At 56.8% G+C, this 55,976-nt stretch carries 57 protein-coding genes and 1 pseudogene (2 of these 58 cut by a window edge); 35 read left to right on the top strand and 23 right to left on the bottom strand.

Going from position 1 to position 55,976, the window contains the following annotated elements:
• The 9 genes from BLV67_RS05830 to BLV67_RS05790 form a co-directional block, all read left to right on the top strand.
• On the top strand, positions 1 to 1,263 hold the 3' portion of the coding sequence (locus BLV67_RS05830) for a urocanate hydratase (protein ID WP_069787708.1). The gene continues 429 nt to the left of window position 1, outside the view; only the last 1,263 of its 1,692 coding nucleotides appear in the window; its start codon lies beyond the left edge, outside the window; its stop codon occupies positions 1,261 to 1,263.
• A gap of 11 nt (positions 1,264 to 1,274) precedes the next feature.
• A complete protein-coding gene (locus BLV67_RS05825; protein WP_069787707.1) occupies positions 1,275 to 2,789 on the top strand; it encodes an amidohydrolase family protein in 1,515 nt (504 codons plus the stop codon).
• Between the two features lie 45 nt (positions 2,790 to 2,834).
• Entirely contained in the window at positions 2,835 to 4,361 is a 1,527-nt protein-coding gene (hutH, locus tag BLV67_RS05820) for a histidine ammonia-lyase (protein ID WP_069787706.1), read from the top strand.
• Positions 4,362 to 4,460: 99 nt separating this feature from the next.
• The gene (locus tag BLV67_RS05815; RefSeq protein ID WP_069787705.1) at positions 4,461 to 5,234 is read left to right on the top strand and encodes an ABC transporter substrate-binding protein; all 774 of its coding nucleotides are present in this window, start codon (positions 4,461 to 4,463) and stop codon (positions 5,232 to 5,234) included.
• A gap of 91 nt (positions 5,235 to 5,325) precedes the next feature.
• Positions 5,326 to 6,015: an ABC transporter permease gene (locus BLV67_RS05810; RefSeq protein ID WP_069787704.1), complete on the top strand. Its 690-nt coding sequence runs from the start codon at positions 5,326 to 5,328 to the stop codon at positions 6,013 to 6,015.
• Positions 6,012 to 6,776 carry a histidine ABC transporter permease HisM gene (hisM, locus tag BLV67_RS05805; protein ID WP_069787703.1) on the top strand — a complete coding sequence of 255 codons (765 nt, stop codon included), beginning with the start codon at positions 6,012 to 6,014 and terminating at the stop codon, positions 6,774 to 6,776. Before BLV67_RS05810 ends, hisM begins: the two co-directional genes overlap by 4 nt.
• Positions 6,773 to 7,531, top strand: coding sequence for an ABC transporter ATP-binding protein (locus tag BLV67_RS05800; RefSeq protein WP_069787702.1), 759 nt, complete (start codon positions 6,773 to 6,775; stop codon positions 7,529 to 7,531). Before hisM ends, BLV67_RS05800 begins: the two co-directional genes overlap by 4 nt.
• A 28-nt stretch (positions 7,532 to 7,559) precedes the next feature.
• Positions 7,560 to 8,759, top strand: a complete 1,200-nt coding sequence (locus BLV67_RS05795) for a M20 aminoacylase family protein (RefSeq protein WP_069787701.1) — start codon at positions 7,560 to 7,562, stop codon at positions 8,757 to 8,759.
• A gap of 69 nt (positions 8,760 to 8,828) precedes the next feature.
• A complete protein-coding gene (locus BLV67_RS05790; protein ID WP_069787700.1) occupies positions 8,829 to 9,221 on the top strand; it encodes an ACT domain-containing protein in 393 nt (130 codons plus the stop codon).
• A 213-nt stretch (positions 9,222 to 9,434) separates the two neighbouring features.
• Here BLV67_RS05790 and BLV67_RS05785 read toward each other — a convergent pair whose 3' ends face one another.
• Together BLV67_RS05785 and BLV67_RS05780 are read right to left on the bottom strand one after the other, a co-directional pair.
• On the bottom strand, positions 9,435 to 10,208 hold the full coding sequence (locus tag BLV67_RS05785; RefSeq protein ID WP_069787699.1) for an SDR family oxidoreductase: 774 nt from the start codon (positions 10,206 to 10,208) through the stop codon (positions 9,435 to 9,437).
• Between the two features lie 60 nt (positions 10,209 to 10,268).
• Positions 10,269 to 11,150, bottom strand: a complete 882-nt coding sequence (locus BLV67_RS05780; RefSeq protein WP_069787698.1) for an alpha/beta hydrolase — start codon at positions 11,148 to 11,150, stop codon at positions 10,269 to 10,271.
• 82 nt (positions 11,151 to 11,232) lie between these two features.
• On the opposite strand from BLV67_RS05780, the gene BLV67_RS05775 reads away from it, so the two are divergent.
• Positions 11,233 to 11,886 (top strand): TetR/AcrR family transcriptional regulator, encoded by a 654-nt coding sequence (locus BLV67_RS05775; protein ID WP_069787697.1) that lies wholly within the window; start codon positions 11,233 to 11,235, stop codon positions 11,884 to 11,886.
• Here the strand turns inward: BLV67_RS05775 and BLV67_RS05770 are convergent.
• The 3 genes from BLV67_RS05770 to BLV67_RS05760 form a co-directional block, all read right to left on the bottom strand.
• The gene (locus BLV67_RS05770; RefSeq protein ID WP_069787696.1) at positions 11,883 to 12,704 is read right to left on the bottom strand and encodes a helix-turn-helix transcriptional regulator; all 822 of its coding nucleotides are present in this window, start codon (positions 12,702 to 12,704) and stop codon (positions 11,883 to 11,885) included. The two genes, BLV67_RS05775 and BLV67_RS05770, sit on opposite strands and share 4 nt — an antisense overlap.
• Positions 12,704 to 13,252 carry a YbhB/YbcL family Raf kinase inhibitor-like protein gene (locus BLV67_RS05765; RefSeq protein WP_069787695.1) on the bottom strand — a complete coding sequence of 183 codons (549 nt, stop codon included), beginning with the start codon at positions 13,250 to 13,252 and terminating at the stop codon, positions 12,704 to 12,706. Before BLV67_RS05765 ends, BLV67_RS05770 begins: the two co-directional genes overlap by 1 nt.
• An 89-nt stretch (positions 13,253 to 13,341) precedes the next feature.
• Entirely contained in the window at positions 13,342 to 14,043 is a 702-nt protein-coding gene (locus BLV67_RS05760) for an FCD domain-containing protein (RefSeq protein ID WP_069787694.1), read from the bottom strand.
• Between the two features lie 173 nt (positions 14,044 to 14,216).
• Here BLV67_RS05760 and BLV67_RS05755 point away from each other — a divergent pair, with 173 nt between their 5' ends.
• Entirely contained in the window at positions 14,217 to 15,062 is an 846-nt protein-coding gene (locus tag BLV67_RS05755; protein WP_069787693.1) for a fumarylacetoacetate hydrolase family protein, read from the top strand.
• A 53-nt stretch (positions 15,063 to 15,115) separates the two neighbouring features.
• Here the strand turns inward: BLV67_RS05755 and BLV67_RS05750 are convergent, their stop codons facing one another.
• The 4 genes from BLV67_RS05750 to BLV67_RS05735 form a co-directional block, all read right to left on the bottom strand.
• Positions 15,116 to 15,847: an SDR family NAD(P)-dependent oxidoreductase gene (locus BLV67_RS05750; protein WP_069787692.1), complete on the bottom strand. Its 732-nt coding sequence runs from the start codon at positions 15,845 to 15,847 to the stop codon at positions 15,116 to 15,118.
• A gap of 45 nt (positions 15,848 to 15,892) precedes the next feature.
• Positions 15,893 to 17,161: a carbohydrate porin gene (locus tag BLV67_RS05745; protein WP_069787691.1), complete on the bottom strand. Its 1,269-nt coding sequence runs from the start codon at positions 17,159 to 17,161 to the stop codon at positions 15,893 to 15,895.
• 105 nt (positions 17,162 to 17,266) lie between these two features.
• On the bottom strand, positions 17,267 to 18,517 hold the full coding sequence (locus tag BLV67_RS05740; RefSeq protein WP_069787690.1) for an MFS transporter: 1,251 nt from the start codon (positions 18,515 to 18,517) through the stop codon (positions 17,267 to 17,269).
• A gap of 23 nt (positions 18,518 to 18,540) precedes the next feature.
• Positions 18,541 to 19,074 (bottom strand): 2,4'-dihydroxyacetophenone dioxygenase family protein, encoded by a 534-nt coding sequence (locus BLV67_RS05735; protein ID WP_053121222.1) that lies wholly within the window; start codon positions 19,072 to 19,074, stop codon positions 18,541 to 18,543.
• A 240-nt stretch (positions 19,075 to 19,314) separates the two neighbouring features.
• Between BLV67_RS05735 and BLV67_RS05730 the strand changes: the two genes are divergently transcribed.
• On the top strand, positions 19,315 to 20,289 hold the full coding sequence (locus tag BLV67_RS05730) for a helix-turn-helix domain-containing protein (RefSeq protein WP_069787689.1): 975 nt from the start codon (positions 19,315 to 19,317) through the stop codon (positions 20,287 to 20,289).
• 16 nt (positions 20,290 to 20,305) lie between these two features.
• Here the strand turns inward: BLV67_RS05730 and BLV67_RS05725 are convergent, their stop codons facing one another.
• A complete protein-coding gene (locus BLV67_RS05725; RefSeq protein WP_069787688.1) occupies positions 20,306 to 20,947 on the bottom strand; it encodes a response regulator in 642 nt (213 codons plus the stop codon).
• Positions 20,948 to 20,976: 29 nt separating this feature from the next.
• Positions 20,977 to 22,344, bottom strand: coding sequence for a cache domain-containing protein (locus BLV67_RS05720; RefSeq protein ID WP_069787687.1), 1,368 nt, complete (start codon positions 22,342 to 22,344; stop codon positions 20,977 to 20,979).
• Positions 22,345 to 22,501: 157 nt separating this feature from the next.
• On the opposite strand from BLV67_RS05720, the gene BLV67_RS05715 reads away from it, so the two are divergent.
• The 8 genes from BLV67_RS05715 to BLV67_RS05680 all read left to right on the top strand — a co-directional run bounded on the left by BLV67_RS05715 (position 22,502) and on the right by BLV67_RS05680 (position 28,857).
• Positions 22,502 to 24,559: a carbon starvation CstA family protein gene (locus tag BLV67_RS05715; RefSeq protein ID WP_069787686.1), complete on the top strand. Its 2,058-nt coding sequence runs from the start codon at positions 22,502 to 22,504 to the stop codon at positions 24,557 to 24,559.
• Between the two features lie 12 nt (positions 24,560 to 24,571).
• Complete coding sequence (locus BLV67_RS05710) at positions 24,572 to 24,772, top strand: YbdD/YjiX family protein (RefSeq protein WP_069787685.1); 201 nt, start codon at positions 24,572 to 24,574, stop codon at positions 24,770 to 24,772.
• A gap of 120 nt (positions 24,773 to 24,892) precedes the next feature.
• Positions 24,893 to 25,468, top strand: a complete 576-nt coding sequence (locus BLV67_RS05705; protein ID WP_069787684.1) for a TetR/AcrR family transcriptional regulator — start codon at positions 24,893 to 24,895, stop codon at positions 25,466 to 25,468.
• Positions 25,469 to 25,648: 180 nt separating this feature from the next.
• A complete protein-coding gene (locus BLV67_RS05700; RefSeq protein ID WP_069787683.1) occupies positions 25,649 to 26,203 on the top strand; it encodes an OsmC family protein in 555 nt (184 codons plus the stop codon).
• A 94-nt stretch (positions 26,204 to 26,297) separates the two neighbouring features.
• Positions 26,298 to 27,071, top strand: coding sequence for an SDR family NAD(P)-dependent oxidoreductase (locus BLV67_RS05695; RefSeq protein WP_069787682.1), 774 nt, complete (start codon positions 26,298 to 26,300; stop codon positions 27,069 to 27,071).
• 101 nt (positions 27,072 to 27,172) lie between these two features.
• Entirely contained in the window at positions 27,173 to 27,751 is a 579-nt protein-coding gene (locus tag BLV67_RS05690) for a TetR/AcrR family transcriptional regulator (protein ID WP_069787681.1), read from the top strand.
• 14 nt (positions 27,752 to 27,765) lie between these two features.
• Complete coding sequence (locus BLV67_RS05685; RefSeq protein ID WP_069787680.1) at positions 27,766 to 28,464, top strand: DsbA family oxidoreductase; 699 nt, start codon at positions 27,766 to 27,768, stop codon at positions 28,462 to 28,464.
• A 63-nt stretch (positions 28,465 to 28,527) separates the two neighbouring features.
• Positions 28,528 to 28,857 (top strand): thioredoxin family protein, encoded by a 330-nt coding sequence (locus BLV67_RS05680; RefSeq protein WP_069787679.1) that lies wholly within the window; start codon positions 28,528 to 28,530, stop codon positions 28,855 to 28,857.
• A gap of 18 nt (positions 28,858 to 28,875) precedes the next feature.
• Here BLV67_RS05680 and kefC read toward each other — a convergent pair whose 3' ends face one another.
• The 5 genes from kefC to BLV67_RS05655 all read right to left on the bottom strand — a co-directional run bounded on the left by kefC (position 28,876) and on the right by BLV67_RS05655 (position 33,098).
• Positions 28,876 to 30,717 (bottom strand): glutathione-regulated potassium-efflux system protein KefC, encoded by a 1,842-nt coding sequence (gene kefC, locus BLV67_RS05675; RefSeq protein WP_069787678.1) that lies wholly within the window; start codon positions 30,715 to 30,717, stop codon positions 28,876 to 28,878.
• A 1-nt stretch (position 30,718) separates the two neighbouring features.
• Positions 30,719 to 31,240 (bottom strand): glutathione-regulated potassium-efflux system oxidoreductase KefF, encoded by a 522-nt coding sequence (gene kefF, locus BLV67_RS05670; RefSeq protein ID WP_069787677.1) that lies wholly within the window; start codon positions 31,238 to 31,240, stop codon positions 30,719 to 30,721.
• A gap of 109 nt (positions 31,241 to 31,349) precedes the next feature.
• A complete protein-coding gene (locus tag BLV67_RS05665; RefSeq protein ID WP_069787676.1) occupies positions 31,350 to 31,568 on the bottom strand; it encodes a tautomerase family protein in 219 nt (72 codons plus the stop codon).
• 48 nt (positions 31,569 to 31,616) lie between these two features.
• The gene (locus tag BLV67_RS05660) at positions 31,617 to 32,723 is read right to left on the bottom strand and encodes an alkene reductase (protein WP_069787675.1); all 1,107 of its coding nucleotides are present in this window, start codon (positions 32,721 to 32,723) and stop codon (positions 31,617 to 31,619) included.
• Between the two features lie 42 nt (positions 32,724 to 32,765).
• Positions 32,766 to 33,098: a carboxymuconolactone decarboxylase family protein gene (locus BLV67_RS05655; RefSeq protein WP_069787674.1), complete on the bottom strand. Its 333-nt coding sequence runs from the start codon at positions 33,096 to 33,098 to the stop codon at positions 32,766 to 32,768.
• Positions 33,099 to 33,874: 776 nt separating this feature from the next.
• On the opposite strand from BLV67_RS05655, the pseudogene BLV67_RS33605 reads away from it, so the two are divergent.
• Positions 33,875 to 34,090: pseudogene (locus BLV67_RS33605) on the top strand (hypothetical protein); the annotation flags it as partial.
• Between the two features lie 15 nt (positions 34,091 to 34,105).
• Here BLV67_RS33605 and metC read toward each other — a convergent pair.
• Entirely contained in the window at positions 34,106 to 35,275 is a 1,170-nt protein-coding gene (gene metC, locus BLV67_RS05650) for a cystathionine beta-lyase (protein ID WP_069787673.1), read from the bottom strand.
• 370 nt (positions 35,276 to 35,645) lie between these two features.
• Between metC and BLV67_RS05645 the strand changes: the two genes are divergently transcribed.
• From BLV67_RS05645 to BLV67_RS05630, 4 genes are all read left to right on the top strand, one after another.
• Complete coding sequence (locus tag BLV67_RS05645) at positions 35,646 to 37,127, top strand: amino acid permease (protein ID WP_069787672.1); 1,482 nt, start codon at positions 35,646 to 35,648, stop codon at positions 37,125 to 37,127.
• A gap of 108 nt (positions 37,128 to 37,235) precedes the next feature.
• The gene (locus BLV67_RS05640; protein ID WP_069787671.1) at positions 37,236 to 37,808 is read left to right on the top strand and encodes a TetR/AcrR family transcriptional regulator; all 573 of its coding nucleotides are present in this window, start codon (positions 37,236 to 37,238) and stop codon (positions 37,806 to 37,808) included.
• Positions 37,809 to 38,588: 780 nt separating this feature from the next.
• Complete coding sequence (locus BLV67_RS05635) at positions 38,589 to 39,218, top strand: c-type cytochrome (protein ID WP_373873644.1); 630 nt, start codon at positions 38,589 to 38,591, stop codon at positions 39,216 to 39,218.
• Positions 39,215 to 40,189 carry a c-type cytochrome gene (locus BLV67_RS05630; protein ID WP_069787670.1) on the top strand — a complete coding sequence of 325 codons (975 nt, stop codon included), beginning with the start codon at positions 39,215 to 39,217 and terminating at the stop codon, positions 40,187 to 40,189. Before BLV67_RS05635 ends, BLV67_RS05630 begins: the two co-directional genes overlap by 4 nt.
• A gap of 513 nt (positions 40,190 to 40,702) precedes the next feature.
• Here BLV67_RS05630 and BLV67_RS05625 read toward each other — a convergent pair.
• From BLV67_RS05625 to BLV67_RS05610, 4 genes are all read right to left on the bottom strand, one after another.
• A complete protein-coding gene (locus BLV67_RS05625) occupies positions 40,703 to 42,727 on the bottom strand; it encodes a c-type cytochrome (protein WP_069787669.1) in 2,025 nt (674 codons plus the stop codon).
• 352 nt (positions 42,728 to 43,079) lie between these two features.
• Positions 43,080 to 43,880, bottom strand: a complete 801-nt coding sequence (locus BLV67_RS05620; RefSeq protein WP_069787668.1) for a sulfite exporter TauE/SafE family protein — start codon at positions 43,878 to 43,880, stop codon at positions 43,080 to 43,082.
• A 28-nt stretch (positions 43,881 to 43,908) separates the two neighbouring features.
• Positions 43,909 to 45,579, bottom strand: coding sequence for a bifunctional protein tyrosine phosphatase family protein/NAD(P)/FAD-dependent oxidoreductase (locus tag BLV67_RS05615; protein ID WP_069787667.1), 1,671 nt, complete (start codon positions 45,577 to 45,579; stop codon positions 43,909 to 43,911).
• A gap of 55 nt (positions 45,580 to 45,634) precedes the next feature.
• Positions 45,635 to 46,513, bottom strand: coding sequence for an MBL fold metallo-hydrolase (locus tag BLV67_RS05610; protein WP_069787666.1), 879 nt, complete (start codon positions 46,511 to 46,513; stop codon positions 45,635 to 45,637).
• Positions 46,514 to 46,758: 245 nt separating this feature from the next.
• Between BLV67_RS05610 and BLV67_RS05605 the strand changes: the two genes are divergently transcribed.
• From BLV67_RS05605 to BLV67_RS33480, 6 genes are all read left to right on the top strand, one after another.
• Positions 46,759 to 48,084, top strand: coding sequence for a sigma-54 interaction domain-containing protein (locus tag BLV67_RS05605; RefSeq protein WP_141722743.1), 1,326 nt, complete (start codon positions 46,759 to 46,761; stop codon positions 48,082 to 48,084).
• A gap of 158 nt (positions 48,085 to 48,242) precedes the next feature.
• Complete coding sequence (cydP, locus tag BLV67_RS32905) at positions 48,243 to 48,419, top strand: cytochrome oxidase putative small subunit CydP (protein WP_024076427.1); 177 nt, start codon at positions 48,243 to 48,245, stop codon at positions 48,417 to 48,419.
• A complete protein-coding gene (locus BLV67_RS05600; RefSeq protein WP_069787664.1) occupies positions 48,416 to 49,987 on the top strand; it encodes a cytochrome ubiquinol oxidase subunit I in 1,572 nt (523 codons plus the stop codon). Before cydP ends, BLV67_RS05600 begins: the two co-directional genes overlap by 4 nt.
• Positions 49,980 to 51,116: a cytochrome d ubiquinol oxidase subunit II gene (gene cydB / locus BLV67_RS05595; RefSeq protein ID WP_069787663.1), complete on the top strand. Its 1,137-nt coding sequence runs from the start codon at positions 49,980 to 49,982 to the stop codon at positions 51,114 to 51,116. Before BLV67_RS05600 ends, cydB begins: the two co-directional genes overlap by 8 nt.
• 22 nt (positions 51,117 to 51,138) lie before the next feature.
• Positions 51,139 to 51,261 carry a cytochrome bd-I oxidase subunit CydX gene (gene cydX, locus BLV67_RS05590; RefSeq protein ID WP_017847575.1) on the top strand — a complete coding sequence of 41 codons (123 nt, stop codon included), beginning with the start codon at positions 51,139 to 51,141 and terminating at the stop codon, positions 51,259 to 51,261.
• A complete protein-coding gene (locus BLV67_RS33480; protein WP_069787662.1) occupies positions 51,258 to 51,545 on the top strand; it encodes a cyd operon YbgE family protein in 288 nt (95 codons plus the stop codon). The genes cydX and BLV67_RS33480 overlap by 4 nt, the downstream gene beginning before the upstream one ends.
• Positions 51,546 to 51,767: 222 nt before the next feature.
• Here the strand turns inward: BLV67_RS33480 and BLV67_RS33250 are convergent, their stop codons facing one another.
• Positions 51,768 to 51,971, bottom strand: a complete 204-nt coding sequence (locus BLV67_RS33250; protein WP_305143952.1) for an oxidoreductase — start codon at positions 51,969 to 51,971, stop codon at positions 51,768 to 51,770.
• A 583-nt stretch (positions 51,972 to 52,554) separates the two neighbouring features.
• Between BLV67_RS33250 and BLV67_RS05575 the strand changes: the two genes are divergently transcribed.
• Complete coding sequence (locus BLV67_RS05575; protein WP_069787661.1) at positions 52,555 to 53,166, top strand: acyl carrier protein phosphodiesterase; 612 nt, start codon at positions 52,555 to 52,557, stop codon at positions 53,164 to 53,166.
• Positions 53,167 to 53,211: 45 nt separating this feature from the next.
• On the opposite strand, the gene BLV67_RS05570 is transcribed toward BLV67_RS05575, so the two are convergent.
• Positions 53,212 to 53,715, bottom strand: a complete 504-nt coding sequence (locus BLV67_RS05570; protein ID WP_069787660.1) for an Lrp/AsnC family transcriptional regulator — start codon at positions 53,713 to 53,715, stop codon at positions 53,212 to 53,214.
• A 275-nt stretch (positions 53,716 to 53,990) separates the two neighbouring features.
• On the opposite strand from BLV67_RS05570, the gene BLV67_RS05565 reads away from it, so the two are divergent.
• The 3 genes in view from BLV67_RS05565 to BLV67_RS05555 are tightly spaced (at most 48 nt apart) and all read left to right on the top strand, a layout consistent with a single transcriptional unit that may run on beyond the window.
• Positions 53,991 to 54,812, top strand: coding sequence for a substrate-binding periplasmic protein (locus BLV67_RS05565; protein ID WP_069787659.1), 822 nt, complete (start codon positions 53,991 to 53,993; stop codon positions 54,810 to 54,812).
• A gap of 48 nt (positions 54,813 to 54,860) precedes the next feature.
• Entirely contained in the window at positions 54,861 to 55,664 is an 804-nt protein-coding gene (locus tag BLV67_RS05560) for an amino acid ABC transporter ATP-binding protein (RefSeq protein WP_069787658.1), read from the top strand.
• Positions 55,648 to 55,976, top strand: the start of a protein-coding gene (locus tag BLV67_RS05555) for an amino acid ABC transporter permease (protein ID WP_069787657.1). The gene runs 340 nt beyond the window's last position; 329 of the gene's 669 nt are visible here — the first part of the coding sequence; the start codon lies at positions 55,648 to 55,650; its stop codon lies off the right edge, out of view. The genes BLV67_RS05560 and BLV67_RS05555 overlap by 17 nt, the downstream gene beginning before the upstream one ends.

The following is a 55,976-nucleotide window of genomic DNA, read 5'->3' as shown; positions in this document are numbered from 1 at the left end:
GAAACACTGGCGCTGGTAGCCGATCGACATTTTGACGGGGCATTGAAGGGGCGTATTTTCTTCACCGCTGGGCTGGGTGGCATGGGGCGTTCGCAGCCCTTGGCCATGACCATGCACGGCGGCGTGAGTGTGACCGTGGAAGTCCGCCAGCAAAGCATTGTGGAGCGTCTGGCCAGCGGTTATGCCGACGTTCAGGCGGCGTCCTTGCAGGACGCCATCGACATGGCCGAGAGCGCCAAGCGGGAAGGGCGGGCACTCTCCATCGTGGTGCTGGGCAATATGGTCGACGCGCTGGAGCAGGCGCTCGACTGTGGCTGGAAGCCCGACATTGTCACCGAAATGTGCCCGTGCCATGACCCGTTCGCGCTGATTCCTTCCGGGCTAACGCTGGAGCAAGCCGCAGCATTGCTGGAGACCGACCGCGAGGCCTACATGGCGACGTCGCGCCAGTCGATGATCCGTATCGTGCGCGCGATGACACGCTTGCAAACAAACGGCTCGATCGTGTTCGAATACGGCACCTTCGTGCGCAAGGAGGCGGTGGATGCGGGGATGTCCAAGGAAGAAGCCTTCGCCTATCCAGGCTGTATCGCCGAGTACGTGCGGCCGCTGTTTTTCCTGGGGCGTGGGCCGTTCCGCTGGACCTGCGTGTCCGGCGAAATCGCCGACCAGCAGCGTCTGGATGACCTGGCCCTGGAGATGTTCAAGGATGACAGCCTGGTCACGCGCTGGATCAGCACCGCGCGGTATCGGTTGCCGATAGAGGGGTTGCCTGCGCGCATCTGTTTCCTCGGTTTTGGCCAGCGCCGCGCATTCGGCCTTGCGGTCAACGCATTGGTACGTTCGGGCGAGCTGGCAGGGCCGGTGGCTTTTTCCCGCGACAACCTGGATACCGGCTCAATCGCCAACCCAGCCTTTGAAACCGAAAACATGCTGGACGGCTCGGACGCGATTTCCGACTGGCCTTACCTGAATGCGCTGCTGAATGTGTCGGCGATGGCGGACCTGGTGGCGATTCAGTCCAACGGCACCATGGGCATCTCGGCGCACACCGGTGTCACGATGATCGCCGACGGTTCGGAGGAGGCCGATCTGCGCCTGGATGCCTGCCTGACCACTGACGCAGGGATTGGTGTGGTACGCCATGCGCAAGCCGGTTACCCCATGGCCAAGACCGTGTCCAGAGGCGAGGGTCCGTTGACCGACAACGCGATTCAAATACCGCTCTGGTGGTCCCCTCACGCCACTCAGCACCGCGCGTAAAGGACATCGTCATGGCCCTTCTTCATTTGATCGAGCAGGTTCGCGTAGTCGGCATGGGCGGTTCGACCGCCCAGGTGATGGATGTGTTGATCGACGGTGATCGCTTTGTCGGCCTGGCACCGCGAATCGATCTGTCGACGGTCAATCTCGAAGAGCGTACCGATGGTCGGGGCAAATTGCTGATACCAGGACTGATCAACGCTCACCATCATTCTCATGATCGTTTCGATAAAGGGCGTTTCTCCGGGATCCCCCTGGAGATCTGGATGGGCCTGTACAACCCACCTTCCTATCGACGTGGCTGGACAGCGCGCGAGGTGTACCTGCGCACCTTGCTCAACGGTATCGAGATGCTGCGCAATGGCATCACCACGGTGGTCGATGACATTCACTTCGGTGGCCTGCTGGAACCGGAAGTGGTGCATGCGGCATTTCAAGCCTATTCAGACCTCGGCATTCGCGCCGACGTCAGTGTGGCGTGGTCCGACAAACCATTTCAGGAGGGCATTCCCTACCTGGCCGAGCGGTTGCCCGACCCACTTAAAGGCAGTGTCTCGGCCCAGGCTGCGGATCGGATGCTGGAGCATTGGCAGGAACTGGCGCGCAGCTGGAGCGGCCGGGTGCGCTTTGTATTCTCACCGTCCGGCCCGCAACGCTGCAGTGCCGATTTTCTGCAGAAAACCTGGGCACTGGCCGAGCAATACGACCGCCCGGTGCTGATCCATCTCCTGGAAACCCGCATTCAGGCGCTCACGGCGGCGAAGTTCTATGGCAAGCCAATGACCGTGTACATGGACGACCTGGGGCTGTTGACACCTCGTAGCGTGCTCGCGCATGGCGTTTGGTTGTCAGCGGCTGAACTCGACCTGATCGCCGAGCGCGGCGCCAGCGTGGTGCACAATCCCGCCTGTAACCTGAAGTTGGGCAGCGGTGTGGCGCCGATCGCCGAAATGTTACGCCGTCAGGTGAATGTCGGTCTGGGCACCGACAACAATAACGGCAATGACCTGAACTCGATGTTTGACGCCATGCGCCTGGCAGCGCTTTCCAACGCACTGCTCGATCAGGACGCGGCCTGCCCGGTTGATGCACTGCAGGCGTTCAACATGGCCACGCTCGGTGGCGCCAACGCCATCGGGCGCGGTACGCAGACGGGGTCGATCGAGGTGGGTAAGCAAGCCGATTTCTGTTTGCTCGACCTCAAGACCAGCGCCTTTACGCCGCTCAATGATGCCTTGACGCAACTGGTCTTTTGCGAACAGGGCAACGCTGTGCGCGATGTGTACGTCGGCGGTCGCAAGCTGGTGGATCACGGCAGGATCACGCGTATCGATGAAGAGGCGTTAATGCTTGAGCTGATGGACTGCATGCCCACTTTGCAAGGGCGGATTCAGGGCGGCCAAAGCGCCAGCGAAACGCTGCGGCCGTATCTGGAGGGCGCCTATAACGATTGCCTGACCGATCCGCAAATGGCGGGTATGCGCCATTCGATCAACCAATTCGACCGATCCAGACGCGGCGCCTGACCCGTCTGGTCTGTTTCCACTCATTTACGAACAGCGAGAAAAACCATGAGCACAGTACAGAAAATTGTCCCAGGCGAAACCCGTATCGCCACCTGGCGTGCCATTTACAACGGTGCGCCGGCGCGGCTTTGTGACAGCGCCCGTGCCGGTATCGAGGCGGCGGCGAAGATGGTCGACACGTTGGTCGATAGCGGGCGCGCGGTGTATGGCCTGAACACTGGGTTCGGCAAACTGGCCAATGTGCGGATCAGCGATGCCGACCTTTGCCAGCTGCAAAAAAACCTGGTGATGTCGCATATGACGGGCTACGGCCCAGCGCTGGATGCCGATGTGGTACGTCTGGTCATGGCCTTGAAAGTTGCCAGCCTTGGACGAGGTGCCTCGGGGGCGCAATACGGCACCGTGGCACTGCTGGAAGAAATGCGCGAGCGCGGTGTCATCCCGTTTATCCCCGCCCAGGGTTCGGTGGGGGCCAGTGGCGATCTGGCGCCGTTGGCGCACATGACCGCCGTGATGATCGGCATGGGTCAGGCCTGGCACGAGGGCGAGTTGCTCGACGGTTCTGAAGCCCTGGCACGCGCTGGCCTCACGCCGATCGTGCTGGCCCCGAAGGAAGGCCTGGCCTTGATGAACGGCACTCAGGTATCGACGGCCCTCGCGCTGACCGGCCTGTTTGCCCTGGAAAACGCCTTCATGGCGGCCATTGCAATCGGTAGCATGACCACCGAGGCGCTGGCGGGTATTGCCAGTCCGTTCGACCCGCGTATCCAGGCACTGCGTGGTCATCCGGGCCAGATCGCCGTAGGCGCTGCGTTCAAGCGGCTGTTGGATGACAGCCCGATGCGTGCCATTTCCCAAGCGTCCGGCAAGGTTCAGGACCCCTACAGCATTCGCTGCCAACCCCAAGTGCTGGGGGCGTGCCTGGACCTGATTCGCAACGCCAGTGTCACGTTGGAGATCGAGAGCAACGCTGCCTCTGACAACCCGCTGATTTTCGTGGAAACCGGTGAAGTTATCTCCGGCGGTAATTTCCATGCTGAGCCGGTCGCCTTTGCGGCTGACATGTTGGCGATCGCTATTACCGAGATCGGCAACCTGTCCGAACGTCGTTGCAACCTGCTGCTGGACCCAGGCTTCTCCGGGCTGCCGCCAATGTTGACGGTCGATGCCGGCTTGCACTCGGGCTACATGACGGCGCACATCTCGGCCGCGGCCATGGCATCGGAAAACAAACAGCGCGCCACCCCGGCCTCCATCGACACCATCCCTACGGCGGGTAACCAGGAGGACCATGTCTCGATGGCCACCCATGGCGCGCGCCGTTTGCTGGAAATGACGTGCACGTTACGCGGGATTCTCTCTATCGAGGCGCTGTGTGCGGCCCAGGGTCTGGACCTGCGCGGCGGCAAGTTGTACAGCGCACGCCTGGCGCCAGCCGTCGAGTGCATTCGCGCCAGCGTGCCGGCGATGAATGTAGACCGACCGATCGCGCCGGACATGGCCAGCGTGGCCGAGTTGATCCGCAGTCGTGAGCTGGTCAACGCCTGCCCGGACCTGCTCAGCCTGTTCTAAGTGCTCCACCCAGCGCCGGCCTGTGCACCACCGGCGTTGGACAATAACAATGACATCGCTAATCCCTGAAATCTGCCAACTACCACATAGAGAATAATCATGAACAAGAATCTCGTTGTAGCTTGCGTAGTATTGCTTCTGAGTTCCACTTGGGCAAAGGCTGCGGATGTACTGCGCATGGGCGTCGACCCGACGTATCCACCACTGGAGTACCGCGACCCGCAGGGCAAAATGATCGGATTTGATATCGACCTGGGCGACGAAATCTGCAAGCGCATGGCGGTCAAGTGTGAGTATGTTCAAAGCAGCTTTGACGGACTGATCCCGGGCTTGCTCGCACGCAAGTTCGACGGGGTACTGTCGAGCTTGTCCATTACCGAGCAACGCCTGAAGCAGATCGACTTCAGCAGCAAACTCTCTAACCCGTCGACACGATTGGTGGCGCGCGATGGCTCTGGTATCACGCCGACAGCGGCGGGGCTCAAGGGCAAGACCGTGGGTTATCAGCAAGGCACCATTCAAGAGTCTTATGCCCGTACCTACTGGAAAGTGCCAGGCATCAAATTGCAGGCCTATGCGAGCCAGGACCAGGTGTACGCCGACCTGCTGAATGGGCGTATCGATGCCTCCTTGCAGGATGAAGTGCAGGCAACCTATGCCTTTTTGCGCACCGACCAGGGTAAAGGCTACGCGTTTGCCGGCCCGATCATTGTCGACGACAAAGTGTTGGGCAGCGGCACTGCGATAGGCGTTCGCAAAGAAGATCAGGCACTCAAGCAGCGCATCGACGATGCCATCGCCGCAATGCTGGCTGACGGCACGTATCAGAAGATCGCCGCCAAGTACTTCGACTTCGACATCTACGGCGGCTGACGGCGAGTTTTGTCCCGGTCATGACCGCGTGTCGCAGTCATGACCGGTACCGCGCGGCTTCTGTACGTCCACCTATTGCGAGTGATGCGCCATGCAATGGCTTGAATATTTACCCTTGATTGCCAAAGGTGCCTTGAGCACGGTCGAACTGGCGTTGGTGGCGCTGTTGCTGGCCTTGTTTCTGGGGCTGATCACCGCGTTGGCCAAGCTGTCGGGAACGCTCTGGCTGACGCTGCCTGCGCAGTGCTACACCACATTGATCCGAGGCATTCCGGACCTGGCATTGATGCTGCTGATCTTCTACACCATCCAGATCGGCGTGAATCAGCTCACCGATAAGCTCTCGCTTGGTCGATTTGAAATTGACCCCTTCGTGGCGGGCGTCATGACGTTGGGTTTTATCTACGGGGCCTACTTCGCCGAAACGTTTCGCGGCGCGTTTCTGGCTATCGATCCGGGGCAAGCGGAAGCCGCCAGAGCCTATGGTCTCTCAGCCCGCAAAACGTTCCAGAAGGTCGTGCTGCCGCAGTTGATCCGATTTGCCTTGCCTGGCATCAGTAACAACTGGCAGGTACTCGTCAAGGCCACTGCGCTGGTGTCGATCATCGGGCTCAGCGATCTGGTCATGGCGGCGCAGGAGGCCGGTCGCAGCACACACAACACCCTGATGTTCATGGTGCTGGCCGGCGCGGTTTATTTTTGTCTGTCGGGGTTTTCCAGCCTGCTGTTGTATTGGCTCAAGCACCGTTCGGCCGCCTGGGTACGCGAGGCAGAGCTATGATCGATCTCTTGCAGACCTATTGGCAGAGCTTTCTTTGGACCGATGGGCAGCAGTGGAGCGGGGTAGTCGTCACGCTGTTGCTGTTGATCGTCGCGACGCTGGGCGGCTTTGTGCTGTCGATTCCACTGGCACTGGGGCGCGTATCTTCTTCGCGCTCACTGAGCGCCGTAATCTGGCTGTACACCTACACCTTCCGCACGACGCCGCTCTACGTGCAGTTATTGATTATCTACAGCGGCTTGTACAGCCTCTCGTTCATCCAAAACACGGCGTTGCTCAATAGCTTTTTCCGCGATGCTTATTGCTGCACGCTGTTTGCTTTCGTACTCAACGAGTGCGCCTATATGACCGAGATCCTGGTCGGTTCGATTCGTGCCAGCAATCGCGGAGAAGTGGAGGCGGGCAGGGCGTTTGGCTTGAGTGCGACGGTACTCAATCTCAAGGTGATACTGCCCAGCGCACTGCGTCGAGCGCTGCCCGCCTACAGTAACGAAGTAATCTTCATGCTCCACGGCACCACGCTTGCGTTCACCGCCACCGTGCCGGACATCCTCAAAGTGGCTCGCGACGTCAACGCTGAAACCTATGCGACGTTCAGCACCTACGGTCTGGCGTCCTTGCTCTATCTGATGATTTCCTTCTGCATCATCGCCGGCTTCAATCGCGCCGAAAAACGTTGGCTAAGGCATCTGAAGCCTCGCGTGGCGAAAAACACCCCTGAGCACCCCGTCCCTACGATAAAAGAAGGCCGCCTGGTATGAATGCCCTCACCGTTGAAAACATCCACAAATCCTATGGCAATCATAAAGTCCTGCACGGGGTTTCCTTGAGCGCCAAGCGCGGCGAAGTGATCAGCATCATCGGCTCCAGCGGCTCGGGTAAAAGTACCTTTTTGCGCTGTATCAATTTTCTCGAACAGCCGGACTGCGGCCGTGTCAGCCTGGACAATCTGACGATCGACCTGGGTGCAGGCAAGCCCTTGCGCCCGGAGCGCCGTGCACTGCAGGCGCTGCGCACACGGCTGGCAATGGTGTTTCAACACTTTAACCTTTGGGCGCATATGACGGTGCTGGAAAACGTCAGCATGGCGCCCGTGCACGCACTCAACGTCAGCAAGGAAGAGGCACGAGCCCGCGCGATCGGGTATCTGGAGAAAGTCGGACTGGGTGCGCGTTTCCACGACAGTTACCCGGCCCATCTTTCCGGCGGACAACAGCAACGTGTTGCGATCGCGCGTGCCCTGGCCGTAGAGCCGGAGGTCATGTTGTTCGACGAGCCGACCTCTGCCCTCGACCCCGAACTGGTGGGCGAAGTGCTTAAAATCATGCAGGAGCTGGCGCAGGAGGGCCGCACGATGATTGTCGTCACCCACGAAATGGGCTTTGCCCGACACGCCTCCACCCAGGTGGTGTTTCTGCATGGCGGCAAGATTGAAGAACAGGGCAAGCCCGAGCAGGTGTTCGATAACCCGCAAAGCGACCGGCTGCGCCAGTTTCTGGCGTTGGACCTCAAGTGATCGCTGATCCAGCGACCGGAGTGGCGCCATGAGCAACACACACTGGATCAACGTACCTGAAGCGATTTACGCCCTGAGGCGTGATATTCATCGGCACCCGGAGTTGGCCTTCGAGGAGCACAGGACTGCCGACCTCATCGCCCGTGCGCTTGAGTCGTGGGGGCTGACTGTGCACCGCGGGCTTGCGGGTACGGGCGTGGTGGGTATTTTGCGCTGCGGCACGAGCCCCAAGACTATCGGTTTGCGCGCGGACATGGACGCGCTGCCGGTGCAGGAACTCAACCGATTCGAGCATGCTTCCGCCCACCCCGGAAAAATGCACGCCTGCGGCCATGATGGGCATTGCGCAATGTTGTTGGCGGCGGCATACGAACTTGCACGCACCCGCCAACTGGACGGCACGCTGTATTTCATTTTTCAGCCTGCCGAGGAAAGTGACGCCGGGGCCAGGCGCATGATCGAAGACGGCCTTTTCGAACGGTTCCCCATGCAGGCGGTATTCGGAATGCATAACTGGCCCGGGCTGGCGGCCGGACAGTTTGCGGTGCATGCGGGCGCGATGATGGCGTCTGACACTGAGTTTCGTATGAAGGTGATCGGCAAAGGCGGTCACGCTGCGTTGCCACATCAGTGCATTGACCCTCTGCAGCCGTTAATGCACATTGCGCAGGCTTTGCAGAGCATCATTACGCGCAATCTGGATACCCAGGATCCTGCGGTTATTTCAGTGACGCACTTGCAGGCGGGGAGCCAGGAAAGCCTCACCGTGGTTCCCGATGAAGCCTGGCTGGGCGGTACGTTCAGAGCTTTTTCCCGCGAGGCCATGCACTTGATCGAGAGGCGCATGCGGGAGATCGCCGACAGTGTCGGGCAGGCGTTCGGCTGCCGTGTGGAAAGCGTGTTGAAGTCGGATTACCCGCCACTGATCAATCACCCTGGTGAGACACAGGTGTGCATCGAGGTATTACGCAAACTGGTCGGTGAAGGGCATGTCATTACCGACGGCAAGCCGACGATGGCCGCCGAAGACTTCGCCCACATGCTCGAACATACGCCCGGTTGTTATGTGTTCATCGGCAACGGCGAGGGTACGCATTGCGGTATCGGCCACGGTCCGGGGCCGTGTGTTCTGCACAATGCGAGTTTTGATTTCAACGACACTATTTTACCGATTGGAGCGACGTATTGGGTTCGCCTGGCTGAAACCTGGTTGCCGGTGGGTCCCTGAAAACCTTGGCGGCGACCACGCTGCAGCGTCGCCCGAATCAGCACTAAACCTTATCTATCTGGAGATTTTATGAAACTGGTCAAAAGCATTCGTCTGAAAGTCCTGCCCGAGCTTTACTCGATTTCCCGGCTGGACAGCAAAGACCCGATCCCTGCCTGGGCCGACGGTGACGGGTTCGTCAACATCGCGCGCTCCGCCGATGAACTGTCCATCGTCTGCCATCAGAGCCGCGTGCCCGAGGGCGTCAAAATTGACCGCGACTGGAATTGCATGCAGTTTGTCGGCCCCTTCGCGTTTGATGAGACCGGTATTGTGCTGTCAGTCGTGCGTCCTCTCACCGAAGCCGGTTTCGGTGTATTTGTCGTGTCGACGTTTGATGGCGACTTCCTGCTGCTCAAAGCCGACCTATTCGCGCAGGGGCTTGCCGTGCTCAACGAGGCGGGTCATCAAATTCTGGACTAAATAGGCCGACCGGGCTGGCGAAAGGCTTGATAACGATACGGCCAATCAGCCGGCCGTCGCGCTCCAGTTATTGGAGCAGCATGAGCAGATGCTGGATCACCAATAACTCTGGATGTTAGTCGGCTTACAACCCAGTCTGAATATAGTTGATGCGCTGATCTTGCCCGCCGCTGAAAGAGCATTTTGTAGAGCGTGTGCACCAATCGGTCGGAATCAATAGCCGCTCAGGTGTTTCATTGCGGCCCGCCGCACGGTGGCAGGCAGCAGCTTATTCATCGCGCGCAGCAGGCGAGGGCGCCAGGTGTCGACTTCCCAATGCACACGTCGCCGGTTCTGCACCGCTCGCCATAGCGTCTGGCTGACATCCTCGGCGGTGAGCCGAATGCCAATCGAGTCGACGATTTTTCCATGGGCCTCTTGCATCATCGGGGTTGCGACGAAATTGGGCATGATGTCGCAGACATAAATGCCGTGCCGTTCCCATTCAATATTGAGCGCTTCGGTGAAACCTTTTACCCAAAACTTGCTCGCTGAATAGGAGGCTTCGCTGGGCACGCCGTATTCCGAGCTGAGCGAGCACATATTGATCAAGCAGGGACGCGAGCTTTTCTTCAGGTAGGGCAGCGCGTGATAGGCGCCTATTTGCACGCCTTTGACGTTGACTTCGGTGACGGCGAGGTGTTTTGCGAGTGGCACTTTTTCGAAATCATCTATAAAGGCGATCCCAGCGTTATTGACCAACACATCAATGACACCCTTATTTTCAGTCGCAAAATCGTGGAGTACGGCGGCAAAATCGTCGGCCTGAGTGACGTCCAGCCGGCGATAGAAATGCCCGGGGCCAAGTAGTGCCTTCAATGCTTGCAGGTCATGTTCATTGGCATCCGTCGCGCCTACTCGGTAGCCATGCTTGGCGAACATCAAAGCGGTTTGTGCGCCAATGCCCTTGGCGGCACCTGTCACGAATACGCTGGGTTTAGGGTTCATGGTCGTACCTTTCTTTGAATGCGGCGATGAAGGTTCAGGGGCAGGCGAGTGAAAGCGACGTCAGACGCGCCGCTTCAGAAATGAGATTTGCTGCTCAACCACTTGCTCGAAGGCGTCTCCCACATAAATGCCGAAATGCCCAGCTTGATATCGATGAATCTCGGCATCCCTGGCTTTTGTTGCATAACGGAGCGTCGGCGCGGCGGGTGCGACGCTGTCGGCATCGCACACGCAGAACAAGATGGGGCAGCGAAGGGTCGAGGCTTTCTTGCCCGGTCGGTAGAAACCAATCTTCAAGGCAAAGCGCGCGGACACGTAATTCTTGAAGGGGTAATCAGTTGGAACCAGTTTGAGGTATCCGGGCTCGGCATCGGGTGCCGTCATCAGTGCAGCGGAGCCCTTGGGGCCAGCAATTTTCACGCGCACCGGTGCCAGCCCAAAAGCCGCGCTTGCCATGTCCGCAATGCCTAAGGCGGTCAGTTTTAACGAGGTCAGGATGTCCACCTGCCTCAGCGAAGCAAGGCCGTCGGTGAACGGGCACTGCGCGATGACGGCTGCAATGGCGTTGTCAGCCGCTGCGGTATGCAATACATGCCCACCGCTGAAAGACGACCCCCACAGGATGACTTTTTGCGGATTCAACGCCGGGTGGCTACGGGCATAGGCGACCGCTGATCGCCAGTCCTGCTGCTGGCTCGGGATGTCGAGCAATTGCCGATGCTCGCCTTCGCTTGCGCCGAAGTTGCGGTAGTCGAAGACCAGGCAGGCATAGCCCGCTTCGCAGAATCGTTGCGCGAAGGCATCCAGGCGCATCTCCCGAACGCCGCCCAGGCCGTGCGCCATAACGATCACCGGCGGCGCCGACATGGCGTCGGGCAAATACAGCCACGCCGCGCAACACGCATTCGCGGACGCAAATGAAACATCCAGACGTTGAGACATGGCGGTATTCCTTGTTGTTTTTTTGATGCTATTACAATATTGGATGTGCTTACAATATTTATCCTTCATGTAGACTGTCACCATGACTAAAATCACATCCCCCACGCGTACCCAACGCAAGGCCCAGGCCACGCGGACGGCGATCATCGAGCATGCCGAAAGCTTGATTCTTGAGAGCGGCGCGACGGCGTTGACGCTTGAGATCGTCGCCGAACGCGCCGATGTTGCCGTCCAAACCATTTACAACCGAGTTGGCGGGCGTTCGGCGTTATTGATGGCTGTCGCAGAAAAAGCCTTTGAAGAAAACAGGGCGTACATGGACGCGGCCTATCGAACCCCAGGTACGCCTCTGGAGCGTCTGCAAGTCGCCGCCAACGGTTACTTCCGTTTCGCTATGGAGCGTCCGACGGCGTTTCGCTTGCTGGCGGATCCGCCGAATGATCCTGAAGCGCTCTTGCGGGTGAGCGAACTGGTCAGGCACCAGAACGGCAAAATGGAGGCAGCTATTACCGATGGTATTGCGGATGGTTCGATTGACCCAGGCGTGGACGCCCACCTTGCAACCACCTCGTTGTGGGCAGCGGCCAATGGCATCCTGAGCTTGGCGTGGCGCGCGGATTCAGCGCCGATCGAGGCGCAAATGATGGAACGTCTGTGGGCGCAGTGGATGGCCATTGTGATAAAGGGGCTGTACCCAAAAGTCGTAAGGGGCCGGAGTGTTTTTCTGCTTGATTAGCGCCGATGACCCCGAACCGGCGTGGGTGCAAACCCGAACCGGTCACGGAAGCGCACAGCAAATTGCGAGGGCGTCTGATAGCCCACGCACAGCGCTATTTGCATGACCGTCTGGGCGGAAGATTGCAGCAGCTGCAGGGCGAAGGTCATGCGTGCATCGATCAATAAGCTGCTGAAGGTGGTGCCTTCTTCCGCCAGTCTGCGCCGCAGCGTGGCCTCGCTGAGTGCAAACGCAGACGCAACGGCGTGAGCGCTCCAGTCGTTAGCCAGGTCGCTGGCGATGAGCCGCCTTACTTTAATCGCCATTGTCGGCAGCCGGGACTGTTCGAGTCGTCCGCCATTCACGCCAATCCACGCCAACAATTCTTGTAGTCGGTGCCGGGCGATCAGGCTTGGCAGTGTGCTGTCTTCTATTGCCTCAATCGCACGTTGAAACGCTGCGGCAAAATGCACCGTATCGCGGGTAATGGGCTGGGCGTATTGAATGACCGCCAAATGCGCATGTGCTTCGGCGGTGGCTTCGATCAACGTCTCGTCCCACACCAGCCAGTGGGCTCGGTAGCTGCCGTCCTGCGCCAACCTGTTGGTGATATCCAGGGATTGGCCACCCGCCACCGCAATCGCTTCGCCTGGCTGGATGACGTACTCGCCACCCGCCCACCGCACGCTTTTAGAACCCCGCTCCACGTAGATCAAGAGGGGGTTCTCAATATACAAACGCTTGAACTCCAGGTTTTCCTGCTGAAGTACGATGCCTGCCGTACCGACGCCAGGCCGATGAGTGATGCGCAGCGCATCGTAAGCGTTTGTCGGTGACATCAGCGGCCGCCTTGTGCCGTGAGCGTGGCTTTGCCAAGCGAACTGCCGGGCAGCATGAAACCCAGCATTGCGGGTGTGACGGTCGGCGGTAATGTCACCTTATCGACGTTCATAGCGTATACGGTGATCACGTAATTGTGCGTCTGCCCTGCTGGAGGGCAGGTGCCGAGATAGCCTGGCATACCACTGTCACCGCGAACCTGCAGCGTACCGTCGGGCAATTTTCCGCCTGCGCTACCCGCGCCTTCCTTCAATTCACTGACCGTTGCAGGTACGTTCGCCAACACCCAATGCCACCAGCCTGACCCGGTTGGCGCGTCGGGATCGTACATCGTCACGACAAAGCTTTTGGTGCCTTGCGGGGCACCGCTCCAGGACAATTGCGGGGAGAGATTCTTGCCGCTGCAGCCGAATACGTTGGCGAATTGGCGTTGTTGAAAATGCCCATCCAGGATGCTGGTGCTTTGTACTGCGAACGTTTGAGCGTGTGCGCCAGTTGCGATCAGCGACAGCGCTAGAACGCCTGCGGCTAACAATGATTTATGCATACCGATTTCCTCTTGGGTTGGAGAGGAGAGTGTGGGGCGCAAGCGGCACTAAGACTGTTTGCTATCGCTCGATTTTCATCGCCATCCAGTCAATTTGACTGAGTCGAACGCCCCGTCACTTCGGGAGTGACGCGCAGGCCTTCAATCAGTAGGGCAGAGGTGGTCTGGATGTGTTGCTTCAGCAGTTCGCTGGCCTTGGAGGCATCTTTGGCCAGAGCCGCCTCGAATAGCGCTTGGTGTTCATGACCGATATCCCTTTGTTCGGCAGCCATGGCGATTGACATTGCGCGGTAGCGCGCCGTCTGCTCGAACAACATCGAGCGAATTCGCAAGAGCCAGGTGTTCGGGCAAGCACCAACCAGGGCCTCATGAAACGCCGCATGCGCTGACGTCCAAGCATCAGCATCAGCGTGATCGCCATCGTGTGGCTCTTCAAGCCGTGAAAGGCGGTGATGGGCCGAGACCAATGTCGCCTCCCACGCAAGATTGCCGTGTTCCAGAGAATGGCGCAGGCAGCTCGTTTCTATCTCAATGCGGGCCGATGTGAGGTCATTCAGATCGGCCAGCGAAACGGCACAAACGCGAAAGCCTTTTTGTGGCTCTGCCAACACCAGGTCTTCGGCGACCAGCCGTGACAGGGCTTCCCTCACTGCTCCGGCACTAGCCTGGTAGCGCTCGGCCAAAGCCTTCAGGTTGACTCGGTCTCCGGGGCGCAAAACGCAGGACAGGACATCTTTGCGCAGACGCTCATAGGTGGCCTGGGTGAGGCTTTGAGCGGAGCGTTCAAGCATGGAAGAATTCCTTTAATAAAAATATATTATGTTGCGAAAAATATATTTTATGCCATAGAATGAATTTGTTCAAACGGGTCTGCCTGATCTCTTTCGCGCCGGCTTCCTGGGCCTGAATATCGCCCGCGATTTCGTGGCTTTACCTGAGTAAATAGACAACATTCGAGGTAGGTATGAAGCTGTGTCGTTTTGGGCCGCAGGGGCAGGAGCGCCCCGGTGTGATAGATGCTGCAGGTCGCGTGCGCGATCTCTCTGCACATGTCACCGACATCAATGCGACGGTGCTTGCGCCGTCGGCGCTGGCTGAATTGTCGAAGCTTGATGTCGCACAGTTACCGCTGGTCGAGGAGGGGGTTCGTTATGGCGTCCCCGTCGCCCAGGTGCGCAAATTCATCGCAATCGGCCTTAATTATCGCGACCATGCCGAAGAGGCCGGCATGTCGATTCCTGTCGAGCCCATCATCTTTCATAAGGCGATCAGTTGCCTGAACGGCCCTGATGATGACCTCCTGCAACCGCGCGACGCCTCGCGGATGGACTGGGAGCTGGAACTGGGCGTGGTGATCGGCAGTGAAGCCAAGTACGTGTCCGAAGCCGAGGCGCTGAACTACGTTGCGGGCTACTGCGTGGTCAACGATGTATCGGAGCGGGCATTTCAGATGCAAAGTTCGCAATGGGACAAGGGCAAGGGCTGTGACACGTTCGGCCCGATCGGGCCTTGGCTGGTGACCCGGGATGAGGTACCCGATCCGCAAAACCTGGACATGTGGCTGGAGGTCAATGGTGAGCGACGCCAGACTGGGAACTCGAAAACCATGATTTTTTCCGTTGCACAAATCGTGGCGTATTGCAGCCGCTACATGACATTGCAGCCGGGTGATGTGATCTGTACGGGTACGCCACCGGGTGTGGGAATGGGCATGAAGCCGCTGCCGCAATGGCTGTCACCGGGTGATGAAATCCACCTGTGGATTGACGGCCTCGGCGAACAACGGCAAAAGGTCGTGTCAGCCGTTTAGAACAGAGAGTAAAACGCGCCTGACAGCAGGCGCGTTTTGAGTGGCCGTTGATTTCAGATTGCTGTAGTGAGATACCCTCCATCAACTGGCAAAATCACACCGTTCACAAACGACGCCGCATCCGACGCCAAAAACGCTATGACTTTGGCGACCTCTTCAGCACTGCCAAATCGCTTCATAGGCGTGCGGGACAGCAACCGGTCGATTCTCGGCTGATCATCGATTTTTGCCAGTAATGGGGTGGTTATCCATCCCGGTGCGACGGCATTTACGCGGATTTTGTCAGGGGCGTAGGCCTCCGCCAGGGATTTCGTAATTTGTACGATCGCCCCCTTTGCCGCCGAGTACGCCACCAGTTTTCCACCGCCAAAGTAAGAAAACATCGACGCGATGTTAATGACCGACCCACCTTGCTTGGCGAGCAACGGATGCGCCAGGTTGATAAGACGGTAGACGGCGTTGAGCTGAACCGACAACACCTGGTTGAAGGCCTCCCACTCCATCTCCTTTTCCCCCAGGGTGCCACCCGCGGCGGGGACCAGAATATCGAGGCGATCAAGGCTTTGGATGACAGCTTTGAGCGCGTCATCATCGGTGACGTTAACCTCGCGAAGATCGAGCTCAACCCCGTCGGCGACGATTGTCGCGTTGGCGCCCAAGCCGATAGCCACCACCTTGGCGCCATGCCGGGCCAGATACTCGGCGGTCGCCTGGCCAATCCCGGAGGTCCCGCCGCTGACGAGCGCGACCTTACCTTCAAATAGCGTGCTGCTGAATACGGTCATTGTTACCTCATGGAGTCAGTTAAGCGTTTCATTCAAGGCATGGGCTTACAGGCCCAGTGCTGAACCCACATCCAGCGTCACTTGCAGACCCACCACAAACCCGTTGTTGCTCAATTGCGTTGCGCCCGGGTTGTAGAAATTGTCCGGGTTGATGATGTACTGGATGCTGGGTTCGATAGCCAGGTTGCGGGTCAAGGCAAAATGGCCGTTGGCTTCCACTGCGTACACATTGCGCTCGCCCAATTCAGGATCGCCATCGGCTGCCATGCGCATGCGTTGTTGGAATTGCAACTGGTGGGAGTTGACTTGCAAGTAGCTGGTTTTGAGATTGAGCTTGTCTTGCGCCCGGTCAAAGGGCGCAAGGTAGGTCAACCCCGCTTCGGCGAAGTGGCTGAAGGGTTGTTTGTTGTCGGCCGCTGCCGACAGCGAGCCGAACACCTGCAAGCCTTGCTGCCCGCCGCGCCATAGCGTCTGGCGGAACTTGAAAAAACCGCCGGCAGTGCCGTAGTCGCTGGCACCCGTCAACGGATCGACCTGTTTGGAGGAGTTGAAGTACGCGTTCAGTTCGTACTGGGTGGTGTCATTGCCAGGCTTGCTGCCAATGCCTACCAGAAAGCTGGTGCCACTCGCGTCGTCGGTGCTGAAGTCCAGGCCTTTGCGCTTTTTCAGGTAGTCCATCGGGTTCGATTCGAACGCCCCTGCGTGCACGTAAAGACTGGGGTTCACTTGATACTTCAGGTAGCCACCCCAGGCGCCGAAGGGCAGCGGCAACATGCCGCTTGAAGCGTCCAGGATCGGGTCGGTGCAGGTGACCCCCGTTTCGCAGTTATAGATGTAGAAGTACCGCCGGCCATTGGTCCGTCCGACGTGCAGGTCGAGCTGACCATCGAGCCATTTTTGCTCATAGGTCAACAGGCTCAACTGATTGCTGGTGATGTCATTGTGCAAAGGAGCACCGGCAAAATAGCTGCCGGCGGCTCCTTGCCATTTGCCAGCGGTCGGCTGCCCCGTGCCTTTATCGAGGATAAAGACGGTTTGTTCAAAATGCAGGGCTGCGCCATTCAGGCCATCGAACGTGGCAAGGTTTACGTCTGCACCGATGTACAGGTCACCGCTGTTGCCGAAGCTGTAGGGGCGTGGGCCGGTGTCGAGGTTTTTCATCGACAGGCTTGTGAATTGCACATGGGGCTGGATGCCGTAGTTGACCAGTTGCTCGCCCAGGCCGGCCAGTGGACCTTCGCGGTCCTGTGCCCAGGCTTGGGGATAGGTAAACGCCAGGAATAAAAACGCGCACAAACGGAGGGTAGGGTTCATGTCAGGGACTCATTGTTATTGTTATTGTTGTTGTGATGAGCAAGTGAAGCGGCGTGTTGATCTCTGATCACACACGCGCTATGCAGGGTGACGTCGACCGGTTGTTTACAGTGAATGCCCTTGGGCTACCGAGGGTGCACGCGATCTGCGTTGCAGCACGGAGGGCGCGGTTTCCTTGAGCAGCAGGGACAGTCCAGCTGCCAGCAAGGCGCCGCCGCAGGAAATCCACATCACAATCGACAGCCCGAATTGATCGGCGGCAAAGCCTGCGACGGTAGGCGCCACGAACCCTCCTACCAGTTCGCCAACGCCCATGATCATGCCTAGCGCCGTGGCCATGACTTCACGCGGGACGGTTTCAGCCGGAATGGTGGACATGAACAGCGTGAAGCAACCAAGCCCGGTGTAGGTGAGCACCATCAGCACCCCGAGCACCATCGGTGAGGGCGCGTATAGCAACGCTATCGGGCAGCAGGCGGCAATCAGCGAGAACAGCACCAGCGTCGGCCGGCGGCCGATGCGGTCGGAAATGCTGGGCACCACAAATCCCCATACGACCCAGGCCGCGCCCAGGCAACTCATGATCGCACCCATGCTTGGCGCGCTGTAGCCGCGCACACTGACCAGAAACGTTGGGGTAAAGGAGATCAGGATCACGAACCAGGTTAAAAACACACAACTGATCAAGGTGCACAGCACGATATTGCGGCTCTTGAGCAATTCCAGACGATTCGCCGAAGGCTTGGCATTACTCACTTGAGCCCGGCGGGGGGCATCCTGACGCACGTAACGCCAGATGAGCCATGCGATCAGGAGTCCGGGCAGCAGCGACACAATGAACGCATGCCGCCAGCCATAGGCCTCGGCCAGGGCAATCAACACCGGAGGGCCGATCACCGCGCCAAACAGACCCGCGGCCGAACCTTGCAGCAACCCCATGTTCAGGCCCCGCCGGTGCGGCGATGACGCCTCGACCATCATTGATTGGGACAACGGCAGGATGGGCCCCTCGGCCAACCCCATGAGGCCGCGGAACAGCAACAGGCTCAGGAATCCTGAGACCAGCCCCGAGAGGGCCGAGCACAGGGAGAACAGGATCACCGCCGCAATCAGCAGCGGTTTACGCACCCCTCGGCGATCTGACCACGCGCCGATCAGCGTGCCTGAAACCGCCCAGGCCAAGGCCAGCACTGAAGACAACATGCCGAGGTGGCTGTTGCTCAGTTGCAGGTCTTCAGCCATGAACGGAAACAGGAACGACAGCGCCAGACGGTCGAAAAACACCAAACCAAACGTCAGGAACAACACACAGAGCAGGGTATTTTCGTAGCTGGCTTTATTATTTTTGTGAGCCATGGTGGTACTCCGTAGTACGGGGTTTAACGGAACAGACGGTCCACTGCGTCAGCGCCCAGGCCGACCTTTTCGTAATGTTCACGGCACAGGGCAATGTAGGAGTGCACGTCGAAATAGCCGGTGGACTCGCCTTGATCGTCGAGCCAGATCAACGGCCCCTTGACGATGAAGAACACACGCATGGGTTCCTCGTGTTCATACGCTACGAGGGTGTGACCCTCGCCGGGCGTCTCATAGACGAAGTCGCCGGCTGTGGCGGTCCACTCATGTTCCAGGTAGCCCCACTTGCCCGAAAGCGTGTAGGCGAACACTTCGTGTGGGTGGTAATGGCGATTGACCAGGCCGGCACGGCTGGACATCAAGATGTCGCACCAGCGGTTTTCGCTGGGAGAGATCCATAAGGGGCGTGAAGAAACGGTTTCGGTAAAAGGCACGTAGAGCCGCAAATCATCACTGGCGGCATTCGGCAGGTAAACCTCAGGCTTGGCGTCGGGCTTGAAACAGTTGGCGATGGGCTGCAGGTCTTTCCAAAATTCGTTACGGGCTAATTCGGGCATGTTGGGCCTCTGATTGTTGGAATACAGGGGCCACTCTAGGGCGAAAAGGGCGCTTCGGTTTGATTGAAACTGACGTGATTGTTGTCCGTATCGGACAGGTTTTTCAGTTCGTCGGTCGTTGTGGTTTTGTATCGGCTATTGATTGACAGTGTGCTTCGGGCGGCGGTTAATGGGGCTCTGCAGGCCCCTTGATCCGCCTTGCGCGGGGCCCGGCAGTCAATAAAAACGAGAATAATAAAAATGACTCGATCCACCCCCTTGCTCGATACCCAGCGCGCCAGTACGGACGGCCTACCCCTGGATCAACGCGTGGCGTTCTGGGAGCAGTACAACGCGTCGACACTGGTCGGTCTGAAATGCTCTTCCTTCAGCGAAACCGGGTTCAGCGCGCGGGAGGACAACTTGAGCCTGGATCGTCTGCGGGTGGCCCATATTACCGGTAACCAACACGTCATTGAACGCGATGGTTCAATGATTCGCACGGTGCCCAAAGAGTCGGTGTTCGTATCGCTGGTCATGGGCAGTGCGTCGTTTTTCTTTCAGAACGGCAACTGTCACTTGCTGGAGCCGGGCGAGATGATGGTGTATCGCACCGACAAGCCCTATTTGTTCGGTTTCTCCGGCTCGATGCACAAATTCATCTTCGATGTCCCTCAGGACGTGTTTGCCTCCCGCTGTCTGCGCCGCTTTGACAATGCAGTCAAGATCAGCGCACACACCGGCACCCAACGGTTACTGCTGCGCACGTTGAGTGAACGCACCGGCGGCTTTTTCGAGCAGCCGCTCAGTCAGGGTGCAGACAGCTATCAAGACGACGCCCTTGAACTGTTGGGCACTATCATTGCGGGCCAGATGGGCAACCGACGCATCAACGCGCTCAGTGCGTCCTACTTGCTGGCCGCAAAACAATGCATCCTCGAGCAACTGGCCGACCCTGCATTGAGCTGTGAGCGGGTGGCGGCGCAAACCGGCGTTTCCACTCGGCACCTGACCCGGTTATTTGCCCTGGAAGACACACAACCCCAGCGTTTTATTCTGGAAAAGCGCTTGCAGGGGGCATTCCGGCTGCTGAGCGCAGCGCAGGGGCGGGGACTGGATATCGCCGAGGTTGCTTACCGTCATGGGTTCACCAGCCAGGCGCATTTCGCCAGGGCCTTCAAGGCGCGCTATGGGCGTACCCCCAGCGATGTGCGCGCATCGGTGCAGGGCCTGTAGCGCCACGCTGCGGCGTTCATTCTCGACTGCGCGAAACGAGCCCGTGATCCAGCGCGTATTTCGCCAGGGCCGCTGGTTTGTCGATGTTGAGTTTGCGCCGAATACTGAGCCGATGGGTTTCAACGGTGCGCACGCTGATGTCCAGGTCGCGGGCCATCTCTTTGTTGTTCATGCCTTGGACCATCTTGTACAACACCTCGCTTTCGCGAGGGGTCAGTTCTTTGTCGGTGTCCTTGTCGGCGATGAGCTTTTGCGCGATGTCCGCACTGTAAAAGGTGCCGCCACTGGCGATGGCTTCAATGGCCGCGATGATTTCCCGCGAGGGAGAGTTTTTCAGCACGTAACCACTGGCGCCACAGCGGATGGATTCGCTCACGTACTCGAAATTGTCGTACATGCTGAGCATCAGAATCTTGGGTGCGGGCGAATGCTGTTTGAGCCGGCGGGTCAGTTCAAGGCCATTCATGTCCTTCAAACCAATGTCCACCAGCAACAGATCCGGCTGGCACTGTTCGACCAGGTTGAGCGCCTCGTGCCCGTTCTCGGCTTCGCCAATCACCTCGATGGTATCCACAAGGGCGAGCAATGCCTTAATGCCGTCGCGAACCAGCGAATGGTCGTCGACCAATCCAATACGTATGCGACCTGGCACTTTCATCGACGTGTTCTTCCTGTTGAGTGGCGTTATCAAACGGCATTTTTGCCAGTTTTTTTGATCGGTAACAGGACGTCCAACATGGTCCTGCCCGGTGTTGAAGTTAGCTGTAGCTGCCCCTCCAAATGCTCGACGCGCTCACGGATATTGCGCAGGCCAATGCCGTTGTGGCTGCGTAGCACCTGGAGAACGTTGAACCCGACACCGTCATCGACAATCGTCAACCTCAATCCCTGATCAGTCGCCAGCAGCGTGATCGAGACATGCGTGGCGCGTGCATGACGCTCAATATTCATCAAGGCCTCCTGAAGTATCCGAAACACTGAATCTGCCGCTCCTTCCGGCAATGGGTTATCGACACCCTCGCACTGACAGTTCACCTTCAGGCCGCTGCGTTGTTCAAACTCACTGGCGAGCTGACCGATGGCCGCCGGCAGGCCCAAGGTGTCCAGCAGTGACGAGCGAAGGTCATGGGAAATGTTGCGCACTTCACCAATGGCATTACCCAGTCGTTGCGTGGCTTTTTTGAGAATGACCAGGCCCTTGCTCTGCTCTGGTCCCTCAAACACGTGAGTGGCCAGTTCGAACTGGAATTTGATCGAGACCAGAAGCTGACTGATCCCATCGTGCAACTCGCGGGAAACGCGGGCACGCTCTTCTTCCTGCAGGCTGACGATACGCCTGTTCAGGCGTTGCAGCTTTTTGTCCGCCAGGCGGTGTTCACTGACGTTAAGCGTCATACCGCTGGCGAATACCAGCAGCACCGCCACCAACGCTACGGCGGCAATGGCCAGCATGGTTTTGCGGATGCCCTGGGCCACTTCATCGCGTGCCTGCTGAGTGGCGCGCTCGACGTCCTCCAGATAGATACCGGTGCCGAGCATCCAGCCCCAGCGGTCGAGCATGACCACATAAGCGAGCTTATCGGTTACCTGGCCGGAGGAGGGCTTGTTCCAGGCGTAACGCTGAAAACCTTCGCCGGATCGGGCGCTTTTGAACAGAGCCTGGATGACGGGCAACCCGTGCGGATCTTTCATCTCCCACAGGTACTGCCCCACCAACTCCGACTGACGCGCATGCATCAGGCTGCGGCCCTCGCGGTCGTAAACGAAGAAGTAGCCGTTGATGCCAAAGCTCAGCTTGCGCAGCTCTTCGAGTACTTGGCGCTGCGCCTGCTCGTTGCCCGCGCCATCGTTATACAGCGGCGCGATCAGACTTTGCGCCATGGCGACGTAGTTTTTCAGTTCTGCGCGTTTGCTGGCCAGGATGCTGTCTTCAATCAGGCGCGCTTGTTGGTCACCTAACTGGTTATTCAAGGAAATAACCAGCGCGCATATAACCGCGATGGCCAACACTAACGGCAGTATCCCGAGTGCGACGATTTTATGTTTGAGTTGCATCGCGACTCCCGTGCGTCTCAGTAGAACTACGTAGACGCCTGCGTAGTAGTGCGGATGTATTTGTTATCGGTGTGCGCGGATATTAGCCAGCGCCGCGTAGCGGACACAATTATAAAAATTATCGTCGCAGCTCAATGGCTGTGACAGGAGACACGCAATGAACCGTCTGGCTAAACATCTCGCCTGGTTTGCCGTGGCTGTCCTGGGTGCGTTTGCGCTGAGTGTTGTGGCCTTGCGCCGCGGCGAAGCGATCAACGCACTGTGGATCGTCGTCGCGGCAGTCGCTATCTATCTGGTTGCCTACCGTTACTACAGCCTGTTTATCGCCAACAAGGTGATGCAGCTCGATCCCGGTCGCGCCACCCCTGCCGTGGTGAACAACGATGGCCTGGACTTCGTACCCACTAATAAACATGTGCTGTTCGGTCACCACTTCGCAGCGATTGCTGGCGCAGGCCCGTTGGTTGGTCCGGTGCTGGCGGCGCAGATGGGTTATCTGCCTGGCACGCTGTGGCTGATCGCCGGTGTGGTGCTGGCCGGTGCGGTGCAGGACTTTATGGTGCTGTTCATGTCGACACGGCGCAATGGCCGTTCGCTGGGCGACATGGTACGTGAAGAAATGGGCCGTATTCCTGGCACCATCGCCTTGTTCGGCTGTTTCCTGATCATGATCATCATCCTCGCGGTGCTGGCGCTGATCGTGGTCAAAGCCCTGGCCGAGAGCCCTTGGGGCATCTTCACGGTAATGGCGACCATCCCTATTGCGATGTTCATGGGCATCTACATGCGCTACATCCGCCCGGGTCGCATCGGTGAAATCTCTGTGATCGGCGTGGCGTTGCTGCTGGGTTCAATCTGGCTGGGCGGGCAGATTGCCGCTGATCCGGTCTGGGCCAAGGCCTTTACCTTCACCGGCATCCAAATTACCTGGATGCTGATAGGTTACGGCTTCGTCGCCGCAGTACTGCCGGTGTGGTTGATCCTGGCGCCGCGTGACTACCTGTCGACGTTCCTGAAGATCGGCACCATTGTGGCGTTGGCGATCGGCATCTTGGTCACAATGCCTGATTTGAAAATGCCGGCGTTGACGCAGTTTACCGACGGTACCGGCCCAGTGTGGAAGGGCGGCCTGTTCCCGTTCCTGTTTATCACTATCGCGTGTGGTGCGGTTTCCGGTTTTCATGCGCTGATTGCCTCGGGTACCACGCCCAAGTTGCTCGCCAGCGAAGGGCATTCCCGTTACATCGGCTACGGCGCCATGTTGATGGAGTCGTTCGTGGCGATCATGGCGATGGTTGCGGCATCGGTCATCGAGCCTGGCGTCTATTTCGCCATGAACAGTCCGGCCGCCGTGGTGGGTGCTGATGCGGTAACCGTCGCGCAAACGATCAGTAGCTGGGGCTTTGCGATCACGCCGGAAGCATTGCAGGCGGTCGCCCATGACATCGGTGAAACTACGATTCTGGCCAGAGCCGGCGGCGCGCCGACGTTGGCTGTCGGCATCGCGCAGATCCTGCACCAGCTGTTGCCGGGTGAAAATACCATGGCGTTCTGGTACCACTTTGCAATCCTTTTCGAAGCGCTGTTCATCCTGACGGCGGTCGACGCGGGCACCCGTGCCGGTCGCTTCATGCTGCAAGATCTGCTGGGTTCCTTCGTGCCGGCGCTCAAGCGTACCGAGTCCTGGACCGCTAACCTGATCGCGACTGCCGGTTGTGTGGCGATGTGGGGTTACCTGCTGTACCAAGGTGTGATCGACCCGCTGGGTGGCATCAACACCTTGTGGCCGCTGTTCGGTATCTCCAACCAAATGCTGGCGGGTATCGCGCTGATGCTGGCGACGGTGGTGCTGATCAAAATGAAGCGCCAACGCTATATCTGGGTGACCATGCTGCCAGCGGTGTGGCTGCTGATCTGCACAACTACGGCGGGCTTCATCAAGTTGTTCGACGCCAACCCCGCGATCGGCTTCCTGGCCCTGGCCAGAAAATACAGCGATGCGGTTGCCAATGGGCAGGTACTGGCACCGGCTAAAAGCCTGGATCAGATGCAGCACGTGATCTACAACGCTTATACCAACGCGACGTTGACCGCGCTGTTCCTGGCGGTGGTGTTCAGTATCCTGTTCTTTGCACTCAAGGTAGGTATTGCTGCATGGGGCACGAAGGAACGCACCGACAGGGAAGCTCCTTATCAGCCTGTGCCGGATGCATGACGGGAGCGCGCCATGTTCAATGACCTGAGTCGCCTGGGTAAATACCTGGGTCAGGCCGCACGACTGATGGTCGGCATGCCTGATTACGATACTTATGTGGAACACATGCAGACCAAACACCCGCACAAACCGCTGATGGATTACGAGACGTTCTTTCGGGAGCGCCAACAAGCCCGCTACGGCGGCGGTAACGGCCAGCCGCGCTGTTGCTGACAATAGGTAAACCCATAACGTCCGATGCTTGCATCGGGCGTTATGCATGAGGGCTGTGCACTGTCAACTCAGGGATGACTGATTTATGATGGCCGATTGATAAAATCTGGATGCTTCATCATGAGTACACGTTCCGATCTTCTGAGCAGCGCCGAAATCCTGTTGCGTACCAAGGGCTATGCAGCCTTCAGCTACGCCGACCTGGCTGAGGATATCGGCATTAAAAAGGCGAGTATCCATCACCATTTTCCCACCAAGGAAGGCCTTGCGATTGCCATCGTCGAGAGCTATCTGTTTCGCTTCAAAAAACAATTGGAGCAGGTAAATGACGAAAACACGGAAATTGTCGAGCGCTTGAACGCATTTGCCCAGATGTTCGCCCAGAGCAGTGAAAACGGATTGTTACCGTTGTGCGGCGCACTGGCTGCGGAGCTGTTGGCATTACCGGTCAGGCTCAAGGAAATGACCCGAGGCTTTTTCGAGATCCATCTTGAATGGCTTCAAGCCAATGTCGTGCTGGGCCAGGCGAGAGGGGAGATTAAGGCCGAGCTCAATGCAATGCACGTTGCTCGGCTCATCCTCAATACATTGGAAGGGGGCAGTTTTGTTTCTTGGGCAATGAGCGACGCTTATGAGCAGTCCACTGGGTTCGATTTGATTTTGAATGGGCTACGTGCAGACACCATGCGTCATTAAAAACTATTGCACTGCACGCCCGTCACCTCATAAACGCCTCGAATAATCGAGGCGTTTTTTTTGCATTTTTTGAGCGGTTTATGGGGTGTTTATAAAATAGCTTGATTAGCTACCTACTACTTGGTAGAGTTGCTTCTCTTTCGGGCCAAACGCCCGGTCCATCCAAAGAGGATTAAGCAGATGAGCAACAACCTGAACGGTATCGACGTCGCCGCACTCCAGCAGTTTGCACAAGGTGTAGCTGAGGATGCGACCAAGCGCCATGCAAGTTTCAACGTCAAGACTGAGTGGAAAGGCCAGACGCGTTCTGTCGCCAAAGTGAACCGCTACAGCCTGGCAGGTGAGACCCACTCGCGTAATTTTGAAATTGCCGCCGATGAGCCCAACGAATTGCTCGGCCAGAACTCTGCACCAAACCCGCAAGAACTGCTGATGGCTGCTCTCAACGCCTGCATGTCAGTCGGTTACGCCGCCAATGCCGCGATGATGGGCATCAAAATCCATAGCCTGGAAATCGAGACAGACGGCACCCTCGATCTGCGTGGCTTCCTGGGCATCGACGAGAGCGTCAACCCAGGCTACGACGAAGTGAGCGTGGTGGTGCGCCTGCACACCGACGCCTCCCGTGAGCGTGTTGAAGAGTTGCACAAAGTTGTGCTGAAAACCTCGGTCAACTACGCCAACTTCTCGCGAGCCATCCGTATGGTGCCTACTCTGGAAGTGCGTGAGGGCTGATTCGCCCACGGCAAATTGATTCAATCCTTGTGTGCACCAGCGGCCAACTGCCCTGGTGCCGACCCTAAATAGTTCTGGATAACCGGAGTCTGAAATGAACAACTTTTTTAAAGGCAAGAAGCTGTTGGTCGTTGGCGGCACCAGTGGCATGGGCTTGGAAACGGCCCGCATGGTGCTCAAGGCCGGCGGCAGCGTGGTACTCACCGGCAGCAAGCAAGACAAGGCCGATGCCGTGCGCAAAGAGCTGAGCCCGCTTGGCTCTGTGTCGGTGATCGTCGCTAACCTGATGACTGAAGCGGGCATGAACGCAGTTCGCTCGGAAATCAACGCCAACCACACCGATATCAGCCTGATGGTGAACTCAGCCGGGATCTTCATTCCTAAGGCTTTCACCGAGCACGATGAGGCTGAGTACGACATGTACCTGTCGATCAACCGTGCGACCTTTTTCATTACCCAGGCAGTGGTCAAGAACATGCTTGCGGCCAAGCACGAAGGTGCCATCGTCAACGTCGGCTCCATCGGCGCACAGGCTGCACTGGCAAGTTCGCCGGCTTCCGCTTACTCCATGGCCAAGGCGGGTCTGCATGCGATGACACGTAACCTGGCAATTGAATTGGCTCACTCGGGTATCCGCGTGAACGCCGTTTCGCCAGGCATCGTCCACACCTCGATCTACGAAGGGTTCATGGACAAGGACGCGATCCCGGAGGCGATGAAGTCGCTGAACGATTTCCACCCACTGGGCCGCGTCGGTGTTCCCGAAGATGTCGCTAATACGATCCTGTTCCTGCTCTCGGACAAAACGTCCTGGGTGACGGGTGCTATTTGGGACGTGGATGCCGGCATCATGGCCGTTCGTGCCTGACCATAGCGGCAAGCAAAGCGTGTGAAGCTCCCATTGCGGGAGTTTCACGCCTTTACCGATGAACGGTGAAGGCGGCTGAAGGCTGGCTACAGGAGTCTTAAATGTCCATCACGACCAAAGCTGCGCTACTCAATGCCGCAGAAACGCATATGCGTTCCAAAGGCTATTCAGCATTCAGCTACGCCGATCTTGCGATGCAAATTGGCATCAGAAAAGCCAGTATCCATCATCACTTCCCGACCAAGGAGTGCCTGGGCGCGGAGCTGATCAAGGATTATATCGCTCGCTTCAATGAGACTCTGGCATCAATCGAAGCCATGCATGCCGATCCACTGCAGCGCCTGCGTGCGTTCTCCCGGCTTTTCGTTATCAGCGCCAATGACGGGCTGTTGCCGCTATGTGGTGCGCTGGCGGCAGAAATGGCGGCGTTGCCATTGTCGCTGCAAGGGCTTACTCGGGATTTCTTTGAATCCCAGCTCGACTGGCTGCAAAGCACGCTCAATGACGCGGCTCGGCAGCACAGCTGGTCGTTGAACAAGCCTGTGCAAGTGTACGCCTTCATGTTGCTGAGCACGTTGGAAGGCGCAAGCCTTATCAACTGGACATTGGGCCGATCAGCCGATCCGTTGGCTGGCTTCAACCATTTGCTTGAGACGCTGGCCGGGTCTCAATTTCTTTGAATACAGGATAAATGATGCAAGCCCCTTCGAAAAAATATGTAGTCGATATCTGGTCTGATTATGTGTGCCCCTGGTGCTGGATTGCCAAGCGTCGATTCGAGAAAGCGCTTGATCAGTTTGCTGAGAAAGGCCAGGTACAGATCAACATCAGAGCGTATCGCCTGGCGGCAAACCACGCGCCAGAGCCGATGATTGCGGCACTTAAACGCAAGCTTGGTAGTTCCAGTTCGGCTGAGGCGATGATCAGCATGGTAAGTCAATATGGTCGGGCCGACGGCTTGGACTACCGCTTTGACACCATGCTGTTTGGTGATACCACACAGGCCCACGTACTGGTCAAGGCCGTCACAGACGCCGATGTGAAAAAACACCTGGTGGAAGCGCTGTACGAGCAAAGCACCACTCACGGGCAATCACTGTTTGATCAAGGCAGCCTGGAAGCCATTGCTCGGGCGGCCGGTGTATCGGATGAGTCGATCCGACTGGCGGAGTCATCCGTTGAGCTGCGTGTGGAGATGGAAGAGGACGAGCACATCGCCGCGCAACTGGGTTCCGGCGTTCCGCTGTTTGTCTTCAATAATGCGTTCTCGTTATCGGGCGCCCAGCCTGAGGCCGCGTTTCTTGAAGCGCTGAATAAAATGCAGACAAAGGCCAGAGTCAACGATGACGCGTTCATTGGCCAGGCCTGCGGGATCGATGGTTGCAAAATTTGATTGGCAATGGTCATGCGGCCCTTAAACCGGCCGCCTGCCCATCGCCTTAAACAGGAGGTCCAAATGAGCCGTATCGTTGAGTTGAATGCCCCACAATTCGCCCGCTTTGTGGCCAAAGGCAGTAGCGTCGTGCTGTTTTCGGCGTCTTGGTGCAAGCCTTGCCAAGAAATGAAACCGGTCTTCAATGCCTTGGAAGAAAAACTTCATGCGCTGGCTGCGTTTGGCAAGATCGATGTGGCGGTGTCTCCGACCATTGCGCAAATGTACGGCATCCGCGCGGTGCCATCCCTGGCGGTTTTCCATGAGGGCCGATTGTTGCGAGTCATGGCCGGATCCCGGTCGATCGGCGCCATGAAAAAAGCGATTCTCGCAGAGCTGGAAGAGGCGGCCTGACCCGGCTGTCCCTCAGGGCTATGGTTGATCTGCCTTGCGGTCCTGTTCATCGCTTGGGTGTGGATTGGCGCCGATCCAGTTAACGATGGGATGCGCGCGGTCTTCGTTGAAGATTTCCGTCAACAGTGCGTTGGCCCGTTTGTAGGCGTCGTACTTGTATTCGGTATCCTCCACCGGTTGTGCAGCCATTTCCTCAAGCATCTCAAGATTCAGCCGACGGAATCGATCCGCTCGCTCGCGGGCTTCGTATCGCCCAATGCCCAGGTACTCCAGCGCCCTGCGTCCCAAGGACAGCGCACTTTCGAAGGTTTCCCGCTCAACCGCCTCGATGCCCATCTGGCGCAAGGTAATGATGTGGCCCATTTCGCGCGCGCGCACCACCAACCTCAAGTCAGGGAAGTGCTCCTGGGCCAGTTGGGTCAGTCTCAAGTTGTCGGCCTGATCGTCGATGGCGTTGATCAGCACCACCGCCTGGTCAGCGCCGGCGGCATGTAATAAATCCAGACGAGTAGCATCCCCGTAAAACACCTTGACGCCGAATTTGCGCAGCGTCTCGATATGGTCGGGGTCGTGATCCAGCACCACTACCTCAAAGCCGCAAGACATCAGCAAGCGACCGGCGACCTGGCCGAATCGCCCGAAGCCGGCGATGATCACCCGCGGATTTTTCTGGTCGATCGTGTCGGCGTCCCCATCGGCCTGTTTGCCGGAGGATTCCTGGCGGTTAAGCAGCAGAATCAGCAACGGCGTGACACACATGGACAAGGCTACAGCTAGTGTCAGGCTTTTCCCCCACGGGTCGACCAGAATTCCCGCCACCGTTGCAGCGCCAAACACGACGAACGCAAATTCACTGCCCTGGCCGAGAAACACCGCCTGCCAGGAGCGCTGGTCAGCGGGAACATTCAGGAAGCGCCCGAGCAGTTTGATCACCAGCAGCTTGATCACTATAAAGCCCAGAGTCAGGGTCAAGACCATCAGCGGTGCATTGATCAGCGTGCCGAAGTCGATCGACATACCTACGCCGATAAAGAACAAGCCGAGCAGTAGTCCCTTGAACGGCTCGATGTCGCTTTCCAGGGCGTGCCGGTATTCGGAGCTGGCCAACAGCACGCCGGCAAGAAAGGCGCCCATGGCCATCGACAAACCGGCTTCTTCCAGCAGAAAGCCGAACCCGAACACCAGAAACAGCGCCACGGCGCTGAAGATTTCGCGCAATCCGGAGCGCGCCACGAAGCGCAACACCGGGCGGGAAACGTACTGGCCTAACACGACGACCGCGCCGATCGCCCCGACGATTTTGGCGACCGATATCGCCAGTTCTGCACCCGATGGCGTGCCACCATGTGCCGCCAGCAGTGGAATCATTGCCACCAGCGGAATGGCCGCGATGTCCTGGAACAGCAGCACGGCAAAACTGCTACGGCCCACGGCGGTCGAGGTCATGTTGCGTTCGTTCATGGCTTGCATGGCGATTGCGGTCGACGACAGGCTCAGCGTCAAGCCGACCAACAGCGCTGCCGTCCAGTTCAAGCCCAATGCGACGCAAAACACCGCAATCGCCGCGCCACAGACCAGCATTTGCAAGGCGCCGCCGCCGAATACCATTCGGCGCATAGCCCAGAGCCGTTTCGGATCAAGTTCCAGGCCGATGATGAAAAGCATCAGTACGACGCCGATTTCGGCAAACTCCAAAATGGACTTCACATCCGTTACCAGCTTCAGCCCCCATGGGCCGATCAGGCAGCCGGCAATCAGGTAGCCGAGCACAGGGCCCAGCCCCAGTCGCACGGCAATCGGTACTATCAATGCCGCCGCACCCAGGTAAATGAGCATTTCAATCAGGCTGTGAGTTTCCATATCAATCTTCCTTGCCAGCGGTCAGGCGTGCGCTGTAGTGCTCGAGGTGTGTGTGCAGGGCAGTTGGGTCCGCGGTATACGCACCATGGAAAACCACAGGCTCCAGCCAGCGCATATGGCAATAGATAGCCGTAGCTTGCAGTGGCTGAGCCAGTACAGAAAAACCGGGATGGGCACCGATGCCGAAGTGATCCTCGTCGCCGCCGGTCGTAACTGCCCACAACAGAGGTTTGTCTTTAAGCGCATGGGCGTGTTTGCCGTAGGCCCAGCCATGGGTGAATACATTATCGATCCACAATTTCATCAGGGGAGGGTAGCTGTACCAGTACATTGGATGTTGCAGCACTACCAGGTCAGCCTTTTCAACCGCCCGCTGTTCGGCCTCGACGTCGATGTTGAAGTCGGGATAAAGCGCGTAGAGGGAGCGGATGACGACATCAGGATGAGTGGCTGCCTGCTTGAGCATGGCCGCGTTTACCGTGGATTTGTCCGGGTACGGGTGAGCATAAATGATCAGAATCATTGAATATTCCACGATAAATCAGTGTTCATATAGAACGCAAAAACTCCCGGGTCGTTGGGCGTGATAACGCCCAACGACCCGGGAGTCGTTCATTAAGGGATGAGACCCCTTACTGGCCTTTTTGCAGTTTCAGTACTTCTTCAGCTGTAATGGGTTTGCCGCCAATGCCCCAATCGCCGCTCTTGACTTCCTCAAAGATGACCCAGGTGATGCCGCGCATGCTTTCACCTTCTACGGATACCATGGCGTCCGTCACTTTCTGAATGACTTCAGCTTTTTGCTGGTCGGTAAAAACGCCTTCAATACCTTTGATGGTAACGAGTGGCATGGTCTGCTCCTTAACGGTTGTGGTGAAAAAAAGTGATGCAATGAGCCATCAAGCGTTGGCTGCAGCATACTCAGGGTAGTCCGTGTAGCCTTTGGCTACTTGATCGCCGACAGCGTAGAACGTCGCGCGATCAGGTTCAGCCAATGGCCAGCCGTTTTGCATCCGCTCTACCAGATCCGGGTTAGCAATGTAGGCGGTGCCGAAGGCGATCAGGTCGAGCTCACCCTTGGCCAATTCAGACTCGGCGAGCGTTTGGGTAAAACCGCCGGCGGCCATTAAGGTACCTTTATACGCTTCACGGAATGCGGCACCGAAACCCGGTGGCGTTTGCGCGGCGACGATGGTCGGCTGGTAGTTCAGGTGAACGAACGCTAGTTCGCGTTCATTCAGCGCGGCCGCCATGCTCATCCAGGTTTCTTCTTCGCCTTCGTAGACGCCGAAGTCGTACAAGCGACCAAACGGGGAGAAACGTACGCCAATTTTCGAGCCGCCAATTTCGGCAGCGATCGCGTCAATGGTTTCCAACAGGAATCGCTGGCGATTGGCAATTGAACCGCCGTACTGGTCGGTACGGGTGTTCAAAGCGCTGCTGAGGAACTGATCGAACAGAAAGCCATTAGCTGCCATGATTTCGATCCCGTCGAAACCGGCATCCATCGCGATGCGTGCGGATTTCACAAAGTCAGCGATGACACGTTTCACTTCGTTGGTTTCCAACGCACGCGGCACGCTGGGTTGTACCGGGCCGGTTTGGTCCGGTGTGGACCAGGCGTACACGGTGGTATCGACCGCCGGCTGAGTACCCGAAGAAACCGGAACGATGCCATGTACCGAAATGTGCGACATGCGGCCAACGTGCCACAGTTGCGCGAAAATTTTCCCGCCCTTGGCATGCACTGCGTCAGTTACTGGGCGCCAGCCTGCCAGGTGTTCCTCGGTATAAATCCCGGGGGTGTACAGGTAGCCACGGGCCTCGTCGGAAATCGGCAGGCCTTCGGTGATGAGCAAGCCAGCGGACGCGCGTTGTGCGTAGTACTGCGCGGTGAACGCGTTCGCGATGTTGTTCAGGGTACGGGTACGGGTCATCGGCGCCATGACCACGCGGTTTTTCAGCGCGGTACCGGACAGATCGTAAGGGGTGAACAGCTTAGTCATGATTGATCTCGACAGTGTTAAAGGTTGAAAGTCAGCGTTTACTTACGACTTATCGAACGCGTCCAGCACGTGAGTGCTGTAGACGAGTGCGGCGCCGGCATTCATGTTGATTGCCACGCTCAAGGCTTCGGCCACTTCTTCACTGGTAACGCCAAGCTTCTTGGCTTCGGCAGCGTGAAAAGCGATACAACCGTCGCAACGAGTGGTCACGGCCACGGCCAGAGAGATCAGCTCGCGGGTCTTGGCGTCCAGGTGGTTGGTCTTGCCACCGGCGGCACCGAGTGCAGCCATGCCTTTCATGGTTTCTGGAGACAGAGCGTTGAGTTCTACCAGGCGAGCGTTGATGTCTTTGCGGGTTTGGGTCCAGTCTTTCATAGGATTCTCACAAAACAAGTAGGGTGGTGGATGGCGGGCTTCTTGGAATGTGGTAACAAGCTACCATCCAGTTGGTAGGCTTGCAACGTTTATTCTGAAGATATTTACTATCCGTATAATCGAAGGTGCTGAAAACGCGCTGAAAGACAGTGTAAGGCAGTGACATGACCGAAGCGTTAACCGTTTGCCCTGAGCCGTCGAGAGCGTTTTCGGCAGGTTATTGATTTGTTTTAACCCGCAGTTTTTTGAGCAGCCGCTGGTATCACTGCACGTTTAAACCTTGAAACCGCCTACCAGTTTGTTCACGTTTATCGCCAGGCTCGATAGCTCGCTGCAAGCGATGGCCGCCTGGCTGGCTCCCGCTGCACTTTGGGTCGAAAGCATCGGTGATGCTGACCCGATTGCGGTACACCTTTCTGGCAGGCCTGCACCACCGCAATCGAGTTTGTCGCCATGTCGGTACTCAGTTGCATCGCACTCACAGTGAGGATCGACTTGCTTTGGATCGCTTTGTCATCGCTGCGGTTTCTTCGGTCGAAAGTTGAGTGCTATGGGCAAGTGCCCTGACTTCAACGGCCGCGACTGCAAATTTGCCCATTGATCAGCCGCCGATCGCTTCTATGGTCGACTGTTTTGGTCGTGGATTTGTGGGGCCGCGCGAACTTGCCAGGCGCAGAGGGCCGGTGTTGATCCAGCCAGCCAGCCACTCCCCATCCATTTGGATTCGATCGCATGTTCAGCCTCGCGCAGTGCAGGTCTGGAGCCCAATGCTGAAGGCCGAAGTGATGAGGCTGCGGCCTATCGTCTTGGCCAAGTTTACCTGCATCATCGGCCTGTGCCGTTGATGCTGTTCGCGGGCAGGGATGGCGATCACCCTCATGGGCGGGCTTTCGTTGGGTCCACTGGTGATGTTCGGGCGGATTCCGGTGCCGTATGAAGTGCTGTTCGCAACCTTGCCTGCGCTGGTCAGGCGCAGCCAAAGAAGTGTATGAAAAACCAGCAGCCTGTCAGCTGTTTAACCTGTTGAAGCGCTCAAAGCCTTGTTCCAGGTCGGCGATAAGGTCTTCCGGGTCTTCCAGGCCAATGTGCAGTCGCACAAGATGGCCATCATGCTCCCAGGTTGTCGCGCTTCTGACTGCTTTAGGGTCTGTAAGCATCGCCAGGCTTTCATAGCCGCCCCACGAGTAACCGATTGAAAACAGCGACAAGTTGTCCAGCAGTGCATCGGCCGCTGCTTGGGTCGCGGGCTTGGTCAGAAAAGACAACAGTCCGGAGGCGCCCTTGAAATCTCTTTTCCATAGTTCATGCTGAGGGTGGGATTCGAGGGCCGGGTAGTAAACCGCCGTAACGTCGCCATGGCTTTCCAGCCAGCGGGCCACGATCATCGCGTTTTTGTAATGTCGTTCAAGTCTTACATCCAGGGTTCGCATGCCGCGAAGCGCCAGTGACACGTCGTCAGGGCTGACGAACAAGCCCATATTGAAGTGGTATTTTTTCAGGCGGTCCCAGGCTCTCTCTGAGGCCGAGACCGTTCCCAGCACCGCGTCAGAGTGGCCGACGATGTACTTTGTGGCGGCCATGATCGAAAGATCCACACCCAGTTCCAGCGCAGGATGGTAGAGCGGGGTACCCCAGGTGTTGTCTGCGATCACCAATACGTCATGTGCATGGGCGACCTTGGCGATGGCGGGGATGTCCTGTATTTCCAGGGTCAAGGACCCAGGCGACTCGAGGTAAATGGCCTTGGTGTTAGGTTTGATGAGCGCCGCGATCTCGGAGCCGATCGTCGGGTCGTAGAACGATACTTCGATGCCAAGGCGCCGCCCCACGTCATCGGCAAAAGCCCTTATCGGCGAATACACATTGTCGGCAACCAGCAGGTGATCCCCCGTACCGACCACAGACAATATGGCTGTCGTACATGCGTTGAGACCTGAAGGGCAAAGCACAGTGCCTTGCGCACCTTCAAGTTGGGTCAGGGCCTGGGTCAGCGCCTGCGTCGAGGGGTTGTTCCATCGGCCGTAGATATATTTCTGACGGCCTTCACGCATGTCCTCGCAGGTAGGAAATACGACGGTCGAACCTCGATAAACCGGCGTGTTCACGAAACCATGATGCTGGTCGGGCTCGATTGATGCGTGGGCGAGCAGCGTTTGTACGTTTTTATAAGGCTTCATACGACCGTCCAATGTTTGTCCTAGTGGGGGGGCTGGTCGCGGCTAAGGCGACGATATCAGAGTAATTCACACGATATTTAAATGTCTACCATTTGGTTGGCAAATTATTTTTCGCCATAAAAAACAATAACATGGTCGCACATGTTAAATATTTATTGCATGGCTATCATGTGGATGGTAGTTTTTTTGTTGTCCGGCGTTTCTAGTGGTTGTTTGGCCAGGCGAGAGTCGGAGTTATACAAGAGGCGTGCGGGAGAGGCATGGCGCCTGACAAAGTGATGATGAGGAACGTTTATCTGAACTTTTTAAGGTACACAAAAAGTAGGCGTTTCGATAAATAAAAAAAGCACATTAATCGCTCGGGTGGATTATGAAAAAAAATAATACCTTTCCAAAAGACCGTGGTTTCAAAGGCAGGCCCGCGAACCGGGCAGATTGGCTGGACGCCCACGAAAGTGGCTACTCAAAAAATTTGAAAAAACGCCATGTACAGATGATGGCATTGGGCGGTGCTATTGGCACCGGTTTGTTCTTGGGCGCAGGGGCCAGGCTACAAATTGCTGGTCCGTCGCTGGCCGTTGTTTATTTGGTCTGTGGCATCTTTGCGTTCTTCATCTTGCGAGCCTTGGGCGAGTTGGTAATGCACCGCCCGAGTTGTGGCAGTTTTGTCTCATACACTCGAGAGTTCATGGGAGAAGGCGCTTCTTTCGTGGCGGGATGGATGTATTTTCTGGTGTGGGCATTAACGGGCGTCGTTGATATAACTGCCATCGCTATTTACATGAAGTACTGGAGTATATTTTCTGACGTTCCACAGTGGGTGTTTGCATTGAGTGCCCTGGGTGTGGTGACCGTGATGAATATGGTCGGAGTGAAATGGTTCGGCGAAATGGAATTCTGGTTTGCGGTCATAAAGGTTGCGGCGATCAGTGTCTTCCTGGTTATAGGTTCGTTTTTCTTTGCCACCGGCCATGCGGTGGGAGGCACTATCCCAGGCTTGCACTTGATTACCGAGAATGGCGGGATATTCCCCCATGGGCTATTGCCGGCAATTATCATCGTGCAAGGCGTGATATTTGCGTATGCGAGCATCGAACTGGTGGGTACCGCTGCAGGTGAGACGGCGGATGCACGGCGCGTAATTCCTAAGGCGATCAATGGCGTGATCTGGCGTATCGGCCTGTTTTACGTGGGCTCGGTATTTTTGCTGGTGACCGTTTTGCCGTGGACTGCCTACAGCGCTAACGTCAGCCCCTTTGTCACCTTTTTCGAGGCGCTCGGCATTCCTGGCATCGGTTCCGTCATGAACATTGTCGTGATGACTGCCGCGCTCTCAAGCCTAAACTCCGGTTTGTATGCAACAGGGCGGGTGTTGCGATCATTGGCCATGGGCGGGTCTGCGCCGAAAATGTTCAAACGCATGAGCACCCAGGGCGTTCCTTATATGGGGATTCTGGTCACCATGGTCATTAACGTCATTGGAGTGGGGTTGAACTTTCTCATGCCTGCTCAACTCTTCGAGTTGTTATTGAACTTGGTGTCGCTGGGGATATTGTCGACGTGGGCGTTTATTGTTTTGTCACAAATAAACTACCGTCGAGCAGTTAAAAGAGGGGAGGTAGAAATGGTGACTTTTAAAATGCCTGGCGCGCCATTTACGTCATGGCTGACGCTTATTTTCCTCGGTGTGGTGTTGGTGCTGTTGGGACTCGATTATCCAAACGGGACTTATACTGTCTTGTCTATTCCCTTGGTGGCGATCGCGCTGTCGTTGGGATGGTGGAAGGTGGTCCGCTCCAGAACAAACGAATCATTAGATGTCAATGCTCATCCTAATCAAGCAGGCGTATAAGAAATGAACGATAAGAGGCCGAAGTCGTGGTGGCCTCTTATCGTGATGAGTTGAACCAGTGCGCCGGCGCAGTGAGTATTATCGCACTAATAAATATAGGTAAGCGCCATGAGCACACGAACTGATCTTTTAGTTACTGCCGAGTTATTGTTACGAACAAAAGGCTATGCAGCATTCAGCTATGCCGATTTAGCCGATGAAGTTGGTATTAAAAAAGCCAGTATTCATCATCATTTTCCAACTAAAGAACATTTGGGGGCCGCGGTCATCGAGAGTTATCTTTTTAGGTTTAAAAAAAAGCTGACATTAATTAACGAAGACAGCGCTGATGTGCTGGCGCGCTTGAAAAATTTTTCTGAGTTTTTCATTGACAGCTCCAACAGTGGCGCATTACCGCTGTGTGGCGCACTTGCCGCTGAGCTGTCGGTACTGCCGGAGGCCCTTAAACAATTGACCCGACAATTTTTTGAAGTGCACCTTGCTTGGTTAAAAAACAATTTGGCGCTCGGGCAGTCGTTAAACGTCATCAAAGCAGAACTAGATCCCGAGGCGCTGGCAAGGGCGTTATTGAGCGTGCTGGAAGGCGGTAGTTTTGTTGCATGGGCGCTCAGTGAGAAGGTGACGGATCTGGTTGGGTTTAATTTGATTTTGAATAGTAGTGTCGTGCCAGGCCGGACCTGAAGGCCATCGTTAAGCATTCCCGCGATGTAGCCGCCCAGTTGCATCGCGGGGCAACGGGTTGATGAGTAAGCACCGCGTCTAGGTGTTCAACGGGCTTGCGGCTGTAGCTTTCGTTGAGCTGGCGTTGGGATTCAGTCGCGATCATGTCGAACACCAACGAGGAATGTCCTGAACCGGACACGCCGGTGACCACTGTGATGCAGTGCTTGAGGACCTTCAAAGTGAAGCTGCGCAGATTATTGTGCAGGCGCCAATGATATCCATGCCCTAGTACGGGGCAGGTTCCGGACCCGCAGCTTTGGCTCGTTGGAGCGGACCGCAGTGAAGACGATCCAGAATCGCGAGCACTCGCTTTGGCGATTGCCCGTCTGAGCGAGTGGAAGATTCGGCTCGACTCTGCGCGCACTTGTCTCCATGGAATTACGGGTAGTAGAGGCGCAGCACAAGCGATCACTGATATGAGCCGCTGCAATAGTGGGAAGCGGATGTTGCAGATATGCGCACTGAGGCTCCTCGTGCGATTTCAGATCTGACGGGGCCGCGCGACGCTTCCAAGTACCGGGATGGGAGGAGGGACTCGACCCTCAAAGTGGTGAGGGAACAAATTGACAATATTTTTTTTTGGCATAAGTATATTCACAAAAATCATAACAGCGCGGTATGTCGCTATTTAGCTCTTTCACCTAGGGCACAAATAGTTGGATCGCACTGTGAATGAGCCAATAAAAAAGGATTCAAAAAATCGTGAGTCTTTCAACAAAATTCTGTCTCAAGACCAGCATTAGTGCCTGCGTAGTTGTGCTGGCGACCGGAGCAAACGCCGAGTCCCTAGGTCAGAAAATCTACACTCAAGGAGGCGAGTCACCTGCAGCAGTGGCTTGCGCTACCTGTCATTCTACCAATGGGATGGGCAACAACAGCGCAGGATTTCCTCGTCTTGCGGGCTTGCCGCAGGGTTATTTGGCCAAGCAACTTGAAGATTTTCGCTCTGGAAAGCGGGCCAATGCCGTGATGCAACCCATCGCATTGGCGCTTAAAAATACTGAAGGTGAGGCTGTTGCCCGCTACTTAAATGCATTAGTTGTCGATGCTCCGAGTGTCGGGTTGAATTCCACAGGTAGTCTGGGCAGTGTCGCTGAAAAACTGGTGAAGCAAGGAGACTGGAGTCGCAATATTCCTGCATGTGTGGCTTGTCACGGGGTGAGTAACACTGGCGTGGGAGAAAGCTTTCCCCCGCTTGTTGGCCAGTCCAGTGCCTACATCGCGGCGCAGCTAAATGCTTGGCGCAGTGGAACGCGAGAGAATGACCCAAATGAACTAATGAGCCATATCGCACGTTCGTTGAGCGACACCGAAGTTCAAGATTTGTCAGTCTATTTGGCCAGTTTGGGCAGTGAGGTTAAGCAATGAAATTTCCAGCGAAAATACTGCTCACTATTGCCATAGCTGTGCCACTTCTGGTTGCGAAAACGTTGTATGAAGAACGCGACATGGCTTCGACGATCAAGGATTCGGTCGGACCACAACGTGATGCGAATGCTCAAAACCACGCCATCGTGGCGGTTGATGCGGTTTCGCCTTCTGTATTTACCCCGCCGCAAGAAATGGACCTACCAGACAATGCCTTCGGGGTGCTGGTAAGGGAGGGCCGTGATATTTTTGTCAATACTCAAAAAAATGCTGCTGAATATGTTGGCAATGGTCTTAACTGCAGTAATTGTCACCTCGATCAAGGTCGTAAGGCGGAATCTGCCCCTCTGTGGGGAGCTTATGGCATGTACCCCGCCTATCGAAAAAAGAATAACAAAGTGAATACGTTTACCGAACGGATGCAGGGTTGCTTCGAATTCAGCATGAACGGCAAGGCTCCCTCCAGTGATAGTCATGTAATGAAAGCGCTCGGCACCTATGCCTATTGGCTGGCGACCAAGGCGCCGGTGGGCGAGAACCTTCCAGGGCGCCTCTATCCTGTTATCTCCGCACCTGAAAAAGGCTTTGATCTGGCTAAGGGGAAACAGATATATGTTGAACAATGTTCAATCTGCCATGGAGTGGAGGGACAGGGCCAGAAGTCCTTGGGAACGTTTGTATTTCCGCCGCTTTGGGGACGGGACTCTTACAACTGGGGGGCTGGGATGCACCGCATCAATACTGCGGCCGGTTTTATCAAGCAAAATATGCCTCTAGGTAAGGGCGGCTCTCTGACGGATGAGGAAGCTTGGCATGTGGCTGCATACATCAATAGTCATGAGCGGCCTCAGGATCCTCGTCTGGTCGATGGATCCATTGAAAAGACCCGAAAAAAGTATCACGAAGGTGACGGTGTAAATTTATATGGAGAGTCTGTTAATGGTGTGATACTGGGGCAAGGTATCAACTAGCCGGATTAGCGCTAGCCGCGGCGCCGTGGGTAAGCAAAGCCTTGTGCAATGTACCAGTCAGCAACTTCAATTGCATACCGCAGATGCGTGCCCACAGCGCCAACGTTGAAAGAGTGTTTTTTTGGGGGGGCAGAAGATAGGGGCGATGAAAACGAAGGACAACATCACACTATGCATTTTTAACTATGCGCTTTACGATTGCAATGTCAGTAATTTGTTGATTTGTACCGACGATTATATACCTGCCCGCGTGAAATGATCTGCCAAACAAAACTGCAGAAGATGGTTTGAGGGGGGGAGTGGTTGGCATGATCTGATGTAGTCGGAAAATATTCGTCTACGTTAGAAAAACCATGGCGAGATCAAGTAACCTCATTCAGCTACTTAATCTATTGTGGGCCATGGCTAGGGGTGACTCTGTGGGAGTTTGTCTAGCGATCTTGGTGAAGTTTATATAAAACTTACCAAGATCGCTGCTCCCTTATTTACATTGCCCGCTTTGGGAGGCCGGGGTTAATACCGCGCATCCACAGGCTTACCACCCTTCGGCCAATCCTTCTGTTTGTCTGGGAAATCCGGCCTTGGCTGCTGGGTAAAGTACGCCGCTACATCCACCGCCTCTTGGTCAGACAACCCTCCCTGCCCCAATGGAAATTTCTCGTGGAACCCGATCGGCATGTTGCGTTTAACAAACGCCGCGGCCGTGTATGCGCGCGCCATCCCCGCCCCAATATTGAACGACTGTTCGCCCCACAACGGTGGGTACACCAGTTCGCCGTCCGCTCGCGTTAAACCTTGGCCATTGTCGCCATGGCACACCGCACATTGCTTGGCATAAACCGGCTTGCCATTGTTCAGATCAGGCTTGATCGCCGTGTCGACCTTGCCCACCCCGCGCCCTGCCACTCTATCTTCCGGCTTAGTGTTGTTTTTCATCCAGTCGAAGTACGCCACCATCGCCTGCATATCCGCCGATTCCGGCGGCAGTGGCTTGCCATTCATCGAGCGACGGAAGCAGCCGTTGATCCGCTCCTCCAGGCTCACCACCTTGCCGGCCCGTGGCGCATAGCTCGGGAAAAACGCCGAGATACCCACAAACGGCGAACCGTCCGCCACGGTGCCGGCGTTGAGATGGCAACTGGTGCAGTTCAAGGCATTGCCAACGTTGTTCGGCAGCAGCTCCTTGGTCTGCAGGTGCAGGCGCATGCCACGCACCACTTGATCGGCATTCGGCGCGGCCAGTAACTCAGCCAGGCGCGGGGTTTCGAACGCTGACGAATCGGTGGTGACCGGGTTGAGCTGGCCGCGCATTTTCTTCACTTGGGCAGCGCTGATGGGCGTGCCTTCGTTGCCCCAGCTGCTGCGCACAAAGCTGAGGATTTCAGCGATTTCCTGATCCGCCAACCGGGCAAACCCGGGCATGGTGTAGACCCGTGGATGAGTCGCCGTTTCAGCGGTCTCCCAACCCGTGAGGGTGATGTGCAGCAGTGAAGTCGGGTTGTTGGATACCACGCCCGGGTTGCCGGCCAACTGCGGAAACAGCCCTTTCACCCCGCCGCCGTCGCTGCGGTGGCAGTCACTGCAAAACTGCATGTAGCCCAGGCCACCCCGGCTGGTGAACAGGTCCTTGGGCGGCGCAACAGGTTCGTGCGCCACGGCAGGCATTGGCAGATCATCCTTGCCCGGCGGCAGGGATTTCAAATAGGTCGCGATGGCCCTCAAGTCAGCGTCAGTGAAATGTTGGGTACTGTGATGAATCACATCGGCCATGTTGCCCGAGACCGTGGCAAAGCGGTTCTGCCCGGTCTTGAGCAATTGCACGGTGTCTTCCACTGTCCACAGGTTGCGCAGGCTTAACGCGCGCCAGTGTTCGACAGTCTCCCCGGCCAGATAATGCTGGCCGCTGCGGCCCGTATCGCTCATGGCTTTTTCCTGGAAGGCAATGCCGCGCGGGGTGTGGCAGGAGCCGCAGTGGCCAAGCCCCTGGACCAGGTAGGCGCCACGGTTAAGCACTTCATCCTTCGTCGCGTCAGGCACGAACGGCTGCTTGTCGAGAAACACGAAATTCCACAACGCCAGGCCCCAACGTTGGTTGAACGGGAAGCCCATCTCCGCTTCCAGATTGGGTTTGTTCACCGCTTCCACGCCCTGCATCAGGTAGGTGAACAAGGCGCGCATATCGCCTTCGCTCATCTTCGCGTACGACGGATAGGGCATCGCCGGGTACACGTTCTGCCCGGCCGGCGTCACGCCTTCACGCATCAACCGGTCGAACTGCTCGAATGTGTACTCGCCGATGCCAGTGTCGCGGTCAGGGGTGATGTTGCTCGAATAAATCGTGCCCATCGGAGTGCTCAGCTCTAGCCCGCCGGCCATTGGCGCGCCTTGTTTGGCGGTGTGACAGGCGATGCAGTCGCCCAGTTGGGCAACGTACTTACCCTGTTCGATCAGCGAGGGGGGAGCTTCGTTGGCGTGCAGGGGAGGAGACAGACACAGCATCCCCCCCACAAGGCAAAGACGTAACAGGGGAAAAATCATCGCACTATTCCTTTAATAACCCGGCCTGGGGCGGTCCCCTCGGCGCAGGTCTGCAATCGTTTTTATTGGGTCATCAGGCAGACAACCGGGGCGTGGTCAGCCCCAGTATCGTTGTAGCGAATTTTTTGCGGGCGTCCCTTGATGTGGGTCAGCGTCAGCCACTTACATCAAGGGATTTTATTAAGTGACTCGGACTTCGGCACTGACAACGCGATTTGAAAAAAGCGGTCGACGCAGTGCCCGCCGGTGACACCCACTACACCCACACCCTCAGCCGACCAAAGCTGGGGGCAAGTCACAAGCTATAGGCGAGGCTTGGGCAGTCCTGGAAGTGGAGGGCTCATGTACATCACTAAATTGCCTTCACCAGCAAAGCCACCGAAACCGCCATAGAAACAGCGGCGAACCCTTTTTGTAGGTGTGGACCTGCTAGCCGGGCCGCGATCAGGCTCCCGCAGGCCATTCCAAACAATGCACCTATGGAGAACGGCAGGGCAATCGCCCACTGCAGATGCCCGGCCGCAGAGCTGGCGGCAACGCCGGACATCGACACCAGTGCAATCACCGCCAGCGAAGTTGCCAGCACCGACTGTGCTGTCAAATTGGTGTATCGCTGCAGCGCCGGCACCATCACAAAGCCGCCGCCCACGCCGAGCAAACCCGAAAGCCCGCCCGCAACCACGCCCGACACCGTGAGCGCCCAGGCGCACGGCGCCGTCCAGTTCAGCTTGCCTCGTTGGGCGTCCAATACGCAGGGCGGCGGTTTGGTCGCGACAGCAGCCTTTGACGCCGGGGACGGCGGCAACGACCGTTTGAATACCCGGAACGCCACATACATCAGCACGCAGGCAAATATGATCGTCAATGGACGATTCGGCGTGCGCTGCGCCAACCAAAGGCCCAGGGGCGAACAAATGATCCCGGCGGCGGCAATTAACAGCGCTGCCTTGTAGCGGACGGTGCCGTTTTTCAGGCCCATCACGGCGCCCAGGGCCGCGGCCAGGCCGACGGCCAGCAAGCCAATGGGCCCGGCCTCGGCCATGCTCAGGCCCGCTCCGAACACCAGCAACGGCACCGCGAGTATTCCACCGCCGGCGCCGGTCAGCGCCAGAATCACGCCCACTGTCAGTCCGAGCAGTAAGACCATGATCATTTCAGTCTCCTTGCGTTCAGCCCTGATTTCATTGGTCGGTCAACTCGGGTTTCGCCAGCCATTCGCGGCCCTTGAGCATGCCCTTCCAATACAGCGGTGGAAGAATCCGCTCTTTGAGCAGCCAGGCCAGCCGGGAGGGGCGGGTGCCGTCGATCAGCCATGACGGGAAGCTGGGGGCGACCTTGCCGCCATAGGTGAACTCCGCCAGGACGATCTTGCCGCGTTCCACCGTCAGCGGGCAGGAGCCGTAACCGTCGTACTGCGCGCAACCGTTCGCCTTACCCATGGCCGCCAACACGTTATGGGCCACCACCGGCGCCTGCTTGCGGGCGGCGGCAGCGGTCTTGGCGTTGCTCGAATTGGCCGCGTCGCCCAGCGCATGAATGTTTGCCCAGGTTTTATGCCGCAGCGTGGCGGGGTCGACATCAATCCAGCCGGCCGCGTCAGCCAGCGGGCTGACCCGAATGAAATCCGGCGCGACCTGCGGTGGCACCACATGCAGCAAATCAAACTCGCGGGTCACCACACGGGGGCTGCCATCCGGATTCACGCCGCTGAACGTGGCCGTCCGTGCCGGGCCATCGACGCGGGTGAGGGTGTTGCCGAAATTCAGGTCAATACCGTAAGCCGTGACGTATTCCATCAGCGCCGGCACATAGTCGGGAACCCCGAACAGCACCGCACCGGCGCTGTAGAACTCGATCTCGATGGCATCCAGTACGCCGCTGCGTTTCCAATGATCGGCCGATAGGTACATGGCTTTTTGCGGCGCCCCGGCACATTTGATCGGCATCGGCGGCTGCGTGAAAATCGCCCGGCCACCCCGCAGTTGCTGCACCCTTTCCCAGGTATAAGGCGCCAGGTGATACAGGTAATTGGAGGTCACGCCGTTGCGGCCCAGGGTCTCCGACAACCCCTCGATGGCATGCCAATCGAGCTTCAGGCCGGGGCACACGATCAGTTGCTCGTATTTGACGACCCGGCAGCCATCCAGAATGACCGCATTTCGCTCGGGCTCGAAAGCCGCCACCGCCGCCTTGATCCAATGCACGCCGCGGGGCAGGGTGGTGCCCATCGTGTGAGCCGTTTGGCGCGCGTCGAACACACCGCCGCCTACCAGCGTCCAGCCAGGCTGGTAGTAATGCACATCGGCCGGGTCGACGATCGCAATGTCGAGCCCCGGCGCGCGGGCCAGCAGGCTGGAGGCGGTGGCGATACCCGCCGCGCCGGCGCCAATGATGACTACGGTGTGCTGCGCCTCAGCCACTTCGACCGGCGTGCGACCCTGGTTCGCAATTCGCCGAATCACGCCCTTCATATCGAACCCGGCTTTTTTGGCGCTCTCGACGATGTGCGGCAGGTCGCGTTGACCCGCTTGTGACAGCGCCCACATCGTTGTCGAGCGCATACCGGAGCGGCAATAGGCCAATACCGGCTTGGGCAGCGTTTCCAACAGCTTGCCGAAGGCAGCCCCTTGCTCGTCGGTGACTTTGCCCGATTCGGCGGGAAGGTAGTGCGCCTCGATGCCGACTGTGTCGGCGGCGCGTTTGATTTCGGCAAACAACGGTTGGTCGCTGCCTTCGCCATCGGGGCGGTTACAGATGATGGCACGAAAGCCGGCGGCTTTCAGTTCAGCCAATTGGCTGGGGAGAATCTGTTCTGATACCGATAAAGCAGGTGCAAGGCGGCGGATATCCATAAGTGTCTCCGTTATGGGTATTTTTTCTTATATGTTTTTTGGGGGTGGGTGAGTGTCAGGCGACGTTGAGCGGGATTTTCAGATAGCGGGTCCCGTTCGATTCAGGCTCGGGCAAATGTCCGGCTCGCATGTTGACCTGGACCGAGGGCAGGATCAGTGTCGGCATGTCCATCGAGGCATCCCGCTTGGTACGCATCGCCACGAACTCCTCCTCACTGATGCCATTGCGCACATGCACGTTGTGCTCGCGCTGTTCGGCAACGGTGCTGACGAACTGCACTTCACGGCCCCCCGGTTGGTAGTCGTGGCACATATACAGCAACGTTTCTGCGGGCAGACTCAACACTTTGTTGATTGACTGGAACAGCGTGCGTGCGTCTCCGCCGGGGAAGTCACAGCGGGCAGTGCCGTAGTCGGGCATGAACAAGGTGTCGCCGACGAAGGCTGCCGTTTCGCCGCCGTTGCGGATCACATAAGTCATACAGGCTGGCGTATGGCCGGGTGTGTGCAGTGCGGTGCAGTGCAGCGTGCCGATGCTGAACGACTCGTCGCTGACGAACAGGTGATCGAACTGACTGCCGTCGCGGGGCATATCGCTACCGGTATTGAACAGCGTGCCGAAGACCTTCTGCACCGTCGAAATCTGACTGCCGATGCCTATTTTTCCGCCGACTTTCTCTTTCAGGTAGGGCGCGGCGGTCAGGTGGTCGGCGTGGACGTGGGTCTCCAGAATCCACTCGACCTGCGCATTCAGCTCGTTCACCCGGGCTATCAGGCGGTCGGCGGACGTGGTGGCGGTGTGGCCTGATTTGGGGTCGTAATTCAAAACGCTGTCGATGATCGCGCAGTGGCTGCTGGCTTCATCCAGTACCAGATAGCTGACAGTGTTGGTGGCAGAGTCGAAGAAGCCTTCGACGTGAAGATTGACGCGCATGAACGGTCTCCTTGAGGGGGCTTTTTTTACCGAGCCACTTAGACTAAGGACTGACATTGCAATAAGTTTGCCAGGCGATGGCACTCACCAAATATTTCTAATATCTAATTGATTTTATTTGTTTTTTTGTTGTTGTATGCGCGTGTTAGGGCCTCTGTCGGGTGGGTTTTTCTGCCATTGGCAGTGCCTGTTGACAGAGGTGGCAGTGCCACAACAGGATAGAAGAATGGATTCCAGGAGCCATGATGAAGACTTTTCAGCCGACCCCCACCAACGCCGTCCCCCCTCCGGATCAAGTGCAGTCGCTTGTTTCGTTTTTGGAACACGAACCCAACCCCATGATCGTGCTTGATCCGGACTACAACATCCTGGCGGCCAACACGGCCTATCAGCGTCAGTTCGGCAGCGCTGACAAGCCCTTCATCGGGCATAAGTGCTATCAGATCTCCCACCATTACGACGTCCCTTGTGATCAGGCGGGTGAGAATTGCCCGATGAAAAAAGCCCAGGAAATGCGTGGGTCGGATCGTGTCTTGCACATCCACCACACGCCTCGGGGGCCGGAGCATGTCGACGTGGAATTGCGCCCGATCCTCGACGAGCACGGGGTGATTACCGCCTATGTGGAGCGCCTGACGCTGGTACGCAGCGCCTCGGCGCGCCCCAGCGACGAAGGGTTGGTCGGCTGTTCAGCGGCTTTCAACCTCGCCCTGTCGGAGTTGCAACGGGTGGCGCCCTCCATGCTGCCGGTGCTGCTGCTGGGGGAATCGGGCACCGGTAAAGAGCTGTTCGCGCGCGCCGTCCATGAAACCAGCGAGCGGGCCGCCGGGCCGTTTGTCGTGGTGGATTGCTCGGGCTTGACCGAAACGTTGTTCGAGAGCGAGTTGTTCGGCCATGAAAAAGGCGCCTTTACCGGCGCCATCACGCGCAAGCCCGGCTTGGTCGAAACCGCCCAGGGCGGCACATTATTCCTGGATGAAATTGGCGATGTGCCGTTGGCCATGCAGGTGAAACTGTTGCGCCTGATCGAATCCTCGACTTATCGCCGGGTCGGCAGTGTCGAGACCTGTCACGCCAATTTCAGATTGATTGCCGCCACCCACAAACCGCTGGAAAAGATGATGGAAACAGGCGAGTTCAGGCAGGACCTGTACTATCGCATCAGCGCCTTCCCGATTCACTTGCCACCCTTGCGTAACCGGGTCGAAGACATCGGCTTGCTGGCCAATTCCTTTCTACAGCGTGGCGGTGCCGGCAAGCGCCGCCTGACCCTCGACCCTGAAGCCTTGGCAAGGCTCCAGCAATACCCCTGGCCTGGCAATATCCGTGAGTTACGCAATGCTCTGGAAAGAGCCAGCCTGTTCGCTGACGACGGCGTCATCCGTGCCGTCCATTTACCCCAGGCATGCGCGGCGCTGCCGCCTCAGGCTGTGGCTTCGACGCCGTTAGACAGCAACACGCTGGCGCAGGTGTTGGCGACATTCAAAGGCACCCGCAGCGAGTTGGCCAAGCACCTGGGGATCAGCGACAGGACCTTGTACCGACGCCTGAAAGAACAGGGCCTGGCCTAGGCAGTCTACGACTGCCAATGACTGCCAACCTAGCAGATTGGCAGCGTGCTGGCCTGCCAATTCCCGCTGAATTCAACCCGATAACATCGTAACTGTCTGTTTTGTAACGATATAAATACAGACTCAGGCCTTGGCATGCCCTGTGCTAATTGCCTGGCATGACCATTTCCGACAAACGACTGCTGCGCCATCTGCTCACCGCGGTGCTGATCAAGCTCGTGCTGCTGAGCGTGCTGTGGTGGCTGTTCGTCCGGGATTCGCACGTCACTGTCGACCCGAACACTGTCGGCAACCGATTCGGTGTACCCACCTCGACTCAAGGGGCAAGCAAGTGATCTCAGAACAACTGGTGGATTTGTCACGGCTGCAGTTCGCAGCTACTGCGCTATACCACTTTCTTTTCGTACCGCTGACGGTGGGCATGGTGTGGCTGCTGGTCATCATGGAGAGCGTCTATGTGATGACCGGGAATGTCATCTGGAAAGATATGACGCGCTTTTGGGGCAAGTTATTCGGCATCAACTTCGCCTTGGGGGTGACCACCGGCATCACCTTGGAATTTCAGTTCGGCACTAACTGGGCGTACTACTCGCACTACGTGGGCGACATCTTCGGCGCCCCGCTGGCGATTGAGGGGTTGATGGCGTTTTTTCTCGAATCGACCATGATCGGGCTGTTCTTTTTTGGCTGGGATCGCCTGAAGAAAGAGCACCACTTGCTGGTCACGCTGCTGATGGCCATCGGTACCAACCTGTCGGCGCTGTGGATTCTGATCGCCAATGGCTGGATGCAGAACCCGGTGGGCTCGGAATTCAGCTACATCACCATGCGCATGGAGATGGTGGATTTCTGGGCGGTGGTGTTCAACCCGGTCGCACAGGCCAAGTTTGTGCACACGGTGTCGGCCGGTTATGTCACCGGTTCGATGTTTGTGTTGTCGATCTCCAGTTGGTACTTGCTCAAGAATCGAGATGTCGAGTTCGCCAAGCGCAGTTTTCGGGTAGCGGCCGCCTTCGGCCTGGCCTCGGTGTTGAGCGTCATCGTCCTGGGGGATGAGTCGGGTTACACGGTGGGCGAGGCGCAGCAAACCAAGCTCGCGGCCATGGAGGCGATGTGGGAAACCAAGCCGGCGCCGGCGGGGCTAACCTTGCTGGCCAGCATCAATGAAGCCGAATCCCGGAACAACTGGGAAGTCGACGTGCCGTGGGTGATGGGCTTGATCGGCACGCGCTCGGTCAGCAAGCAGATCCCGGGCATTCATGATATCAAAGCGAAAAACCGCGTGCGCATTTTGCGTGGCATTACCGCCGTCAATGCGCTTGAAGCCCTGCGGGCCGATCGTACCGATAAGGCGGCGTTCGATACCTTTGAAGAGTACAAAGCGGACCTCGGCTTTGGCCTACTGCTTAAAAAGTACGTTGAGGATGTGAACCAGGCCACGCCGGCCATCATCGACAAGGCGATGAACGATACCGTACCGCACTTGACCCCGATGTTCTGGGCGTTCCGGCTCATGGTCGCGCTGGGTTTCGCCATGCTGTTGCTGTTCGGGCTGGCCTTCTGGAGCACCTTGAAGTCGGTCTGCACACGCCGCCGCTGGTTGCTGCGTTGGGCGCTCTGCATGCTGCCTGCACCCTGGTTGGCCTGCGAGCTGGGCTGGTTCGTCGCTGAATATGGCCGTCAGCCCTGGACCATCTACGGCGTGCTGCCCACCCACATGAGCGTTTCGACCCTCAGCATCAATAACCTCTATGGCTCGCTGGCAGGCTTCGTGGCGTTTTACACCGTGCTGCTGGTGGTTGAAATGTTCCTGATGGTCAAGTTTGCCCGCCAAGGGCCCGGCAGTCTCGGAACCGGTCGTTACGCTTACGATGCCAACCTGAAGGAACTCCACCATGCTTGATTACTTCACCCTGAAACTTATCTGGTGGGCACTGGTCGGCGTACTGCTGATCGGCTTCGCCATCATGGACGGCCACGACATGGGGGTCGGCACCTTGCTGCCCTTTGTGGGCCGCACGGACCTGGAACGCCGCGTCGCAATCAACACCGTCGGGCCGCACTGGGACGGCAACCAGGTGTGGTTCATCACGGCGGGTGGCGCACTGTTCGCGGCGTGGCCGGTGGTGTATGCCACCGCGTTCAGCGGGTTTTACTGGGCGATGATTCTGGTCCTATGGGCGCTGTTCTTCCGCCCGGTGGGGTTTGACTATCGCAGCAAGATTCACAACGCCAAATGGCGCAGCACCTGGGACTGGGGGCTGTTTGTCGGCGGGGCCGTGCCGCCGCTGGTGTTCGGCATCGCGTTCGGCAACCTGTTGCAAGGCGTACCGTTCCACTTCAATAACATGCTGGTATCGACTTACACCGGGAGTTTCTGGCAACTGCTGAACCCCTTCGCGCTGCTGACCGGCGTGGTGAGCAGTGCAATGATCACCCTGCAAGGCGGTACCTATCTGGCGCACCGCACTGAAGGCGTGATCCAGGCCCGTGCCATCAAGGGCGGGGTTGGCGCGGCGCTGGTGCTGCTGTGTACATTCGTCATTGCCGGTGTGTGGTTGCAATCGATCGACGGCTATCGCATTACCTCGGTAGTGGATACCGCCGGGCTGCCGGACATTCTCAACAAGACCGTGGTACGCGAAGCGGGGGCCTGGATGACCAACTATGGCCATTATCCTGTGTTGTGGCTGCTGCCCGCGCTGGGCTTGGGTGGCGCAGCCGGTGCCGCATTGTTGATGATGATGCGCTGCACACTGGCCGCGTTTGTCGCCTCGTCACTCGCGGTGATCGGGGTGATCAGCACGGCCGGCGTGTCGATGTTCCCCTTCGTCATGCCGTCGTCGACCGTGCCTGCTGCCAGCCTGACCGTGTGGGACAGCGTGTCCAGTCATCTCAGCCTGTCCATCATGTTCTGGGCTACGTTGATCTTCATGCCGCTGATCGTGATTTATACCTCGTGGGCCTATCGCGTCATGCGCGGCAAGGTCACCGTGGCACAGATCGAAGCCAACGAACATTCGGCCTACTAACGCCATCAGAGGAGCAAAGACTATGTGGTATTTCGCCTGGATGCTGGGAGTCGGTTTTGCCTTGCTGCTGGCCATATTGAATGCGATGTGGGGCGAGAACGAAGCCGGTCGCGCCCTGAGCGACCGTGAGGAGCCGCGGCCATGATGCCGCGTGTCGCCGACGCCCCGGCACCCTCACGCCTTCACCCGCTAAGCTTGCTTATCGCAGTAGCGATCATGCTCGTGTGTACGCTCTATCCGCCCCTGATGGCCGCCCCGGACGGCAAAGCTGATCATGGGCTGGCAATGGCCTTGTTCACGGCGATGAGTGTGGCCTTTGTGCGGGGCGTGGGGTTTGTGCCACGCGCGCGCGCGTGGCGCTGGCTGTTCTCGGGCTGGACTTGCTTTGCGTCACTTGCAGTTGCTGGCTGGGTCAAGTTTCTACATTGAGCACTGACAACACGATTGACCTCTTGAGTGCTCGACCTAGTGAAATGTGCCAGTATTTTTCTTTGGTCCAGTAGAACGTTAGACATCTGCAAACTCGTCGGCGGCTTTAATACCTGATTTAGACGTTATTTGAAACGCGAGTGGTGCGCCTGTAGGATTCAAGGAATGCACCACTGAAACCCTGAAGTGTCTGCGCGGCGAGGCAGTTCAGTTGAATAAACTCTAGTTCCCGCTCATTGAGTGCTGCTGCAGTGCTCGTCTAAATTTATTCTCACCGTCGTATATGCAAGCGTCATACAGGTGCCCAAACGGTGAGCAACCTACATCGGTCTTGGAACCAGCGATTTCAGCAGCAACCGAATCAATAGTCTCCAGCAGGAAGCGCTGACGGTTTTCAACGGAGCCACTGTATTGGTCCGTTCGAATGTTCGGCGTGCTGCTTAGGAACTAATCGAACAGAAAGTCATTGGCAGCCATGATTTCGATATCACCCAAACCTGCGTCCATTACCATCCGCGCAGATTTCACAGAGTCTGCGATGCCCGGTATTCCATCCTCATTTTCCACACCACATGGGACACTTGGTTGAACCGGGCCTGATTTGTAGGGCGACCAAAGCTATGCCATGCCCTTCACGTCTCGGGGTGGCAGGCTACTCACCTGCGCCAAGCAAGCATTGAGGGCTTCACGAGTTTGCTTACCGTCTTGCATAGCATCCTACGTGGAATTAACAGCCCGGATGCTCACCGGCAAGGGGTTTGAATATTGTTACATGCTGCCACCTAATTGGTTGACTATTAACGGTGGATTAAATATTCGATTTTATCATGTCGCTTTGAACGCGTCGGCGGTTGACCATCGTCTGCCACACGAGGGTGTTGGGGGAGGGGAAATCTGGTGTTGATGACCTACCTATTGACTGGTAGTGTTCCTGCTAAGGGTATTTTTTTACGCTTGGAACTCTCCTTCAATAGTGTGGCCAGCCTCCATTCAGCTACTAGGAATCACTATGAACTACCTTGCACACCTCCACTTAGGCGGACAGGAGCCGCAACAGCTGCTGGGGAGTCTTTATGGAGATTTTGTGAAGGGTGCGCTTTTAGGAAAATTTTCTACTCAGACTGAGGAGGCAATCAGGCTGCATCGTCGAATTGATGCCTTCACGGATTCCCATCCACTGGTTAGAAGGGCGCTTGATCGATTCCCGGCAACAAGACGTCGCTATGCAGGAATCGCGCTCGACATGTTTTTTGATCACTGCTTAGCGCGAGATTGGGAGCGATACGCCGATCTACCCCTGGACGTTTTCTCTCAAAAAATCTATCGACTTTTAGAGGGGGAGCCCGCGTTGCCGGAACGATTGGCTCAAATCGCGCCGTTGATCATCACGGAAGATTGGCTTGGAGCGTATAGGGATTTTTCGATGATAGGCCATGGGCTGGAAGTCATCTCCCTACGCCTATCCCAACCAGACGGCTTGCTTGGTGCATACGAAGAGCTGACTGCGCTGTATGAGCCGCTGAGTGCGGATTTCTTAGAGTTCTATCCATTGCTGTGGCAATACGCCCAACCCGGTTCGGAATTCGGAAAAACATTGCCAATTTCGATGGTTAGCGTTTAGACCAGGCAGCTCGTCTGGATACAACGAGCTGCCTCAGAAGCCGATTTAATCTGGAATAAAATCAAGCGGTACTTCGCTTGTCGACTTGATTTCTTCCATTGCAAACATGGAAGTCATATTCGCAACCGGTAGCTGACTAATGATCTTTTTATAGAGTGCATCGTACGCTTGGATATCAGGCAGGAAAGCCCGAATTAAATAGTCAACCTCACCGCTCATCCGATAAATGTCGACAATTTCGGTCATGTCACGGGTGGCTTTATGGAAGCGATCTATCCATTCAATGGAGTGTTCCCTTGTTTTGATCATTATGAACACTGTCACTTTTGCGTTCAGCGTCGTTCTGTCAAGGATGGCGACACGTTTCTTGATGAAACCTTGTTGTTCCAGGCGCTGAATTCTGCGCCAGCAGGGAGTCATGGAGAGCCCGACTTGCTCCGCGAGCTCGGTGACGGGCTGAGTAGAGTCTCGCTGGAGACCTGCCAGTATTCGACGATCAATACGGTCTAGGCGGGATGAGCGATCCGGCAGCTTTGAAGAACTGGACATTTACACAGCCTCGAAAAAATATTGCACAGATACAGAAAACATTGGAAGTTGCTTCTATGTCAAGAGGTTGAGGTGTGGAAATTTTGCAATAGTTTACCTATTGTCAAATGGTAGTCTTTTTTCATCAGCTAAACGGATCGAGCAAAGTGCTTCATCAGGGAGAAAAAAAGAGGTGCGTTCTAGCCCCAAAGCGGGCGCGCTGAAAATAACAAGAGGCTCAGAGGGCCATCCCCTCGAATCTGCGCTTGGCCGGCGCATCACTGGGAGATACCGATATGATTTTCAAACGTATGGGCATGCGTCTGTTACCGGCATTGGTTCTAGTAGGAGTGGTTTCCGGATCGACAGGCGTTTACGCCGAGGGTGAGGGGGATGGCGTATGGGCTACTGCTCAGAAATCTGGTTCTATTCGATGTGGCACGGCTGAGGCTCCGCCCTACATCATGAAAGACCCGGCCACTGGAGAGTATTCGGGTTTCTTCGTGGATGCATGCCGAGAATTTGCTGAGATCTTAAAGGTCAAGCCGGTATTTGTGGATACCAGTTGGGATAACATGATTGCTGGCTTGCAATCCAGAAAATGGGATTTGGCCCCGGCGCTTACGGCTACGCCACAACGTGCTCTCTCTATCGTTTTCTCAAAAAATCTCTCAGCTACTGAATCGACCTTTATCTACAACCAGAAAAACCCAAAGACGAATCAGCCAAAAAGCCTTGCTGATATTGACCAGCCTGGCGTGACTATCGCTGTCTCGTCTGGGACTGCTCAAGATAAGTCACTGACGGCCATCATCAAAAACGCATCTATTATGCGGTTGCCCGGCCCGGACGAAATCCGTTTGGCTGTAATGTCTAAACGAGCTGATGTGATTTTTGATACGTCAGCAGCTAACGACTTATTCGCTGCTTCGCATACCGACTGGGCCGTGGTACTTAAGCCCGTACCGGCAATCGATAAAAAAGGCGTTTCGTTCGGCTTACGACGTGATACCTCATACGCAGATCTTCAAGTATTAGACCTTTATATCAATGACGCTGTTACGACCGGTCGTATGGATGAGCTAATTAAAAAAGCAATCGCACACGAGACTAAGTGATTTGTCTTGGTAGGTGTTAGAGGTTGTCTGAACTTGGAGTAGAAGTTAATGACAAATGCAAACTATCTCGTGGAAATGAAGGGGCTGCACAAGAGCTATGCTGGCGGCGTAAAGCCTGTGCTGCAAGGCTTGGATATTAGCATGTGTCCTGGTGATCGTGTCGTCGTGATTGGGCCGAGTGGTGGTGGAAAAAGTACGTTGCTACGAGTGTTGATGGGCCTAGAGGATATTGATAAAGGCCAATTACTGTTTCAAGGTAAAAATTATATTACGACTGATAAGTATGGAAGGACGGTAATTGATAAGGAGATTCGTCGTAACATTGGTATGGTTTTCCAGCATTACACATTGTTCCCACATCTCAATATTCTTCAGAATTTGACACTCGCACCGGTCAAAGTGAGAGGTGAGTCTAAGCAATCAGCAGAACTACGAGCACGCGGATTGTTGACGAGATTCGGGTTGGAGGCAAAGGAAAAAGCTTATCCTGCCCATCTTTCCGGCGGGCAGAAGCAACGCGTCGCCATCGCTAGAGCCTTGATGCTCGATCCAAAACTAATGTTGTTTGATGAAGTGACTTCTGCTCTCGATCCCGAACTGGTGGCTGAAGTCGAGCAAGTCATCATGCATTTGGCTGAACAATCCATGCCCATGGTGATAGTGACTCACGATATGCACTTCGCCAAAAACATCGCTTCGCGTGTGATTTTCTGCGCTGGCGGCGTTGTAGTCGAAGATGGGCCTCCCGAGCAGGTACTCGGTAGGCCGAAGGAAGCTCGAACGAGAGAGTTCATACAGCGAGTCTTTCATATTGGCGAGACGGTAGGAGTCGGACGTGAACTATCAATTTGATTTGTTCTTCATCGCGAACGGTCTCTGGCCGCTGCTCAAAGGGTTAGTCGTAACCCTGGAACTCACTGTCGCAGCGAATATCATCGGATTGACTCTGGGTTTCATCATTGCACTATTGGTTATGAGCCCAAATCCGATACTCCGTTGGCCTTTTACCTTGTTCATCGAATTTTTCCGCTGTACCCCTGCGCTTGTCCAGATCGTATGGTTTTTCTACTGCATACCAATCATCTTCGATGTTTACATCGATGCAATGACGATGGGTATTTTGGCGATTGGACTCAACCTTGCTGCATTCAACGCGGAAGCGTA

This window comes from Pseudomonas salomonii, from assembly GCF_900107155.1.
GTDB classification, from domain to species: domain Bacteria; phylum Pseudomonadota; class Gammaproteobacteria; order Pseudomonadales; family Pseudomonadaceae; genus Aquipseudomonas; species Aquipseudomonas salomonii.
This window is presented reverse-complemented; position numbering and strand designations above follow the sequence as displayed.

Bases quoted from the DNA above. Each gene is read 5' to 3' on its own strand.
- BLV67_RS05705 (WP_069787684.1), top strand. From the start codon at position 24,893: ATGAGTACACGTTCCGATCTTCTGAGCAGCGCCGAAATCCTGTTGCGT.
- BLV67_RS05610 (WP_069787666.1), bottom strand. From the start codon at position 46,513: ATGCGCGTCAATCTTCACGTCGAAGGCTTCTTCGACTCTGCCACCAAC.
- BLV67_RS05640 (WP_069787671.1), top strand. From the start codon at position 37,236: ATGAGCACACGAACTGATCTTTTAGTTACTGCCGAGTTATTGTTACGA.
- BLV67_RS05575 (WP_069787661.1), top strand. From the start codon at position 52,555: ATGAACTACCTTGCACACCTCCACTTAGGCGGACAGGAGCCGCAACAG.
- BLV67_RS05760 (WP_069787694.1), bottom strand. From the start codon at position 14,043: ATGCTTGAACGCTCCGCTCAAAGCCTCACCCAGGCCACCTATGAGCGT.
- BLV67_RS05615 (WP_069787667.1), bottom strand. From the start codon at position 45,579: ATGGATATCCGCCGCCTTGCACCTGCTTTATCGGTATCAGAACAGATT.
- BLV67_RS05560 (WP_069787658.1), top strand. From the start codon at position 54,861: ATGACAAATGCAAACTATCTCGTGGAAATGAAGGGGCTGCACAAGAGC.
- BLV67_RS05685 (WP_069787680.1), top strand. From the start codon at position 27,766: ATGCAAGCCCCTTCGAAAAAATATGTAGTCGATATCTGGTCTGATTAT.
- cydP (WP_024076427.1), top strand. From the start codon at position 48,243: ATGACCATTTCCGACAAACGACTGCTGCGCCATCTGCTCACCGCGGTG.
- BLV67_RS05620 (WP_069787668.1), bottom strand. From the start codon at position 43,880: ATGATCATGGTCTTACTGCTCGGACTGACAGTGGGCGTGATTCTGGCG.
- BLV67_RS05710 (WP_069787685.1), top strand. From the start codon at position 24,572: ATGTTCAATGACCTGAGTCGCCTGGGTAAATACCTGGGTCAGGCCGCA.
- BLV67_RS05825 (WP_069787707.1), top strand. From the start codon at position 1,275: ATGGCCCTTCTTCATTTGATCGAGCAGGTTCGCGTAGTCGGCATGGGC.
- BLV67_RS05765 (WP_069787695.1), bottom strand. From the start codon at position 13,252: ATGCATAAATCATTGTTAGCCGCAGGCGTTCTAGCGCTGTCGCTGATC.
- kefF (WP_069787677.1), bottom strand. From the start codon at position 31,240: ATGATTCTGATCATTTATGCTCACCCGTACCCGGACAAATCCACGGTA.
- BLV67_RS05680 (WP_069787679.1), top strand. From the start codon at position 28,528: ATGAGCCGTATCGTTGAGTTGAATGCCCCACAATTCGCCCGCTTTGTG.
- BLV67_RS05795 (WP_069787701.1), top strand. From the start codon at position 7,560: ATGAGCAACACACACTGGATCAACGTACCTGAAGCGATTTACGCCCTG.
- BLV67_RS05755 (WP_069787693.1), top strand. From the start codon at position 14,217: ATGAAGCTGTGTCGTTTTGGGCCGCAGGGGCAGGAGCGCCCCGGTGTG.
- BLV67_RS05730 (WP_069787689.1), top strand. From the start codon at position 19,315: ATGACTCGATCCACCCCCTTGCTCGATACCCAGCGCGCCAGTACGGAC.
- BLV67_RS05770 (WP_069787696.1), bottom strand. From the start codon at position 12,704: ATGTCACCGACAAACGCTTACGATGCGCTGCGCATCACTCATCGGCCT.
- BLV67_RS05655 (WP_069787674.1), bottom strand. From the start codon at position 33,098: ATGAAAGACTGGACCCAAACCCGCAAAGACATCAACGCTCGCCTGGTA.
- BLV67_RS05695 (WP_069787682.1), top strand. From the start codon at position 26,298: ATGAACAACTTTTTTAAAGGCAAGAAGCTGTTGGTCGTTGGCGGCACC.
- BLV67_RS05790 (WP_069787700.1), top strand. From the start codon at position 8,829: ATGAAACTGGTCAAAAGCATTCGTCTGAAAGTCCTGCCCGAGCTTTAC.
- hutH (WP_069787706.1), top strand. From the start codon at position 2,835: ATGAGCACAGTACAGAAAATTGTCCCAGGCGAAACCCGTATCGCCACC.
- BLV67_RS05570 (WP_069787660.1), bottom strand. From the start codon at position 53,715: ATGTCCAGTTCTTCAAAGCTGCCGGATCGCTCATCCCGCCTAGACCGT.
- BLV67_RS05565 (WP_069787659.1), top strand. From the start codon at position 53,991: ATGATTTTCAAACGTATGGGCATGCGTCTGTTACCGGCATTGGTTCTA.
- metC (WP_069787673.1), bottom strand. From the start codon at position 35,275: ATGAAGCCTTATAAAAACGTACAAACGCTGCTCGCCCACGCATCAATC.
- BLV67_RS05715 (WP_069787686.1), top strand. From the start codon at position 22,502: ATGAACCGTCTGGCTAAACATCTCGCCTGGTTTGCCGTGGCTGTCCTG.
- BLV67_RS05665 (WP_069787676.1), bottom strand. From the start codon at position 31,568: ATGCCACTCGTTACCATCAAAGGTATTGAAGGCGTTTTTACCGACCAG.
- BLV67_RS05750 (WP_069787692.1), bottom strand. From the start codon at position 15,847: ATGACCGTATTCAGCAGCACGCTATTTGAAGGTAAGGTCGCGCTCGTC.
- BLV67_RS05630 (WP_069787670.1), top strand. From the start codon at position 39,215: ATGAAATTTCCAGCGAAAATACTGCTCACTATTGCCATAGCTGTGCCA.
- BLV67_RS05800 (WP_069787702.1), top strand. From the start codon at position 6,773: ATGAATGCCCTCACCGTTGAAAACATCCACAAATCCTATGGCAATCAT.
- BLV67_RS05775 (WP_069787697.1), top strand. From the start codon at position 11,233: ATGACTAAAATCACATCCCCCACGCGTACCCAACGCAAGGCCCAGGCC.
- BLV67_RS05740 (WP_069787690.1), bottom strand. From the start codon at position 18,517: ATGGCTCACAAAAATAATAAAGCCAGCTACGAAAATACCCTGCTCTGT.
- BLV67_RS05785 (WP_069787699.1), bottom strand. From the start codon at position 10,208: ATGAACCCTAAACCCAGCGTATTCGTGACAGGTGCCGCCAAGGGCATT.
- BLV67_RS05690 (WP_069787681.1), top strand. From the start codon at position 27,173: ATGTCCATCACGACCAAAGCTGCGCTACTCAATGCCGCAGAAACGCAT.
- BLV67_RS05660 (WP_069787675.1), bottom strand. From the start codon at position 32,723: ATGACTAAGCTGTTCACCCCTTACGATCTGTCCGGTACCGCGCTGAAA.
- BLV67_RS33480 (WP_069787662.1), top strand. From the start codon at position 51,258: ATGATGCCGCGTGTCGCCGACGCCCCGGCACCCTCACGCCTTCACCCG.
- BLV67_RS05810 (WP_069787704.1), top strand. From the start codon at position 5,326: ATGCAATGGCTTGAATATTTACCCTTGATTGCCAAAGGTGCCTTGAGC.
- BLV67_RS05625 (WP_069787669.1), bottom strand. From the start codon at position 42,727: ATGATTTTTCCCCTGTTACGTCTTTGCCTTGTGGGGGGGATGCTGTGT.
- cydB (WP_069787663.1), top strand. From the start codon at position 49,980: ATGCTTGATTACTTCACCCTGAAACTTATCTGGTGGGCACTGGTCGGC.
- BLV67_RS05720 (WP_069787687.1), bottom strand. From the start codon at position 22,344: ATGCAACTCAAACATAAAATCGTCGCACTCGGGATACTGCCGTTAGTG.
- BLV67_RS05645 (WP_069787672.1), top strand. From the start codon at position 35,646: ATGAAAAAAAATAATACCTTTCCAAAAGACCGTGGTTTCAAAGGCAGG.
- BLV67_RS05780 (WP_069787698.1), bottom strand. From the start codon at position 11,150: ATGTCTCAACGTCTGGATGTTTCATTTGCGTCCGCGAATGCGTGTTGC.
- BLV67_RS05735 (WP_053121222.1), bottom strand. From the start codon at position 19,074: ATGCCCGAATTAGCCCGTAACGAATTTTGGAAAGACCTGCAGCCCATC.
- BLV67_RS05815 (WP_069787705.1), top strand. From the start codon at position 4,461: ATGAACAAGAATCTCGTTGTAGCTTGCGTAGTATTGCTTCTGAGTTCC.
- BLV67_RS05725 (WP_069787688.1), bottom strand. From the start codon at position 20,947: ATGAAAGTGCCAGGTCGCATACGTATTGGATTGGTCGACGACCATTCG.
- BLV67_RS05745 (WP_069787691.1), bottom strand. From the start codon at position 17,161: ATGAACCCTACCCTCCGTTTGTGCGCGTTTTTATTCCTGGCGTTTACC.
- hisM (WP_069787703.1), top strand. From the start codon at position 6,012: ATGATCGATCTCTTGCAGACCTATTGGCAGAGCTTTCTTTGGACCGAT.
- BLV67_RS05700 (WP_069787683.1), top strand. From the start codon at position 25,649: ATGAGCAACAACCTGAACGGTATCGACGTCGCCGCACTCCAGCAGTTT.
- kefC (WP_069787678.1), bottom strand. From the start codon at position 30,717: ATGGAAACTCACAGCCTGATTGAAATGCTCATTTACCTGGGTGCGGCG.
- BLV67_RS05605 (WP_141722743.1), top strand. From the start codon at position 46,759: ATGAAGACTTTTCAGCCGACCCCCACCAACGCCGTCCCCCCTCCGGAT.
- cydX (WP_017847575.1), top strand. From the start codon at position 51,139: ATGTGGTATTTCGCCTGGATGCTGGGAGTCGGTTTTGCCTTGCTGCTG.